The sequence below is a fragment of the Streptomyces montanus genome, from assembly GCF_005786655.1.
GTDB classification, from domain to species: Bacteria; Actinomycetota; Actinomycetes; order Streptomycetales; family Streptomycetaceae; genus Streptomyces; species Streptomyces sporangiiformans.
In genome coordinates this window covers 57,672-110,481 of sequence record NZ_VBZC01000032.1, presented here as the reverse complement: position 1 = coordinate 110,481, position 52,810 = coordinate 57,672, and the positions used below count along the sequence as shown (strand labels likewise).

The following is a 52,810-nucleotide window of genomic DNA, read 5'->3' as shown; positions in this document are numbered from 1 at the left end:
CTGGCCGGCTGGGCCGCGGCCGCCGCGGTCTGGGTGGACGTCCAAGCGGTGCGCGCCGGCATCCCCGGTGGCCCGGTGGTCGGCGCCGTCGGCCTGTTCGCCCTGATCGGACTGGGCGTCGCCGGGCTGCGCGCGGCGGCGGTCTGGGAGCCCGGCGCGTCCTGGCGCGTGCTGCTCGCGGCCGCGGGGCGCCGTACGGTCCTGGACCCCGCCGGGTCCTTCCTGCTCGTCGGCGGGCTGGCCGTGGTGGCCTGCTCCGCCTGGTTCGTCGCGCCGCTGGCGGTCCCCGTCCTGGGGGCCGTCGCGGCGGCGGCCCTCGCCGTGGAGGAGCGCGGCAGGCGTCGCTGACCGGTCACTCGAGCAAGGTTCGGTGCCCCCGGCGGCGCCGCACCTCTCTCTGTCATGCCCCTGACTTCCCCGCACGGAAAGGAAAGGCCATGTCCCCCATCCCCCGCAGGTCCCTGCTCAAGGCGGCCGCCGTCGCCGGAGCCGCCGCCCAGTTCAGCTGGGCGTTGGGCGCGAAGGACGCGCAGGCCGCGCCGAGAGCCGAGCCGGCCGAGGCCGACCCGGTGACACTGGACTGGCTGGAGGAGGGCGGCCTCGGCGCCGCCCCCGGCTCCACCGTGGGCGTGCCCTGGCCGAAGGGCGCGTACGAGAAGGACCAGACGTTCGCGCTGAAGGACGCCGACGGCAAGGACGTGGCGGTGCAGTCCTGGCCGATCGCCTACTGGCCGGACGGCTCGCTGAAGTGGACCGCGCACGCGGTCGGCCCCGGCGCCGGCGCCGGGAAGCTCACCCTCGCCGCTGGCTCGCCCGCCGCCCCCGAGAAGAAGGTCACGGTCGACAAGAGCGGCGGCAGCATCACCGTGTCGACCGGCGTCATCACAGCGAAGATCGGCAAGAGCGGCTCCACCCTCGTCAAGTCCGTCACCCGCGGCTCCACCGAGATCGCCAAGAACGGCCGCCTCGTTCTGCTGCGCCAGCCCGAGATCGAGGACGGCGACCAGGGCACGGAGAAGTACGAGCGGTTCGAGAGCGCCATCTCCAAGGTCGAGGTCGAGCAGGACGGGCCGGTCCGCGGAGTCGTCCGCATCGACGGCAAGCACCGCCGCGGCGACCGGAGTTGGCTGCCGTTCTCGATCCGGCTCTACTTCTTCGCGGGCGGCGAGTCGTTCCGCATGGTGCACACGATCACGTTCGATGGGAAGCAGGAGCCCGGCAAGGCGAGCGGCGACTTCATCCGCGGGCTCGGCGTCCGCTTCACCGTGCCGATGCGGGACGCCGCGTACGACCGGCACATCCGGATCGGCGGGGACGGCACCGGGCTGCTGCGCGAGGCGGTCAAGGGCATCACCGGGCTGCGTCGTGACCCGGGCGCGGCCGTGCAGGCGGCCCAGTTCGCGGGGGAGAAGCTGCCCGATCCGTCGACCTGGGACCAGCGCGTGACGACGAGGCTGCAGTACATCCCCGAGTGGGGCGACTACTCCCTCTCCCAGCTCTCCGCGGACGGCTTCACCCTGCGCAAGCGCACCAAGAAGGGGCACGGCTGGATCGGCGCGGGCGGCGGACGGCGTGCCTCCGGCTTCGGGTACGTCGGCGGGGCGAGCGGCGGGTTCTCCTTCGGGCTCAGGGACTTCTGGGAGAAGTTCCCCGCCCAGCTCGACATCCGCGACGCCCACACCGACGAGGCCGAGGTCACCCTCTGGCTCTGGTCACCCGAGGCGCAGCCGATGGACCTGCGCTTCTACCACGACGGCATGGGCCAGGACACGTACGCCGAACAGCTCGAAGGCCTCAACATCACATACGAGGACTACGAGCCCGAGTTCGGCACGCCCTACGGCATCGCCCGGACCTCCGAACTCCTCTTCTGGGCCAACGAGTCGACGCCGTCACCCGCGAAGCTCGCCGAACAGGTCGAGGCCGTGCGTACGCTCCCGCAGCTCGCCGCGCCGCCCAAGCACCTCATCAAGGCCAAGGTCTTCGGCGGCCTGTTCTCCGAGCCGGACCGCTCCAGCCCCGCCAAGGCGAAGATCGAGGACCACCTGGACTTCCTGTTCACGTATTACAAGGACCAGGTGGAGATGCGCCGCTGGTACGGCTTCTGGGACTACGGCGACATCATGCACACGTACGACACGGCCCGGCACCAGTGGCGCTACGACGTCGGCGGATACGCCTGGGACAACTCCGAGCTGTCGCCGGACCTCTGGCTCTGGTTCGCGTATCTGCGCTCCGGTCGCGCCGACATCTTCCGCTTCGCCGAGGCCATGACCCGGCACACCGGCGAGGTCGACGTCTACCACCTGGGGGAGTGGGCCGGCCTCGGCACCCGGCACGGTGTGCAGCACTACGCCGACAGCGCCAAGCAGCAGCGCATCGCGAACACCACGTACCGGCGCTACTACTACTTCCTCACGGCGGACGAACGCGTGGGCGACCTCATGCACGCGAACGTCGACTCCGACGAGACGTTCCTGGTCCTCGACCCGATCCGCAAGATCCGCACCGAGCCGTACACCCCGGACCGCCACGCGCTGTCCATCGGCTTCGGCACGGACTGGAGCGGTCTCGTCTCCGCGTGGCTCACGGAGTGGGAGCGCAAGGGCCCGAAGTGGGAGAAGGCCAAGGCGCGCGTACTGTCCACGATGGAGACGATCGCCGCGCAGCCCAACGGATTCGTGCAGGGCAGCGGGTTGTACGACCTCGACACGGGCAAGTTCGCCGTCGCCGACAAGGCCGCCGTCTCCGTCTCCCACCTGTCGGCGGTCTTCGGCCTCAACGAGCTGTGCGCCGAGCTCATCGACCTGGTCGACATGCCCAAGTTCAACGAGGCGTACTTCGACTACTGCCGCTACTTCAACGCCACCAAGGCCGAGCAGAAGGCGCGCTACGGTTCCGACTTCGGCTCCCTGCTGCTCTTCCAGGGCCACTCGCGCCTCGACGCCTACGCGGCCGTGCAGACCGGGGACGAGAAGCTCGCCAAGCGGGCCTGGGAGAAGTTCTACAACTCCGACGGCTACAAGGAGTCGGCGCCCTGGGCCACGGAGAAGGTGAGCGGACCGCTCGGCCTGGTGGCCGGCGAGGAGGCGACCTGGGTCAGCACCAACGACACCTCGCTGTACGGCCTCGCGGCCATCGAGAACCTGGCGCTGCTCGGCGACAAGATGCCGTAGGCCCCTGAAGGGGCGCGGGGCTGTGACATCTGCGGCTCCGCCGCGTGGGCGCGCCCAGCCACAACGGACCCGCACTTTCCCACACCCCCAGTGGAGCGCTAACGCATCCTTCCAAGCACCTCCCGCACTCGCCGTGCGTCACGGATCCGCTGCTCGTACGTCGCGCCGAGCGCGAGCAGCGCCAGACCGGCGAGTGCGGGAGGCAACCAACGCGGGAGCGCACCGGCCACCTGGACGATGTACGGGGCGAGTTCGTGCAGCGCGTCCAGGGCGAGCACGGTGGAGCCCAGCAGGAGCGGCGCCCGCAGCCTGTGCCGGGCACCCACGAGCGTGACGAGCAGCGCGGCCGCGCCGAGCAGCAGCGGGCGCGGCCAGTCCGGGTCACCCCACGCCGCGACGAGACTCGGCACCAGCGTCACCGACAGGCCCGCCCCGTACGCCGTCCAGGACGAGACCCGTGCGTCACGGCTCCGGCGTACGACACCGACGACCAGCGCCGGGACGGTCACCGGCAGCGTGTAGGCCTCCGGGACGTCGACCTCCCAAGCCGCCAGGCGCACCCAGGTGGCCAACAGGAACAGTGCCGCGGCCGCGTATCCGGCTCGCTGTCGGTCCGGGCGGACGGCGGTTCCGGCGGCGATCACACCGCACAGGGCCAGGACGAGGGCCAGTGTCGGGAGGTCCGTGATCGCGAGCGCCATGGCCAGGAGTCCCGCGACGGCCCCCGTGACCTCTACGGACGCGGTCGGCGCAGCCTCCTTGAGCCGCGCCGCGAGCAGCGCCGCCGTGGCCGGCACGACGAGCACGAGCAGCGCGATGTGGTGCGGCTGCCAGCCCAGAGACGCGCCGGTGGCGCAGGCGAGCGCGGCGGCGTACGCCGTCGAGGCGGCGGCGCAGACGGGCCCGCAGAGGGGCGCGAGCCGATGCGTGAGGGCCACCGCTGCGAACAAGGCCGTCAGGCCGGTGAGAACGGCGAGGGTCGCGGTCTCGGTCGCCAGAGAAAGGAGGACGAGGTGGACAGAGGTGACGAGCGCCAGCGCGAGGGCCGTGAGGGGAAGAGGTGAGGCAGGCGAGGCAGGCTCGGGCGTCCCTCCTCGACGTCCGTACGCCGCTGCCGCCAGCGTCGCCGCCGTGGTCACGCCCTGCGCCAACAGGGCGGCGCTGTAAGGAAGTTCGAGCGTGGCCGGGAGAACGAGAGCCGTGGCCCAGGCCAGTGTCAGCGCGCCGCTCAGCGCCAGGGGACGGCGTGGCCCGCTGCGGAACGCCCACGCCAGGACCATGGCGACCACGGCCAGGACGAGCGGGGCCGTGTCCGCGTCCGCAGGCCATGGGTCGGCGAGCGTCACCGCGTCACGGGCGTCGGCCGGAGCCCCGGACCACACACGTCCCAGCCGGCCCACGGGGCCCAGGAGCGCGACGCCAACGGGGGACAGCGCCCACGCCACCGCGAGGGCCTGGACGCCGGCGGACGCCCCCACCAGGCCGCGGCGTACGGGCTCCGGGAGACGGGCGATGCCCAGGATCGCCGGCACCGCGACCGCGATGCCGCACGCCAGGTAGCCCGGAACCGTCCAGGTCTCGGGCAGCACCGGCCGCGGGATCCCGCCGATCGCGGCGACCACGACCAGGCCGCCGGTGAGCGCGATGCCGGTGGCGGTCTTCACGTTCGCCACATGCCACGCCGCCCCCAGCGCGATCGCCGCGGCGAGGAAGAGGAGCGCCGCCGCACGGGCGGCGGCGCTCGGACCAGTGGCCTCCCACGAAAGCCAGCCGGCGGCCAGTACGCCCCACGCACCCCAGCCGTACGCGCCGACGGCGGCGACGAGCCGCACGGACTTCACGGACATCCGGAGCGCCATCACCGCATCGAACGCGGCCGTCACGAGCAACACCGCCGTGAGCGCGTGATCGCCCGCACCGGCCGCCACCGCCCAGAGGAACAAGGGGAGTTGAGCCGCCGCCATGGCGGCCGGGAGCGGCAGGCGCAGCGCGCCGAGGGCCAGCCCGTACGCCGCCCACAGCGCGGCCAGGAGCGCGGACGCGGCCGCCGCGTAACCGGTGGCGTCCGCGTCCGGGAATGCGACCTGGTGCAGGGCGTAGACGTCGAGCACCGTCAGCGCGAGGCCCAGGCCCGCCACCGACTCGGCTGTCGAGCGGAGTCCGCGCCTCAGCAGCGGTACGGGCACACCGAGCGCGGCCAGCGTGACCGCGCCGAGCACCATCGCTCGTCCCGCGATCCCCAGGTCACCCCAACTGACCAGGGTGAACGCGATCGCCGCGATGGTCAGCAGGACGCCGCCGAGCACGAGCAGCACGTTCTGCACGCTGGGCGCCGTGGTCTCCCGCCGCGGCGCGGTGCCCGTCGGCTGCCCGGGACGAGGAGCGGCGGTCGGAGCGGCGGTCGGAGTGGGAGCCGCGTCTGGGGCGAGGGCCTGGGCCGAGGCCGACTGGAGTACCCCGACCAGCCAGGCCCGGCGCGCCAGCAACTGGCCCCGGCGCGCGTCGAGCTGCCACAGCTCGTGGTCGAGGATCCGCAACTCCTCGGCCGGGGGCGGAATCTTCGTCATGCCTCAGGAGTGTGGTCCAGGTCACGTCGCACGGCATGAGTGCGTGTACTCAGGTCGTACTCAGATTCCCCGCAGGCGACCGTCGACCGGCAGACTCGGCCCCATGGACTGGACGCATTACCGCTTCCGCAGCCTGTGGGTCCTCGCCGCCCCGGCCGACGACGTGTACGACGCGCTGGCCGACGCCGAGCACTACCCCCGGTGGTGGCCACAGGTCCGGGAGGTGACACGGCTCGACGACAGCAGCGGTGTCATCCGCATCCGCTCACTGCTCCCGTACGACCTGGTGTTCACCGCGCGGGAGGTGCGCCGGGACCCGGCGGCCGGGGTCCTCGAGATCACGATGACGGGTGACGTGGACGGCTGGGCGCGCTGGACCCTCACCTCCGACGGGCCGGGCACACGCGCCCGCTACGACCAGGAGGTCCACGTGACCAAACCCCTGCTGCGGCGTCTGGCGGTGCCGGGACGGCCGGCGTTCCGCGCCAACCACGCGCTGATGATGCGGGCCGGGCGGCGAGGGCTCGCCGCGTACCTCCGCGAGAACCCTCAATCGGTTTGATGGAAACCCGCCGGGACCTGTATGGTTCAGTGCGTTCCCGGGCGATTAGCTCAGTGGGAGAGCGCTTCGTTCACACCGAAGAGGTCACTGGTTCGAACCCAGTATCGCCCACCCGGAGAAGACCGGCCCGTCTCATACGGGCCGGTTTTTCGCATTCCAGGAGCTTGCCCGGGATGTGTGCCGCGCTCACGCCGCCGCGGGGAGTTCGGGACGCAGGGGCCACGCCGGATCGACCGCCTCGTCCGTGCCGCTGCGCGCGAACCACGCCTCCAGGCCGCGGGCCTGTGCGGCGTGCCAGACCGCCTGCAGCGTGTGCAGTTCGGTCGGGGAGAGCCGCTCCAGACGGACCGCGAAACGGCGCCCGATCGCGCGTACCACCTCCATCGCGGCCAGCGCGTCGGCCGCGGCGTCATGGGCGCCGGCCAGCTCCACGCCGTAGTGCGCGCACAGGTCGGTGAGCGTGCGGCGGCCCTTGCGGTAGCGGTCCAGGTGTTTGTCGAGGACCCGCGGATCGAGGACGCGCAGCGGCGCGGTCTCGAACCAGCGGTCCAGCGACGACGCCCGGTGCCGACGCAACTCCCGGTCCAGCAGCGTCAGATCGAACGGCGCGTTCATCACCACGATCGGCCGTCCCGCCGCGCTCTGCTCGGCCAGTTCCCTGACTATCTCGTCCATCACCGGCGAAGGCCAGCGGCCGTTGCGCTGCAGATGATCCTCCGTCAGCCCGTGTACCGCGGTCGCCCCTTCGGGCACCGGAACTCCCGGGTTCACCAGCCAGCGACTCACGCGTGGCCGGCCGCCGGAAGTGTCCTGGACGACGACGGCGGCCGACACGATCCGGTCGGTCTCCACGTCCACACCCGTCGTCTCCGTGTCGAACGCGGCCAAGGGCCCCTCGTACCAGCTCGTCATGCGCACACAACTCCTCGTTCACCCTCGGCAGTTGACGCTCCGTCCGTGCCGTCCTCTGCCCGATTCGGTGATACCCGGGCTGTTTGCGCCGTACGCCGGAAGGAGACAACAGAGATGAGGGTCTTCGCAGTTCAGCGGCCCGGTACGGGGATTCACCAGTTCTGGAAGGCTGTTGGCACATGGCGCTCGCGCAGCCCGAACAGGGCGGGCTGCTGCCCCAGCGGTCAGCACCGCATCGCGGCACGCTCGCCACCACCGCCTGCATGGAGACGCTGCAGGTCGGCTATCTACACGCGGTCGCGGCGGCCGCGGGCTGCTCGCTGTCCCAGCCCTTTCCGGACAACGGCATCGACTGGCACGTCAGCCACAGCACCCCCCGGCACACGGTCGACGACGAAGTCACCATCAAGGTGCAGCTCAAGTGCACGTACCAGATCCCGCCGAACCCCGCAGGCCCGGCCTTCTCCTTCACGCTCGACAACGCCCACCTGGAGAAGCTCGCCCGCACCCCGGTCTCCGTCCACAAGATCCTGGTCGTGATGCTCGTGCCCAGGTCCCAGGACGACTGGCTGCGCGCCGGTCACGACCGGCTCGATCTTCGGCACTGCTGTTACTGGACCAACCTCGCCGGACATCCGGTCACCGGCCGGCGCAGGACCACCGTGCGGATACCGACCTCGCGCATCTTCGACGACCGAGCACTCTGCGAGATCATGACGCGGGTCGGAACGGGAGGCAGACCGTGACGCACCGCCCGACCGACGAACCCGTACGACCGGTGAGGCCCCACCCCGTGGAGACACCGGCTCTGTGGGAGCAGCCACCGAGGCCCGACCAGGTGGACCCCGCCGTCCTCGGGGCGCTGCTGCACCGGCACGGCTGGCAGCGCCGCGGCGGAGCCGCCGGACGGTACGGCCGCTGGACCCCACCCGGGTCCGGCAGCGCCGGCGGCTCCGGCACCAGCCTGCTCGTGCCGGAGAACCGTGCCTTCCCCGACAGCGAAGACCTCCTCGGCGAAGCCCTCGTCGCCCTGTCCCGCAGCGGCTCGCCCTCCGCTCGCGAGGTCCTGGTCGGTCTCGCCGTGCCCAGTGACGAGATCCGCTGGTGGCGCGACGTCCCCAGCGGCCCCGTCGGCGTCGCGCCCTGGACCGTCGAGGAGCAACTGCGCACGGCCGCCCGCAAGATGCTCCTCGCGGGCGCCCTCGCGGCACGCGCGCGTGCGGGCTACTACGGCGCCCGCCACCGCGGGCCCGCCGCCGCGTCCTTGGAGAACGTGCTCGTCGGAGCCGCGTCGGGCGGTCGGCAGCTCACCGCCTTCGTGCCCGTCGCCACCGGACGGCCGCTCGCCGTCCGGCTCCACCAGGCGTTGTACGCGGCCCGCGAAGCCATCGACTACCAGCGCGCCACCGGTGGCATGGACGCCTTCGACGCGGCAGTCGAAGCAGGCGTCAGCCATGAGCTCACCGAGGCGCTGGTGGCCCTCGTGCGGGGCACCGAGGGAGCCAGGATCGCCGTCGAGTGGGCGCCTGCCGCCGGGGTCCCCGAGGGGTGCGCGACATCCGCCGACCCCGTCGAGTTCTCGCCCGGCGACCTGCCCGCCCTGCGCGAGGCCGCCGCCCGCTACCTGCGCGAGGAACCGTCCGTGCCCGTGCGCATCACCGGAACCGTGGTGCGCATGCGCAGGTCCGGGCCCTGCGGCGACGGCACCGTACGGCTGCGGGTCCTCGCGGGCGCCGAGGTTCCGCACGTACGGGCGACCCTCGACGAGGAGGCGTACCGGACAGCGGGCCATGCCCACCTGGTGGGTGTGCCGGTGCGGGTGATCGGGCGGCTGGAGAGCCGGGGCGGCTTCCGGCGGCTGACCGGGGCGTCCGGGGTCACGCCCGTGCAGGTCGACGAGGCCGAGCGGGACCGGCTGATGAAGTCGCTCCAGGAGAACCTCGACTTCTTCGAAGAGGCGTGCGGCGGGGACTGACTCCGGGGGAGGGGCGACCGTTTCGCGAAGCGTGCCTCGGGCTCGGTACGATCCCTTCTATCTATTACGTACGCAAGAGAGACGCGTACACCCCTTCAGTCAGGAGAGACCGGTGTCAGACGTCCGTGTGATCATCCAACGCGATTCCGAGCGGGAAGAGCGCGTGGTGACGACGGGCACTACGGCCGCCGAACTCTTCGCCGGAGAGCGCACGATCGTCGCAGCGCGCGTGGCGGGCGACCTGAAGGACCTCGCGTACGAGGTGCAGGACGGCGAGACCGTCGAGGCAGTGGAGATCTCCTCCGAGGACGGTCTGAACATCCTGCGCCACTCCACCGCGCACGTCATGGCGCAGGCCGTGCAGGAGATCTTCCCCGAGGCCAAGCTGGGCATCGGCCCGCCGGTCAAGGACGGCTTCTACTACGACTTCGACGTCGAGAAGCCGTTCACGCCCGAGGACCTCAAGGCCATCGAGAAGAAGATGCAGGAGATCCAGAAGCGCGGGCAGCGCTTCTCGCGGCGTGTGGTGACCGACGAGGCCGCGCGTGAGGAACTGGCGTCGGAGCCGTACAAGCTGGAGCTCATCGGGCTGAAGGGCTCGGCTTCGTCGGACGACGGCGCGGACGTCGAGGTGGGCGCCGGCGAGCTGACGATCTACGACAACGTCGACGCCAGGACCGGCGACCTGTGCTGGAAGGACCTCTGCCGGGGCCCGCACCTGCCGACCACCCGGAACATCCCGGCGTTCAAGCTGATGCGCAACGCCGCCGCGTACTGGCGCGGCAGCGAGAAGAACCCCATGCTGCAGCGCATCTACGGCACCGCCTGGCCGTCCAAGGACGAGCTGAAGGCGCACCTCGACTTCCTCGCCGAGGCCGAGAAGCGCGACCACCGCAAGCTGGGCAACGAGCTGGACCTGTTCTCCATCCCGGACCAGATCGGCTCCGGCCTCGCGGTGTTCCACCCCAAGGGCGGCGTCGTCCGGCGGGTCATGGAGGACTACTCGCGGCGGCGCCACGAGGAAGAGGGGTACGAGTTCGTCTACACCCCGCACGCCACCAAGGGGAAGCTCTTCGAGACCTCGGGTCACCTGGACTGGTACGCCGACGGCATGTACCCGCCCATGCAGCTCGACGAGGGCGTGGACTACTACCTCAAGCCCATGAACTGCCCGATGCACAACCTGATCTTCGACGCGCGCGGCCGCTCCTACCGTGAACTGCCGCTGCGACTCTTCGAGTTCGGGACCGTGTACCGGTACGAGAAGTCCGGCGTCGTGCACGGCCTGACCCGGGCGCGCGGCTTCACCCAGGACGACGCGCACATCTACTGCACCCGCGAGCAGATGGCCGAGGAGCTCGACAAGACGCTCACCTTCGTCCTGAACCTGCTCCGGGACTACGGCCTGACCGACTTCTACCTGGAGCTGTCCACCAAGGACCCGGAGAAGTTCGTCGGCTCGGAAGAGGCGTGGGAGACGGCCACCGAGACCCTCCGACAGGTGGCCGAGAAGCAGGGCCTCCCGTTGGTCCCGGACCCGGGGGGCGCGGCCTTCTACGGCCCGAAGATCTCCGTCCAGGCCAAGGACGCGATCGGCCGGACCTGGCAGATGTCGACCGTGCAGCTCGACTTCAACCTGCCGGAGCGCTTCGACCTGGAGTACACCGGCCCCGACGGCTCCAAGCAGCGGCCGGTGATGATCCACCGGGCCCTCTTCGGCTCGATCGAGCGCTTCTTCGCCGTCCTGCTGGAGCACTACGCGGGCGCGTTCCCGGCGTGGCTGGCGCCGGTGCAGGCGGTGGGCATCCCGATCGGTGACGCACACGTCGAGTACCTGCATCGGTTCGCCGCCGAGGCGAAGAAGCAGGGGCTTCGGGTCGAGGTGGACTCCTCCTCCGACCGCATGCAGAAGAAGATCCGTAACGCGCAGAAGCAGAAGGTGCCCTTCATGGTCATCGCGGGCGACGAGGACATGACCCACGGCGCCGTTTCCTTCCGCTACCGCGACGGCTCCCAGGAGAACGGCATCCCCGTCGAAGAGGCCATTGAGAAGATCGCGAAGGTGGTCGAGGAGCGGGTGCAGGTCTGAGTCGAGGGCGGAGGCCCTCGGGGGAGCCTGGTCGACGCCGGCGGCCTGCCGGCTGTGACGTTGTCGGCCGGTCGGCCGGTCGGCTGCCCCGGGGGCCTTTGCCGTCTCCGGGCCGCGAAGCCATATGCTGCACCACATGACGAGTGAGCCGGAGCAGCAGATCGGGGTGGGGATTCAGGACGCGTTCCAGCGTCTGTGGACGCCCCACCGGATGGCGTACATCCAGGGTGAGAACAAGCCCACCGGCCCGGGGGCGGGCGACGGCTGCCCGTTCTGCTCGATACCGGCGAAGTCCGACGAGGACGGGCTCATCATCCGGCGGGGTGAGCGGGTCTACGCGGTGCTCAACCTGTACCCGTACAACGGTGGCCACCTGATGGTCGTGCCCTACCGGCACGTCGCCGACTACACGGACCTCACCGCCGAGGAGACCGTCGAACTCGCCGAGCTCACGAAGCAGGCGATGACCGCCCTGCGCACCGCGTCCGGCGCGCACGGCTTCAACATCGGCATGAACCAGGGCACCGTCGCGGGCGCGGGCATCGCGGCCCACCTCCACCAGCACATCGTGCCCCGCTGGGGCGGCGACACCAACTTCATGCCCGTCGTCGGCCACACCAGGGTCCTGCCGCAGCTCCTCGCGGACACCCGCAAGATGCTCGCGGAAACGTGGCCGACAACCCCTTAGCCGACGCGCCCCTTCAGGGGCGCGGGGAACTGCGCGACCAGCCACGACGGACCCGCACCGGAAATACGAACCTCGGGGGCCTGGGGGCGCAGCCCCCAGCCAGGGGCGCGGGGAACTGCGCGACCAGCCACAGACGACCCGCAGCAGACAGACGACCCTGGTCGTGCGGGGGGCCGGACCCGGAGCCACGGGGCCAGGAGCCCCGGGATCCATGGGCCTCCGGCCCACCGAGCCCGCTGAACCGCCGGAGGCCTACGCGTCGTAGAGGTCGGCTTTTCGAGGCGAAGCGTCCTGGACCGCCGTACTGAGGAAAGCCGAGCGGGTGCCGAACTTCTCGGTGTCCACGCCGTTCTCGTTGAGGACGCGGATCGCTGCCGCGTGCACGACGCGGAGGATCGGCGTCGCGGCGCGCAGGGCGTCGTCGGCCATGAAGCGATGGCGCCAGGGCTGGTCGGCCCAGGCGTGGCGCAGCCCGAAGGGCTCGGGGAGGACCAGCTTGCCGCCCAGCCAGTCCAGGATCGGCGGGTACCAGGTGAAGGGGGCGCGCACGGCGAGCCGTACCACCTCGTCGGCGTCGACCAGCGGCAGCTTCTGCGTGCGGGTCTCCCAGAACTTGATGGTCTTGGCGACCTCCTTGGTCTTGGCCTCGGGCTTCGTCGTGAAGAGGGAGTGCACGGGCCCCAGGGCATGACCGGTGACCTCGATCCGCAGCGTCTCGTGCAGCACGGTCACGGTGATCAGCATCGTGATGATCAACTGACCGTCCCAGAGGGTCCATTGGACCCCGAGGTAGTGCCGGTCGCCGCTGCCGAACTGCTGCTTGTTGCAGATGTCCTGGATGGCATGGGTCTTGACCTGGTACGCGTCCACGTCCGTACCACCCGGCCGGGACACCGCCTTGGCGTTCTCACCGATCGGTGTGACCACCCAGTGCTTTATCGAGGGTTTCGGAAAACCACCGGTGTTGAGCGGGCCACGCTCCAGCATGCGCAGCTGGTCGTGGATCGACCGCACGACGTCCCAGCTGCGGAACGGATGGATCTCCTTGTCGGCGTCGGCCGGCACCAGGTCCTCGGCGAGCTGCCAACTGCCCCACCGCGTGCCCATGCCGAGTATGCCCTTCGGGCCCGCGTAGAAGACCGAGTTCGACTGCTGCTCGGCGGTGAGCCGGGCCAGGCCCTGGCGCAGCCGCTCGGCCGCGGTCTCGCCGGGGCTGCCGGGCACCGCCTCGGGAATCTTGGCGCCGATGCCACCGCCGGCCAGCAGACTGTCCCAGCGCTCGCGCAGATCCCTGGCCGTGCGCTCGCAGATCTCCTTCGCCCAGAACCAGCCGGCGACGGGGGCGACGACCGCCGCGCGCGCGTACCAGGCCCAGAAGCCGCTGAACGGCATCTTGAGCAGGAAGATCACGGCGAGCGCGGCCACGCCGATCAGGAGCGTGGTGGCGAGGGCGGACGCGCGCTTGTCCGTGGTCTTGGCGATCATCCGGCGCACCTGGAAGACCAGCAGCCAGACGAGCAGTCCGGGCAGGAAGATCAGCCCCGTCAGCACCATCACGGCCGTGAGCCAGCTGTCGCGTTCCTTGCGGATGCGGTTCGCCGCCAGGCAGTGCTCGACGATGACCTGCGGCTCCGTACCGAACGACTGGATGAGCGGTTTGCGGCCGCCGCCCAGCATCCGCAGCTGCACGGCCCGCGCGAAGGCCTCGCCCAGGTTGGGAGCGAAGATCGTCGCCCACTTGGGGCCCGGTTTCACGGTCGACTTGTGCCATTCGTTGTTGGCCTTGAGGATCTCCGCGACCTCGTTGTCCCGGTACGCCGCCGATGCCAGGGCGAACGTCGCCGCTGTCTGTCCCGCGGCACCCGAGAGCGGGACTTGTGCCCCGGGCCTGAAATCGAATCCCTCGTCCGCCACTGACCGCCCCCATCGCCGCTGTGCTCCGCTGCTGCGGCTTTTCCCGACTTCCGTGCTCCGCACACCTGTTGATCAGGTCATCGTCTTGATCAGGATCTCAGAGTATCCCCCGGAACCGACAATCGTCGGCGGACGGCCCACGCCGTCCGCCGACCATTGTGGACAACAACTACTAGGCGCCCTCGGCCTGTTCGCGGATCTTTTCGGAGAGCTGCGGCGGCATCGGCTCGTGCCGCGCGTACGTGCGGTTGAACCGTGCGGTGCCGTGCGACAGAGAGCGCAGATCGATCGCGTACCGCCCGATCTCGATCTCGGGGACCTCGGCCCGTACGAGCGTCCGTCCGCCGCTCGCCTGCTCGGTGCCGACGACGCGGCCGCGCCGCCCGGACAGGTCGCTCATCACGGCGCCCACGTACTCGTCTCCGACGAGGACCGTCACCTCGGCGACCGGCTCCAGCAGATGGATCCGGGCGTCGGACGCCGCCTCGCGCAGGGCGAGCGCGCCGGCCGTCTGGAACGCGGCGTCGGACGAGTCCACCGAGTGCGCCTTGCCGTCGAGCAGGGTGACCCGTATGTCGATCAGCGGGTAGCCCGCGGCCACACCCTTGGCGGCCTGGGCGCGTACGCCCTTCTCGACGGACGGGATGAACTGCCGGGGCACGGCGCCGCCGACGACCTTGTCCACGAACTCGATGCCGGAGCCGCCGGGCAGTGGCTCGACCTCGATCTCGCAGATCGCGTACTGCCCGTGCCCGCCCGACTGCTTCACATGACGGCCGCGCCCGGCCGACGGGGCGGCGAACGTCTCCCGCAGGGAGACCTTGTGCGGTACGACGTCGACCTGGACGCCGTACCGGCTGCGCAGCCGCTCCAGGGCGACGTCCGCATGGGCCTCGCCCAGGCACCACAGGACCACCTGGTGAGTGTCCTGGTTCTGTTCGAGCCGCATCGTCGGGTCCTCGGCGACCAGCCGGCTCAGACCCTGCGAGAGCTTGTCCTCGTCCGCCTTGCTGTGCGCGTGGATGGCGAGCGGCAGCAGCGGATCGGGCATCTCCCACGGCTCCATGAGCAGCGGGTCGTCCTTCGCGGAGATCGTGTCGCCGGTCTCCGCGCGGTTGAGTTTGGCCACGGACGCCAGGTCGCCGGCGATGCAGTGCGTGAGGATGCGCTGCTGTTTGCCGAACGGGGCGGACAGGGCGCCGATGCGCTCGTCGACGTCGTGGTCCTCGTGCCCGCGGTCGGTCAGCCCGTGCCCGGAAATGTGCACCGTCTGGTCGGGGCGCAGAGTGCCCGAGAAGACCCGGACGAGGGAGACGCGGCCCACGTAGGGGTCGCTCGCCGTCTTCACGACCTCGGCGACCAGCGGACCGTTCGGATCGCAGGCCTTGACCTCGCGCGCCTTGCCATCCGGCGTGGTGACCGTCGGTGCCGGTCGCTCCAGCGGCGTCGGGAAGCCGCCGGTGACCAGTTCGAGCACCTCGACCGTCCCCAGGCCCTGTTTGGCGCCCTCGGCCGCAGGCGCGGCGGCCAGCACGGGGAAGAACTTCCCGCGCGCGACGGCCCGCTCCAGGTCCTCCACGAGCGTCTTGAAGTCGATCTCCTCACCGCCGAGATAGCGGTCCATGAGGGTCTCGTCCTCACTCTCGGCGATGATCCCCTCGATCAGCCTGTTGCGGGCCTCCTCTATGAGCGGTAGCTGGTCGGGGCCCGGCTCGGACTCCTTGCGCTCCCCGGAGGCGTAGTCGTACAGCCGCTGGGACAGCAGCCCGGTCAGACCCGTCACGGGCGCGTGGCCGTCGGGGCCGGGCACGCCGTGGAGCGGCAGATACAGGGGCAGTACGGCGTCCGGGTCGTCGCCGCCGAAGGCCTCCGCGCAGACCCGTGTCATCTCCTCGAAATCGGCTCTGGCCGCTTCGAGGTGGGTGATCACGATGGCCCGCGGCATGCCGACCGCCGCGCACTCCTCCCACACCATGCGGGTCGAGCCGTCCACCCCGTCCGAGGCCGAGACGACGAAAAGGGCCGCGTCCGCCGCTCGCAGACCGGCCCTCAATTCCCCGACGAAGTCGGCATAGCCGGGGGTGTCCAGAATGTTGATCTTGTGTCCGTCCCAATCGACGGGCACCAGGGAGAGCTGTACCGACCGATGCTGCCGGTGCTCGATCTCGTCGTAGTCGGAGACGGTGCCGCCGTCCTCCACGCGGCCCGCCCGGTTCACCGCTCCCGCGGTCAGCGCGAGAGCCTCCACCAGAGTCGTCTTGCCCGATCCGGAGTGGCCGACCAGCACCACATTCCGTACGGACGCGGGGTGGTCGGCCGCCGTAGCCCTGCCGGCGGCTCCGGGGTGTGCATTCGCCTTGTCGCCCATGGCCTTGCCTCCCGTGCACGGTGAGGTCATTGTGGGCGCGGACACGCGGATCCGCGTGCGGTGGCGGTTCCGTTGACGCCCGCGGTCCTTTCGAGCTTTCCACTCACGTCACGGCGCGTCCATACAACGGACGCGATCGTGGTCCACCGGTGCCCGCCCGTCGCCCACACGCGCGCGTGGCTACGATGGGCCCGCCGGGTGGCCAGCAGGGGCCGCGCGGCCACACCGACCCTCGGGAAGGCCATGCTGAACAAGTACGCGCGTGCATTCTTCACGCGTGTCCTCACGCCGTTCGCCGCGTTTCTGATCCGGCGGGGCGTCAGCCCCGACACGGTCACGCTCCTGGGCACGGCGGGAGTGATCGCGGGCGCGCTGGTCTTCTTCCCCCGAGGCGAGTTCTTCTGGGGCACCATCGTCATCACGCTGTTCGTGTTCTCGGACCTCGTCGACGGCAACATGGCACGCCAGATGGGCCGCTCCAGCCGCTGGGGCGCCTTCCTCGACTCGACCCTCGACCGCGTCGCCGACAGCGCGATCTTCGGAGGATTCGCGCTCTGGTACGCGGGCGGCGGCAACGACAACGTCCTGTGCGCCGTCTCCATCTTCTGCCTGGCCAGCGGCCAGGTGGTCTCGTACACCAAGGCCCGTGGCGAGTCGATCGGCCTGCCGGTGGCTGTCAACGGGCTCGTCGAGCGGGCAGAGCGCCTGGTGATCTCGCTGGTCGCGGCCGGTCTCGCGGGCTTCCACAAGTTCGGCGTGCCCGGCATCGACGTGCTGCTGCCCATCGCGCTGTGGATCGTCGCCGTCGGCAGTGTCGTCACGCTGATCCAGCGGGTGGTCACGGTGCGCAGGGAGTCCGCGGAGGCGGACGCCGCGGCCGCCCAGGAAAACGCTGGGGAGGACGCTGGGGAAGACGGGCGGGACAACGGGCGGGACAAAAGTCCGGAGAACGCCTCCCAGGGCAACCCGCAGAGCAGCGCACAGGGCAGCGCCGCCCCGGGCAGCTCCCCGAGCCGTGAGGCCACGTCATGAGCGGTCTGCGGGGTCGGCTGACGGACGGGCTGTACGCCCTCGGCTGGAGCGCCGTCAAGAAGCTCCCCGAGCCGGCCGCCGTGCGGCTCGGCCGGACCATCGCCGACCTCACCTGGAAGCGGCGCGGCAAGGGCGTACTCCGCCTGGAATCCAACTACGCGCGCGTGGTGGGCGACGCGACCGCGGAGCGGCTCGCCGAGCTCTCCCGAGCGGGTATGCGCTCCTATCTGCGCTACTGGATGGAGTCCTTCCGACTGCCCTCCTGGAGCGAAGAACGCATCAAGTCCGGCTTCGTCCCCAGGGACCTGCACTACCTGACGGACGGGCTCGCCGCCGGCAAGGGCGTCATACTCGCGCTGCCACACCTGGGAAACTGGGACCTCGCGGGCGCCTGGGTCACCACCAAGCTGGAGACCCCGTTCACCACCGTGCAGGAGCGACTCAAGCCCGAGGCGTTGTATGACCGCTTCGTCGCCTATCGCGAGGGCCTCGGTATGGAGGTACTGCCGCACAGCGGCGGATCCGCGTTCGGCACGCTGGCCCGCCGACTGCGCGACGGCGGCCTGGTCTGCCTGGTCGCGGACCGTGACCTGTCCGCCTCCGGAGTCGAGGTGAAGTTCTTCGGCGAGACGACACGGATGCCCGCGGGCCCTGCCCTGCTCGCCCAGCAGACGGGCGCACTGCTGCTGCCGGTGACGCTCTGGTTCGACGACTCGCCGGTCATGCAGGGGCGGGTGCATCCGCCCATCGAAGTCCCCGAGACAGGTACCCGGGCCGAGAAGACGTCTGTCATGACGCAGGCGCTGGCCGACGCCTTCGCCACGGGTATCGCCGACCATCCGGAGGACTGGCACATGCTCCAGCGCTTGTGGCTCGCTGACCTGGAACCCCGACCCGAGCCGACGGACGGGGAGCGCCCGTGAGGATCGGCATCGTCTGCCCGTACTCCTGGGATGTACCCGGCGGCGTCCAGTTCCACATCCGCGATCTGGCGGAGCACCTCATCCGCCTCGGGCACGAGGTGTCCGTCCTCGCCCCGGCGGATGACGACACCCCCCTGCCGCCGTACGTCGTCTCCGCGGGCCGCGCGGTTCCGGTGCCGTACAACGGGTCGGTGGCCCGGCTGAACTTCGGGTTCCTGTCGGCCGCACGCGTGCGGCGCTGGCTGCACGACGGCACGTTCGACGTGATCCACATCCATGAGCCGACCTCGCCGTCGCTCGGCCTGCTGGCGTGCTGGGCGGCGCAGGGGCCGATCGTGGCCACCTTCCACACGTCCAATCCGCGCTCCCGGGCCATGGTCGCCGCGTACTCGATCCTCCAGGCGGCCCTCGAGAAGATCAGCGCGCGGATCGCGGTGAGCGAGTACGCGCGGCGCACGCTCGTCGAGCACCTGGGCGGTGACGCGGTCGTCATCCCCAACGGCGTCGACGTCGACTTCTTCGCGAAGGCCGAACCCAAGGCCGAGTGGCAGGGGGAGACCATCGGCTTCATCGGCCGCATCGACGAGCCCCGCAAGGGCCTGCCGGTCCTGATGAAGGCCCTGCCGAAGATCCTCGCGGAGCGGCCGGGCAGCCGGCTCCTGGTCGCCGGTCGCGGGGACGAGCAGGAGGCCGTCGAGACGCTTCCCAAGAAACTGCGTTCGCGCGTCGAGTTCCTCGGCATGATCAGCGACGAGGACAAGGCGCGGTTCCTGCGCAGCGTCGACCTGTACGTCGCTCCGAACACCGGTGGGGAGAGCTTCGGGATCATCCTGGTCGAGGCCATGTCGGCGGGCGCGCCGGTACTCGCCTCCGATCTCGACGCCTTCGCCCAGGTCCTCGACAAGGGCGCGGCGGGGGAGCTCTTCGCCAACGAGGACGCCGACGCCCTGGCGTCCTCGGCGGTACGTCTGCTCGCCGACTCCGGCCGTCGCGCGGAGCTGCGCGAGCGGGGCAGCGCGCATGTGCGGCGCTTCGACTGGTCGACGGTCGGGGCGGACATTCTCTCGGTGTACGAGACGGTCACGGACGGGGCGGCCGCGGTCGCCGCCGACGAACGCAGCGGGCTGCGGGCGCGGTTGGGGCTGGCGAGAGACTGACGGCCGGGCCGGGGAGGCTGATCCCGGCGTGGCCCCGGGCCGCGCCGGAGGCTTCGTCCCGCACCGGTAGCCTGTGCGCCCGTGACCTCCACATTGATCTGGATCGCGGTCGCCCTTGTGGCGATCGGCCTCTACCTGAGCTGGACCGCGGGCCGACTCGACCGGCTGCACGCCCGGATCGACGCCGCGCGCGCCGCCCTCGACGCGCAACTCCTGCGGCGTGCCTCGGTCGCCCAGGAACTGGCCACCTCCGGAGTGCTCGACCCTGCCGCCTCGATCGTGCTCTACGAAGCGGCGCATGCGGCTCGGCAGGCCGAGGAGGAGCACCGGGAGGTCGCCGAGAGCGACCTCAGCGAGACCCTGCGGGCCATCTTCGGGGAGGCTCAGCAGGTCGAGGCGGTACGCGAAGCCCCCGGTGGCGACGATGCCGCGCGTGAGCTGGCCCAGGCGGTCCGCCGGGTTCCGATGGCCCGGCGCTTCCACAACGACGCCGTACGCGCGGCTCGTGCGCTGCGCCGCCATCGCAAGGTTCGCTGGTTCCGCCTGGCCGGTCACGCGCCGTTTCCGATGGCCTTCGAAATGGACGACGAGCCTCCGGCAGCGCTGGCCGATCGCTCGTGAGTTTCAGCCCGTCCGGCGTTTGAGGACGAGGCCGTCAGGCCGATTCGGGGGTCTGGGGCGGAGCCCCCAGGTACGGGAATGGGTAGGGGCGGCGGGGGCGAAACACCAGGTCGAGCACTCGCGCCGGGCCGCACGCCCCGAAAACATGCCACCGCCTCCCCATTGGCCCTTGCTGTGGCCTGGTTCTCTCGCGTTTCCTCATGGCTGCAGAAACTCTCTTCCCCCGAGTGAGGTCAACCCGTGTCCAACACGCTCTCCAACTCCGCCCAGCCCGCCGACAGCCCTGCGACCGGCACGGCGCGCGTGAAGCGCGGCATGGCCGAACAGCTCAAGGGCGGCGTGATCATGGATGTCGTCACCCCGGAGCAGGCGAAGATCGCCGAGGACGCGGGCGCCGTCGCCGTCATGGCCCTGGAGCGGGTCCCGGCGGACATCCGCAAGGACGGCGGCGTGGCCCGCATGTCCGACCCGGACATGATCGAGGGCATCATCGAGGCCGTGTCCATCCCGGTGATGGCGAAGTCGAGGATCGGCCACTTCGTGGAGGCCCAGGTCCTGCAGTCCCTCGGCGTCGACTACATCGACGAGTCCGAGGTCCTCACCCCGGCCGACGAGGTCAACCACTCCGACAAGTGGGCGTTCACCACCCCCTTCGTCTGCGGTGCCACCAACCTCGGCGAGGCCCTGCGCCGCATCGCCGAGGGCGCGGCCATGATCCGCTCCAAGGGCGAGGCCGGCACGGGCAACGTCGTCGAGGCCGTCCGCCACCTGCGCCAGATCAAGAACGAGATCGCCAGGCTGCGCGGCTACGACAACAACGAGCTGTACGCCGCCGCCAAGGAGCTGCGCGCCCCGTACGAGCTGGTCAAGGAGGTCGCCGAGCTCGGCAAGCTCCCGGTCGTGCTGTTCTCCGCCGGCGGTGTGGCGACTCCCGCCGACGCCGCGCTGATGCGCCAGCTCGGCGCCGAGGGCGTCTTCGTGGGCTCCGGCATCTTCAAGTCGGGTGACCCGGCCAAGCGAGCCGCCGCCATCGTGAAGGCCACGACCTTCTACGACGACCCCAAGATCGTCGCGGAGGCCTCCCGCAACCTCGGCGAGGCCATGGTCGGCATCAACTGCGACACCCTTCCCGAGACCGAGCGCTACGCGAACCGCGGCTGGTAATCACCCGCCAACGCCACCGCCACCGTGCGGGACGCGCACCGCGCCCGCACACACCTACGTACACAAGGCAGGCACTACGTAGATGAGCGACACCCCCGTCATAGGCGTCCTGGCCCTCCAGGGCGATGTACGGGAGCACCTGATCGCCCTGGCCGCGGCCGACGCCGTGGCCAGGGAGGTGAGGCGCCCCGAGGAACTCGCCGAGGTCGACGGTCTGGTCATCCCCGGCGGTGAGTCCACCACCATCTCCAAACTGGCCGTCCTCTTCGGCCTGATGGAACCCCTCCGCGCGCGCGTACGGGCCGGAATGCCCGTCTACGGCACCTGCGCGGGCATGATCATGCTCGCCGACAAGATCCTCGACCCGCGGTCGGGCCAGGAGACCGTCGGCGGCATCGACATGATCGTGCGCCGCAACGCGTTCGGACGGCAGAACGAATCCTTCGAGGCGGCGGTCGACGTGAAGGGCGTCGAGGGCGATGCTGTAGAGGGCGTCTTCATCCGCGCCCCCTGGGTCGAGTCCGTGGGTGCCGGGGCGGAGGTCCTCGCCGAGCACGAAGGCCACATCGTCGCCGTACGCCAGGGCCGCGCGCTCGCCACGTCGTTCCACCCGGAACTGACCGGCGATCACCGCGTGCACGGGCTGTTTGTCGACATGGTGCGCGCCAACCGTAGAGCGGAGTCCTTGTAGGATCTCTGGCGTTCGTACAGAGATGGGTTACGCGAAGGAGACAGGCAGATGTCCGGCCACTCTAAATGGGCCACGACGAAGCACAAGAAGGCCGTGATCGACGCCAAGCGCGGCAAGCTCTTCGCGAAGCTGATCAAGAACATCGAGGTCGCGGCCCGCATGGGCGGTGCCGACGCGGACGGCAACCCGACGCTGTACGACGCCATCCAGAAGGCGAAGAAGAGCTCGGTCCCCAACAAGAACATCGACTCCGCCGTCAAGCGCGGCGCGGGTCTCGAGGCCGGGGGCGCCGACTACGAGACCATCATGTACGAGGGTTACGGACCGAACGGTGTCGCGGTGCTCATCGAGTGCCTCACCGACAACCGCAACCGCGCCGCCTCCGACGTGCGCGTCGCCATGACCCGCAACGGCGGCTCGATGGCCGACCCCGGCTCCGTCTCGTACCTCTTCAACCGCAAGGGCGTTGTCATCGTCCCCAAGGGCGAGCTGGCGGAGGACGACGTCCTGGGTGCCGTGCTCGACGCGGGTGCCGAGGAGGTCAACGACCTGGGCGAGTCCTTCGAGGTGCTCAGCGAGGCCACCGACCTGGTCGCGGTCCGCACCGCCCTCCAGGACGCCGGCATCGACTACGACTCCGCCGAGGCCAACTTCGTCCCGACCATGCAGATCGAGCTCGACGAAGAGGGCGCCAAGAAGATCTTCAAGCTGATCGACGCCCTGGAGGACAGCGACGACGTGCAGAACGTCTTCGCCAACTTCGACGTGAGCGACGAGGTCATGGAGAAGGCCAGCGCCTGACGCGAGTCGCCTGACGCGGGCTCATACCGGCCTTCCGGACGGGCCGAACGGGACACGCTCCCGTTCGGCCCGTCCGCGCGTTGTCAGTGCGAGCCGATAGCCTGCACAAACAGGTGAGCGAAGGAGAAGGGGGGACTGGTGCGGGTACTGGGCGTGGACCCCGGTCTGACCCGATGCGGCGTCGGTGTTGTGGAGGGAGTCGCCGGGCGTCCCCTGACCATGGTCGGCGTCGGGGTCGTGCGGACACCCGCGGACGCGGACATCGGCCACCGCCTCGTCGCCATCGAGCAGGGCATCGAGCAGTGGCTCGACGAGCACAAGCCTGAATACGTGGCCGTGGAGCGGGTGTTCAGCCAGCACAACGTACGTACGGTCATGGGCACCGCACAGGCCAGCGCCATCGCCATGCTCTGCGCGACCCGCCGCGGACTGCCCGTCGCCCTGCACACGCCCAGCGAGGTGAAGGCGGCCGTGACCGGCAACGGCCGCGCCGACAAGGCCCAGATCGGTGCCATGGTCACGCGCCTGCTGCGGCTCGACGCACGTCCCAAGCCCGCCGACGCGGCGGACGCCCTCGCCCTCGCCATCTGCCACATCTGGCGCGCTCCTGCCGTGAACCGTCTCCAGCAGGCGCAGGCCGCACACCGCCAGGCTCAGACACTCGCCCGAAAGGCCACCCGATGATCGCCTTCGTCAGCGGCCCGGTCGCCGCCCTCGCCCCCGACTCCGCGGTGGTCGAAGTGGGCGGCATCGGCATCGCCGTCCAGTGCACGCCGGGCACGCTCTCCGGTCTCCGTATGGGACGCGAGACGAAACTGGCCACCTCCCTCGTCGTACGGGAGGACTCGCTGACTCTGTACGGTTTCGTGGACGACGACGAGCGGCAGACCTTCGAGTTGCTGCAGACCGCGAGCGGCGTCGGCCCCCGGCTCGCCCAGGCGATGCTCGCCGTGCACAGCCCGGACGCGCTGCGCCGAGCGGTCTCGACCGGCGACGAGAAGGCGCTCACGGCCGTGCCCGGCATCGGCAAGAAGGGCGCCCAGAAGCTCCTTCTGGAACTCAAGGACCGCCTCGGCGAACCTCTCGGCACGGGCGGCCCGGCAATCGGCACGGCCGTCACCGCCGGCTGGCGCGAGCAACTGCACGCCGCGCTCATCGGACTTGGGTACGCGACGCGGGAGGCCGACGAGGCGGTCTCCGCCGTCGCACCCCAGGCCGAGGCGTCCGAAGCGGCGCCCCAGGTGGGCCAGTTGCTCAAGGCAGCCCTGCAGACTCTCAACAGAGCGCGCTGAACCTCCCGTACCCCTGAGCCGCTCACGAACCACGACACCGCGAGGCACACGTAATGAACTGGGACGACACGACCGACGCGACCGCCGACGAGCGGCTCGTCGGCGCGTCCGCCGACCGTGAGGACCAGGCCGTCGAAGCGGCGCTGCGCCCCAAGGACCTGGACGAGTTCATCGGGCAGGAGAAGGTCCGCGAGCAGCTCGACCTCGTCCTGCGCGCGGCACGGGCGCGGGGCGCCACCGCCGACCACGTACTGCTCTCCGGCGCCCCCGGCCTCGGCAAGACCACCCTCTCGATGATCATCGCGGCCGAGATGGGCGCCCCGATCCGCATCACCAGCGGCCCCGCCATCCAGCACGCCGGTGACCTCGCCGCGATCCTCTCCTCCCTCCAGGAGGGCGAGGTTCTCTTCCTCGATGAGATCCACCGGATGTCGCGGCCCGCCGAGGAGATGCTCTACATGGCGATGGAGGACTTCCGCGTCGATGTCATCGTCGGCAAGGGCCCCGGCGCCACCGCCATCCCGCTCGAACTGCCGCCCTTCACGCTGGTCGGTGCCACCACGCGCGCGGGACTGCTGCCGCCCCCGCTGCGCGACCGCTTCGGCTTCACCGCGCACATGGAGTTCTACGAGCCCGCCGAGCTCGAGCGCGTCATCCATCGCTCCGCGCATCTGCTCGACCTCGAGATCGGTGCCGAGGGCGCCGCCGAGATCGCCGGCCGCTCGCGCGGCACGCCCCGGATCGCCAACCGCCTGCTGCGCCGCGTGCGCGACTATGCCCAGGTCAAGGCCGACGGCGTCATCACCCGGGACATCGCCGCGGCGGCCCTCGCCGTGTACGAAGTGGACGACCGCGGACTCGACCGCCTCGACCGTGCGGTCCTCGCAGCTCTGCTCAAGCTGTTCGGCGGCGGCCCGGTCGGCCTGTCCACGCTCGCGGTCGCCGTGGGGGAGGAGCGCGAGACGGTCGAGGAGGTCGCCGAGCCCTTCCTCGTACGGGAGGGGCTGCTGGCCCGCACCCCCCGCGGCCGCGTGGCGACACCGGCCGCATGGGATCATTTCGGCCTCACCCGGCCCGGCCCGTCAACCGGTGGAACCGGACAACAGGACCTGTTCGGGGCGTGACGGCGCGGGCATTCGCCGGGCCAGGAACCACGGTGCGATGCTGAGCGTTGTTCCATGAGTGCGGACTCGCTTAGACTCCGCCGATGCCGCCTTTGTCGGCGGCGCACATACCCCCATCCATCAGGCCGCTCAGCAACGCGGTCGAATGAAGGAAGTTCCGACCCGTGAGTCTCGTGACCCTCCTCCCGTTCATCGTGCTCATCGGGGCCATGTTCCTGATGACCCGGTCGGCCAAGAAGAAGCAGCAAGCGGCTGCGCAGATGCGCAACGACATGCAGCCTGGCTCCGGCGTCCGCACGATCGGTGGCATGTACGCGACGGTGAAGGAGGTCAACGAGGACACGGTCCTCCTTGACGCAGGTCCGGGCGTCGACCTGCTCTTCGCCAAGAACGCCATTGGTGCCGTCCTCTCCGACGACGAGTACAACCGCATCGTCCACGGCATCGAGCACGACCTGAAGTCCGACCAGGCCATCGTCCCGGACGACGCCTCCTCCCTCACCGAGACCGACGAGCCCGCCGACTCTTCCGACGACACGCCCATCGACCTCGGCAAGAAGGAGGCGGCCGACGAGCCCGCCGACGAGGAGCCGAAGAAGGCCGATGACGCAGAGCTGAAGAAGTCCGACGGCGAGTCCGAAGCGAAGTAGTCATGACCGGGGACCGCGGAGTGCGAGCGACGCACTCCGCGGTCCCCGGATCGTGTGTCTTCGCGCGGAGACTCGACACCATTTCGTGGTCGTCCGCGCAGGCGCCTCGACGCCGTGCGGACGAAGAGGGAGAACGTGAAGGTGGCAGCACCTAAGAAGGGCCGAAAGCAGGGCGCCCAGGGCAGGCCGGGGCGCACCTTGGCCCTGATCCTGATCGCCATCGTGGCGCTCACCGGTGGCATGTTCGCCTCCGGGCACACGACGCCGCGCCTCGGCATCGACCTCGCCGGCGGCACGAGCATCACGCTCGAGGCGCAGAACGAGCCGGGTCAGAAGAACGCGATCAACCCGACCAACATGAACACCGCGGTCGACATCATGAACCGCCGTGTCAACGGTCTGGGCGTCACCGAGGCGGAGGTCCAGACCCAGGGCGATCGCAACATCATCGTCAACATCCCCAAGGGCACGAACTCCAAGCAGGCCCGGGAGCAGGTCGGCACCACCGCCAAGCTCTACTTCCGTCCGGTTCTGACCGGAGCGCCGACGGGCGCGGACAGCGGCAAGGATCCCGGAACCTCTCCGTCGCCGACCCCCTCCGGGAAGGCGTCGCCTTCCGCCAACGGGAAGTCGGCGTCGCCGACCCCCTCCGCCACGGCCAGCACCCAGGGCCGCGCGGTCACGGAAGGCCTCGCGAAGGACGACGCCAAGGCATCCCCGTCTCCCTCCACGACGCCCAGCGGCAACGCTTCGCCGCCGGCCGATGCCGCGACCGGCGTCAGCGCCGACCTGCAGAAGCAGCTCGCCGCGCTGGACTGTGCCACGAAGAAGGGCCGCGCCGCGGCGAGCGAGAAGGCCAGCCGGGCGGAGAACTCCGCGCCCGTCGTCGCCTGCGACCCGAAGTCCCAGTACAAGTACGTGCTCGGCCCCGTCGCCGTGAAGGGCGAGCAGGTCTCCGACGCCAGCGCCGTCTTCCAGACCCAGACCGGCGAGGGCTGGATCGTCCAGATGGACTTCGACAAGACCGGCGCCAAGCAGTTCGCCGACGTCACCGGCAAGCTGGTCGGCCAGTCCCCGCCGAAGAACCAGTTCGCCATCGTGCTCGACGGTGAGATCGTCTCGGCTCCGTCGGTCAACTCGGCGATCACCGGCGGTCAGGCCCAGATCTCCGGTGGCTTCAACCAGCAGTCCGCCGAGGACCTGGCGAACGTCCTGTCGTACGGTGCTCTCCCGCTCACCTTCAAGGAGGCGAGCGTCACCACCGTCACCGCCGCGCTCGGCGGCGAGCAGTTGGAGGCCGGTCTGATCGCCGGCGCCATCGGACTGGCCCTGGTCGTCATCTACCTGGTGCTCTACTACCGCGGCCTGTCTCTCATCGCCATCGCCTCGCTGCTGGTCTCGGCGGTCCTGACGTACGTGATCATGTCGCTGCTCGGACCGACCATCGGCTTCGCGCTGAACCTGCCCGCGGTCTGTGGTGCGATCGTCGCGATCGGTATCACGGCGGACTCGTTCATCGTGTTCTTCGAACGCATCCGTGACGAGGTCCGCGAGGGCCGCACGCTCCGGCCCGCGGTCGAGCGGGGCTGGCCGCGCGCCCGGCGCACCATCCTGGTCTCCGACTTCGTGTCGTTCCTCGCCGCCGCCGTGCTCTTCATCGTCACCGTCGGCAAGGTCCAGGGCTTCGCGTTCACCCTGGGTCTGACGACGCTGCTCGACGTGGTCGTGGTGTTCTTCTTCACCAAGCCGCTGATGACGATCCTCGCCCGCAAGAAGTTCTTCGCCGGTGGCCACAGCTGGTCCGGCCTGGACCCGAAGCGCCTAGGGGCCAAGCCACCACTGCGCCGCTCCCGTCGCGTGTCCGCTCCCGTCGACCCGAAGGAGGCGTGAGATGTCGAAGCTCGGCAACCTCGGCGCCCGTCTCTACCGCGGTGAGGTCGGCTACGACTTCGTCGGCAAGCGCAAGATCTGGTACGGCGTCTCGATCCTGATCACCATCACGGCCATCCTGGGCCTAGGGGTGCGCGGCCTGAACATGGGCATCGAGTTCGAGGGCGGTGCCGTCTTCACCACCCCGAAGACCAGCATCTCGGCGTCCCAGGGGGAGGAGTACGCGGAGAAGGCGTCCGGCCACGACGCGATCGTCCAGAAGCTGGGCTCGGGCGGGCTGCGCATCCAGATCGCCGGTGTGGACACGGACAAGTCCGATCAGATCAAGACGGAACTCTCCAAGGACCTGAACGTCGACTCGGAGAACATCGCCGCCGACCTGGTCGGACCCAGCTGGGGCGAGCAGATCGCCAACAAGGCATGGCAGGGCCTCGCGATCTTCATGGTCCTCGTCGTGATCTACCTGGCGATCGCCTTCGAGTGGCGCATGGCCCTGGCCGCACTGGTGGCACTCGTCCACGACATCACCATCACGGTCGGCATCTACGCCCTGGTCGGCTTCGAGGTCACGCCGGGTACGGTGATCGGTCTGCTGACCATCCTCGGTTACTCGCTCTACGACACGGTCGTCGTCTTCGACAGTCTCAAGGAGCAGTCGAAGGACCTCACCAAACAGACCCGCTGGACATACAGCGAGGTCGCCAACCGCTCGATCAACAGCACCTTGGTGCGTTCCATCAACACCACGGTCGTCGCGCTGCTCCCGGTCGCGGGCCTGCTGTTCATCGGTGGCGGTGTGCTCGGCGCGGGCATGCTGAACGACATCTCGCTGTCGCTGTTCGTCGGCCTCGCGGCCGGTGCGTACTCCTCGATCTTCATCGCCACGCCGCTCGTCGCCGACCTCAAGGAGCGCGAGCCGCAGATGAAGGCCCTCAAGCGGCGTGTGCTCGCCAAGCGGGCATCGGCCGCCGCGAAGGGCGAGTCCCAGGAAGCCCCGGTCGTCCTTGGGGCGCAGGACGACGAGGACCCCGAGGACGCGGCCGCGGCGCCCGCGGTCGTCGGACCTCGCGGTCAGCGTTCCCAGCCCTCGTCCCGCAACCGCGGCCGTGGGCGCCCCTCGGGGAAGCGCCGATGACCGACATCGAAGAGCTGCTCCTCAGCCGTATTCGTGACGTGGCCGACTACCCGGAGCCGGGTGTGATGTTCAAGGACATCACCCCGCTCCTGGCCGATCCGGCGGCGTTCACGGCGCTCACCGACGCACTGGCCGAGATCAGCGTCCGCAACGGCGCCACGAAGATCGTCGGTCTGGAGGCCCGCGGCTTCATCCTCGGCGCCCCCGTCGCCGTCCGGGCCGGACTCGGCTTCGTCCCCGTCCGCAAGGCCGGCAAGCTCCCGGGCGCGACGCTCAGCCAGGCGTACGACCTGGAGTACGGCTCGGCCGAGATAGAGGTGCACGCCGAGGACCTGGCCGCGAGCGACCGTGTCATGGTCGTCGACGACGTCCTCGCCACCGGCGGCACCGCCGAGGCCTCGCTCGAGCTGATCCGCCGGGCCGGCGCCAAGGTGGCCGGAGTCGCCGTCCTGATGGAGCTCGGCTTCCTCGGCGGCCGGGGCCGGCTGGCGGCGTCCCTGGCGGGCGCCCCCCTGGAGGCGCTCCTCCAGGTCTGAGCGAGGACCCGGCCACACCCTTGAGGCATCCTTGAGGCAAGCTGTACGCAAGGCCTGATGCACCTGTAGGACGCCGCGGAGGCGGGCCCGGAGGAATCCGGTGCCCGCCTCTGGCGTTCCTCCAGTACAAGGCCGTCTCACCGGCCGAAGGCGAGTCCGAGGCCGAGGATCGCTACCATGGGGTCTCCGGAGCCTGACCGGGGGACCCGGATCGCGCACGAGGAGCCCTCTTGCCAGACGAGGCCCAGCCACTCATCGCCGCCAAGCCCGACAAGCTTTCGGGCCCCGCGGCCACGCCCGCGAGCAACGCGAAGAACGACGCGCGCGGGCCAGTGGAGCACGCCCAGTCCGCGCCCGGCGACAAGGCGGCAGAGCAGTCGCGTCCCAAGCCCGCTCCTCCCGAGCCCGAGCGGCCCAGGACCGCGCCCACGCCGAACCCCACGTCCAAGCCCGCGCCCGCGACCACCCCCGCGGTCCGCCCGGCGGCCGGCCAGCCCGCTCGCTCCGGCGGCTCCTCCAACCGCGTACGCGCCCGTCTCGCCCGTCTCGGCGTCCAGCGCTCCAATCCGTACAACCCGGTCCTGGAGCCGTTGCTGCGGATAGTGCGCAGCAACGACCCGAAGACCGAGACGTCGACGCTCCGCCAGGTCGAGCGCGCCTACCAGGTCGCCGAGCGCTGGCACCGCGGCCAGAAACGCAAGAGCGGCGACCCGTACATCACGCACCCGCTCGCCGTCACCACGATCCTCGCCGAGCTCGGCATGGACCCGGCCACCCTCATGGCGGGCCTGCTGCACGACACGGTCGAGGACACCGAGTACGGCCTGGAGCAGCTCCGCCGCGACTTCGGTGACCAGGTGGCCCTCCTTGTCGACGGCGTCACCAAGCTGGACAAGGTCAAGTTCGGCGAGGCGGCCCAGGCCGAGACCGTACGCAAGATGGTCGTCGCCATGGCCAAGGACCCCCGCGTCCTGGTCATCAAGCTCGCCGACCGCCTGCACAACATGCGCACCATGCGCTACCTCAAGCGCGAGAAGCAGGAGAAGAAGGCGCGCGAGACGCTGGAGATCTACGCGCCGCTGGCCCACCGCCTGGGCATGAACACCATCAAGTGGGAGCTGGAGGACCTCGCCTTCGCGATCCTCTACCCCAAGATGTACGACGAGATCGTCCGCCTGGTCGCCGAGCGCGCGCCCAAGCGCGACGAGTACCTCGCCATAGTGACCGACGAGGTCCAGGCCGACCTGCGCGCCGCCCGCATCAAGGCGACCGTCACCGGCCGCCCCAAGCACTACTACAGCGTCTACCAGAAGATGATCGTCCGCGGCCGTGACTTCGCGGAGATCTACGACCTGGTGGGCATCCGTGTCCTGGTCGACACGGTCAGGGACTGCTACGCCGCCCTCGGCACCGTGCACGCGCGATGGAACCCGGTCCCCGGCCGGTTCAAGGACTACATCGCGATGCCCAAGTTCAACATGTACCAGTCGCTGCACACGACGGTCATCGGGCCCAACGGCAAGCCCGTCGAACTCCAGATCCGCACGTTCGACATGCACCGCCGAGCCGAGTACGGCATCGCCGCGCACTGGAAGTACAAGCAGGAGGCCGTGGCCGGTGCCTCCAAGGTGCGGACGGACGCGCCTCGGGGCGTGGGCAAGGACAAGGACGCCGTCAACGACATGGCGTGGCTGCGCCAGTTGCTGGACTGGCAGAAGGAGACCGAGGACCCCAGCGAGTTCCTGGAGTCCCTGCGCTTCGACCTGTCCCGCAACGAGGTCTTCGTCTTCACCCCCAAGGGCGACGTCATAGCGCTCCCCGCGGGGGCGACACCGGTGGACTTCGCCTACGCCGTGCACACCGAGGTGGGTCACCGGACCATAGGAGCACGGGTCAACGGACGGCTCGTCCCGCTCGAATCGACCCTGGACAACGGCGACTTGGTGGAGGTCTTCACCTCCAAGGCGGCCGGCGCGGGCCCCTCCCGCGACTGGCTGGGCTTCGTCAAGTCACCACGGGCCCGCAACAAGATCCGCGCCTGGTTCTCCAAGGAGCGCCGCGACGAGGCGATCGAGCACGGCAAGGACGCCATCGTCCGCGCGATGCGTAAGCAGAACCTCCCGATTCAGCGCATCCTCACCGGCGACTCGCTGGTCACGCTCGCCCACGAGATGCGCTACCCGGACATCTCCGCGTTGTACGCGGCGATCGGCGAGGGCCACGTGTCCGCGCAGAACGTCGTGCAGAAGCTCGTCCAGGCGCTCGGCGGCGAGGAGGCCGCCACCGAGGAGATCGACGAGAGCGTCCCGCCCGCGCGCGGACGCGGCCGCAAACGCCGCTCCAACGCCGACCCGGGCGTCGTGGTCAAGGGCGTCGACGACGTGTGGGTCAAGCTGGCCCGCTGTTGTACGCCGGTCCCCGGCGACCCCATCATGGGTTTCGTCACGCGCGGCAGTGGCGTATCGGTTCACCGCACCGACTGCGTCAACGTCGATTCCCTGTCCCGCGAGCCGGAGCGCATCCTCGACGTCGAGTGGGCGCCGACCCAGTCCTCGGTCTTCCTGGTCGCCATCCAGGTCGAGGCCCTGGACCGCTCGCGCCTCCTGTCGGACGTCACGCGCGTCCTGTCCGACCAGCACGTCAACATCCTCTCCGCGGCCGTCCAGACCTCCCGCGACCGCGTCGCCACCTCCCGCTTCACCTTCGAAATGGGTGACCCCAAGCACCTGGGGCACGTCCTGAAGGCGGTCAGGGGAGTGGAGGGCGTGTACGACGTGTACCGGGTGACATCGGCGCGCAGGCCGTGACCGACCACCGCGCAGGCACCATCTGAGCCAGTTACGCACAAGGGGCTTCCGTACATTCAGTACGGAAGCCCCTTCTACGTAGACGCGCGTACGTAGACGCGGAAAAAACTCAGCCGCCGAACTCCTGCAGACCCTTCAGCGCCTGGTCCAGCAGCGCCTGGCGTCCATCGAGCTCCTTCTGGAGCTTGTCGGCCTTGGACGTGTTGCCGGCCGAACGAGCCGCCTCGATCTGCGCCTGCAACTTGTCCACGGCGGCCTGCAGCTGACCGGTCAGACCCTCGGCACGAGCCCGTGCCTCCGGGTTCGTCCGGCGCCACTCGGCCTCCTCGGACTCCTGGATGGCCCGCTCGACCGCGTGCATCCGGCCCTCGACCTTCGGGCGGGCGTCGCGCGGTACGTGCCCGATGGCCTCCCAGCGCTCGTTGATGGAGCGGAAGGCCGCACGCGCCGCCTTCAGGTCCGTCACCGGGAGGATCTTCTCGGCCTCCTGGGCCAGCTCCTCCTTGAGCTTGAGATTCTCGGCCTGCTCCGCGTCCCGCTCGGCGAAGACCGAGCTGCGCGCCGCGAAGAAGACGTCCTGGGCGCCGCGGAAGCGGTTCCACAGGTCGTCCTCGTGCTCGCGCTGGGCGCGGCCGGCGGCCTTCCACTCAGCCATCAGCTCGCGGTAGCGCGCCGCCGTCGGACCCCAGTCCGTCGAGCCGGACAGCGCCTCGGCCTCCCCGACCAGCTTCTCCTTGGTCTTGCGGGCCTCCTCGCGCTGCGCGTCCAGCGCGGCGAAGTGCGCCTTGCGGCGCTTGGAGAACGCTGAGCGGGCATGCGAGAAGCGATGCCACAGCTCGTCGTCCGACTTGCGGTCCAGCCGGGGCAGACCCTTCCATGTGTCCACCAGGGCACGCAGCCGCTCACCGGCCGCCCGCCACTGGTCGGACTGCGCCAGCTGCTCCGCCTCGGCGACCAGGTCCTCCTTGGCGTGCCGGGCCTCGTCGGACTGTTTCGCCCGCTGGGCCTTGCGCTCCTCACGGCGTGCCTCGACGGTCTCCACGAGCTTGTCCAGCCGGGTCCGGAGCGCGTCGAGGTCACCCACCGCGTGGTGCGCGTCGACCTGCTCCCGGATGTGGTCGATGGCTGCCTGGGCGTCCTTCGCCGACAGGTCGGTGGTCTTCACTCGTCGTTCGAGGAGGCCGATCTCCACGACCAGGCCCTCGTACTTGCGCTCGAAGTAGGCCAGTGCCTCGTCGGGAGATCCGGCCTGCCAGGAACCGACGACCTGCTCGCCGTCGGCCGTACGCACGTACACGGTCCCCGTCTCGTCGACGCGGCCCCACGGGTCGCTGCTCACAGCGCCTCCTCCACATGATGCCTGCGTGGGGCTGCTGTACCCCCGGGCATCGTCCACAGTTTCGTCACGGCCAACATAGGCGACCGGCGGGGCGGCTGTCCGCATCCCGCGCGACCGAAATCCGCTGTTGGCGGTCAGGACTTCGTCACGGTCGCCTTGTTGATCACAACGGTCGCGTTCGGTGCGGTGTTACCCGTCGTGGGGTCGGCGGGCTCGGCGCCGGCGGTCGCGATCTTCTTCAGGACCTTCATGCCGTCCTTCGAGATCGTTCCGAACGGTGTGTAGTCGGGCGGCAGCTGACTGTCCTGGTAGACGAGGAAGAACTGGCTGCCACCACTGTTGCGCCCCTGCTTCGTCTGAGCGTTGTACTGGTTGGCCATGGCCACCGTGCCCGCCGGATACACGTTCCCCTTCAGGCGCGTGTCCTTCAGGTTCTCGTCCGGAATGGTGTAGCCCGGTCCGCCCGTGCCGTTGCCCTTCGGGTCGCCGCACTGGAGCACGTAGATGCCCTGGGTGGTGAGCCGGTGGCACTTGGTGTGGTCCAGATAGCCCTTGCCCACCAGGAAGTTGAACGAGTTCACCGTGTGCGGGGCCTTCGAGGCCGGCATGTCGATGTCCATCGTGCCGCAGGTGGTCTGCAGCTTCATGGTGTAGTCCGCCGACTTGTCGATGGTGATCGCCGGCTCCTTCTTGTAGCTGAGCGACTTCACCTTGCCCGCCGCGGGCTTCTCACAGGGGTCCGGCGCCTTGCTGGTCGGCTGGGCGCTGGGGGTCGCCTCCGAGCTCGCCTTGGCCTGGTCGTCGTCGTTCTTGAAGACACCGGTCGCGTACGACACCATGCTGCCGACGATGACCACTCCGAGGACCGACGCGACCACCGCGTTGCGCATACGTGTCTTGCGTCGCGCGGCCGTACGCCGCTGCTGCTGCCGCAGGAACTTCTCCCGTGCGAGCTGCCGCTTCCGCTGCTCCTGGCTGACCACCGGGTTCTCTCCTCATGCGTCTCGTACGTCGAGTGGGACGCGTGGGGCCTGTGAGCAGACCGCCTGCGTGTTGCCCCGTACCGTATATGGGTTCGCTGTGGTTCCGGCAGCGCCGGTAGGCTCTGGTCCACAGTCACCCGCCCCCGTACGACATAGCGAAGGACGATCGTGCTCATTGCCGGGTTCCCCGCCGGCGCCTGGGAGACCAACTGTTATCTGGTCGCCCCCGCCGCGGGTGAGGAGTGCGTGATCATCGACCCGGGCCATCGGGCCGCCCCGGGCGTCGAGGAAGCGCTCAAGAAGCATCGGCTCAAGCCCGTCGCGGTCATCCTCACCCACGGCCACCTCGACCATGTGGCGTCCGTCGTCCCCGTGTGCGGAGCGCACGACGTGCCGGCGTGGATCCACCCCGAGGACCGGTACATGATGAGCGACCCCGAGAAGGCGCTCGGCCGTTCCATCGGAATGCCGCTGATCGGTGAGCTGACGGTGGGGGAGCCGGATGACGTCAAGGAGCTGACCGACGGCGCGAAGCTGCAGCTCGCGGGCCTGGAGCTGTCCGTCGCGCACGCGCCCGGCCATACCAAGGGGTCGGTGACCTTCCAGATGCCCGAGAGCGCGGACATCCCGTCTGTGTTCTTCTCCGGGGATCTGCTCTTCCCCGGCTCCATCGGACGCACCGACCTGCCCGGCGGTGACATGGACGAGATGCTCGCGTCGCTGGCTCGCGTATGCCTGCCGCTCGACGACTCGACCGTGGTCCTGCCCGGCCACCTTCAGCAGACCACCATCGGCCAGGAGCGCGCCACCAACCCGTATCTGCGGCAGGTGGCGGCAGTCCGCCAAGGACACGGCGCGGACGAGAGCTCCGCTCCGCGACGAGGAATGTGACGAGACTTCCGTGAGCACCTTCAAGGCCCCCAAGGGCACGTACGACCTGATTCCGCCGGACAGCGCGAAGTACCTCGCCGTGCGCGAGGCGATCGCCGCGCCGCTGCGGAACTCCGGCTACGGCTACATCGAGACGCCCGGGTTCGAGAGCGTCGAACTGTTCGCACGCGGGGTCGGTGAGTCCACCGACATCGTGACCAAGGAGATGTACGCCTTCGAGACCAAGGGCGGCGACAAGCTGGCGCTGCGCCCCGAAGGCACCGCGTCCGTCCTGCGCGCGGCGCTGGAGGCCAACCTCCACAAGGCGGGCAACCTCCCCGTCAAGCTGTGGTACTCGGGCTCGTACTACCGCTACGAGCGCCCCCAGAAGGGTCGCTACCGCCACTTCTCGCAGGTCGGTGCGGAAGCGATCGGCGCCGAGGACCCCGCCCTGGATGCCGAGTTGATCATCCTGGCGGACCGGGCGTACCGCTCGCTGGGCCTGCGCGACTTCCGCATCCTGCTCAACTCGCTGGGCGACAAGGAGTGCCGTCCGGTGTACCGGGCCGCGCTGCAGGACTTCCTGCGCGGGCTCGAACTGGACGAGGACACGCTGCGCCGCGCCGAGATCAACCCTCTTCGGGTACTCGACGACAAGCGCGACGACGTGCAGAAGCAGCTCGTGGGGGCGCCGCTGCTGCGTGACTATCTGTGCGACGCGTGCAAGGCGTACCACGAGGAGGTGCGTGAGCTGATCACGGCCGCGGGGGTCTCCTTCGAGGACGATCCGAAGCTCGTGCGCGGGCTGGACTACTACACGCGGACCACCTTCGAGTTCGTCCACGACGGGCTCGGTTCGCAGTCCGCGGTGGGCGGTGGCGGACGCTACGACGGTCTCTCCGAGATGATCGGCGGTCCCGCCCTGCCGTCCGTCGGCTGGGCGTTGGGCGTCGACCGTACGGTGCTCGCCCTGGAGGCGGAGGGCGTCGAGCTCCAACTGCCCGCGTCCACCAGCGTGTTCGCGGTGCCGCTCGGTGAGGAGGCCCGGCGGGTGCTCTTCGGGGTCGTTACCGAGCTGCGCAAGGTCGGGGTCGCGGCGGACTTCTCGTTCGGCGGGAAGGGACTCAAGGGCGCGATGAAGAGCGCCAACCGGAGTGGGGCGCGGTATGCGATCGTCGCGGGCGAGCGTGACCTCTCCGAGGGGGTTGTCCAGCTCAAGGACATGGAGTCCGGGGAGCAGGTGGCCGTCCGCGTGAACGAGATCGTGGCGGAACTGGAGGCGAGGGTGGGCTGAGGCCGGGTTTCCTCGCCCCCGCCGCCCCTACCCGTCCCATCCTTCTGGGGCTCCGCCCCAGACCCCGTATCGGCCTTGCGGCCTCGTCCTCAAACGCCGGACGGGCTGAATTCAGCCCCTCCGGCGGTTGAGGAGCGGGGTCTGGGGCGGGAGCCCCAGGGCGGCGGGGGCGAATCCCCTCAGTCCAGCAGACCGAACCGCATCGCGCTGGTCACCGCCGCCGTTCGGTCGTCGACCCCCAACTTCCCGAAGACCCGGAGCAGATGGGTCTTCACCGTGGACTCGCCGATGAACAACCGCCGCCCGATCTCCGCGTTGGTGCACCCCTCGGCCACCAGCCGCAGCACAGCGGTCTCCCGCGAGGACAACCGTGGCCGCTCCGGCTTCGTACGGAGCTGGTCGACGAGGCGCGCGGCCACGGAGGGCGCGAGTACGGTCTCGCCCCGCGCGGCGGCCCGCACGGCGTCGGCGAGTTCACCGCGCGGGAGATCCTTGAGCAGATACCCCGCCGCCCCCGCCTCCACGGCGCGCAGGATGTCCCGGTCCGTCTCGTACGTGGTGAGCACGATGACCCGGCACTCCAGCCCCGCCGCGGTCATCCGCACGATCGCGTCGACGCCGTCGCCACCCGGCATCCGCAGATCCATCAGCACGATGTCGGGCCGGAGTTCGGCGGCGAGCGCCTCCGCCTGCGGTCCACTGGACGCGTCGGCGACGACATCGAGGTCGGGCTCGGCGCTGAGCATGGCGCGCAGGCCTTCGCGTACGACGGGATGGTCGTCGGCGAGGAGGATACGGATCACGGGGCGCTCCTTTTCCCTGGCTCCGGCGACAGCTCCGGTGAGAGCTCGGGTGGTACGGGCAGCCGTACGGTGACCGTCGTGCCGCCGCCGGGCGCGCTGCGCACCAGGGCCGTCCCGCCCACCTCGGCGGCCCGGGCACGCAGTCCCGCCAGACCGTAGCCGTCGCAGGGCGCGGCCGGATCGAAGCCGTGGCCGTCGTCCCGTACGGACACGGTGAGCATGTCGTCGGTGTAGGCGAGCGCGATACTGACCGTGGCCGAACTCCCGGCGTGCTTACGGGCGTTGGTCAGCGCTTCCTGGCAGGAGCGCAGGGCGACCACTTCCGGACCGGCGGGCAGCGCCCGTACGGGGCCGATGACGTCCAGGCCGGCGTCGTGGCGCGCGGCGAGCCGGCGCAGCGCGTCGGGCAGCGAGGCGCCGTCGAGATCGGCGGGCGCGCCCCCGGTGACCAGGGCGCGCGCCTCGGCGAGGTTCTGCCGTGCCGTCTCGTCCATCAGGTTCAGATGGCGGCGGGCCTTCGCCACATCGCGCTGATCGAGCTCGGCCTCCACCGCCTGCGTCAGCATCAGCAGGCTGGTGAAGCCCTGCGCCAGCGTGTCGTGGATCTCCCGGGAGAGCCGCTCCCGCTCGGCGAGCGCGCCGTGCGCGGCCGAGAGGCGTGAGATCTCGTGGCGGCTGGCCTCCAGCTCGGCTATCAACTGGCCCCGCTCCTTGCTCTGTTCGATGATCCGGATGACCCAGGTGCCGACGGCGATCGAGAAGACGAGGGTGACCACGGCGAAGAGGAAGTTGGACAGGGCCACTTGGCCGCTGGGCCACCGCAGCAGCGCCCAGCCCACCACCGGGACGAGGTTGATGACGGTCACCGCGATCATCGCCCAGCGCATGCGCAGCGCCTCGAAGCACTGCGGAACGAGCGCGAACGTCAGCATGCGGCTCTCGCCGACGAGGACGGCCGCGGGCAGGAACAGGGCCATCGCCCCCGCGATGTAGCCGAGCGCCCGGTGTTCGTCGGGCTCCTCGCTCATCAGCAGGGGGCGCCCGACCAGCAAGTACCAGGGGATCAGGGGGAAGAGCAGCCCGGCGGCGACGACACGGACGGGCCACCCCGGGAAGTCGGCGCCGAGCGCGCACACCAGGGTGGCCACCCACACGATGGAGAAGTACCAGTCCCATATCCGGAACGAGCCCTCCCAGATGTTCGACGTGCGGGCCCCGAGCGGGACGTTCATCCCTCGCGCCGGTTCTTCCACCGGAAGGTCATGAGACACAGGAGCAATCCTGCGACGCACCAGGCGGCGAGGACCAGGGCCACGCGCCCGAACTCCCACTCGCCCGCCTGCTCCAGGACACGCGACGACTCCGGCAGGAAGACTCCGCGAAGCCCCTGGCACATCCACTTCAGCGGGAACAACGCGCTGATGGTGAGCATCCAGTCCGGAATGGAGTCCACGGGGATGTACACGCCGGAGATGAACTGGAGGACCAGGAACGGGAGGACGACCACGGATGTCGCGCTCTTGGCGGACTTCGGGACCGAGCTGATCGCGATGCCGAGCAGGGCGCACGCCGTGAGACCGAGCACGAAGATCCAGCCGAGGTCGAACCACTTCCCGGTGTCCGAGGGCAGATCCACGTCGTACAGCGTCGTGCCGACGGCTAGCAGGATCGCCGTCTCCAGGAATCCGGTGACCAGAACGAGCCAGATCTTGCCGAGGAAGTACGCGGCCGGCGGCATCGGCGTCCCGCGCAGCCGGCGCAGCACCTTCTCGTCCCGCTCGATGGCGATGGAGATGCCGAGGGACTGGAAGCTGGTCGACATGAGGCCTGCGGCCATCATCGCGGGGACGTAGAGCTGCGAGGCGGTGATGCCCGCGCCCTCCACGTCGTCGCTGAAGATCGACGCGAAGAGGAAGAGGAAGACGACCGGGAAGGCGAAGGTGAACATCACCTGGTCGCGCTGGCGGAAGAACTGCTTGATCTCGATGGCGCCGCGCTGGAGTCCGAGTCCCCAGGCGCCGGGGAGCCGTTCGCCGGTGCGCTCGCCGCGGGTGCGTACGGTCGTCGTGGTCATCGTGCGTTCTCCTGTCCGGTCAGCCGCAGATAGACGTCCTCCAAGGTGGGGCGGCTCACGCGCAGCCCCGGGATCTCCCCGTCGAACCGGTGCGTCAGCTCGGCGACCGTGCGCGTGGGCGTCTTCGTGTGCTCGCTGCGCGGGGTGCCGTCGGGTTCCGTCCACTCGACGGTGGACTCGCTGCCGTGGCGTTCGCGCAGCGCCGCCGGTTCGCCCTCGGCGACCACGTGTCCGTGGGCGACGACCGCCAGCCGGTGCGCGAGCGCCTCGGCCTCCTCCAGGTAGTGCGTGGTCAGCAGGATGGTCGTGCCCTCGTCCGCCAGCTTGCGGATCAGGTCCCAGAACTGCCGCCGGGCCGCCGGGTCGAAGCCGGTCGTCGGCTCGTCCAGCAGCAGCAGTTCCGGTCCGCCGATCACCCCGAGGGCCACGTCCAGCCGCCTTCGCTGGCCGCCCGAGAGCGCCTTGATCCGGCTGCCCGCCTTCTCCTGGAGGCCGACCAGACCGATGACCTCCTCCGGGTCACGCGGCCTTCGGTAATATCGGGAGAAATGCCGCACAGTCTCCTGCACCGTCAACTCGGCGGGCGCGGATTCGTCCTGCCAGACGATGCCGACTCGCGAGCGCCACGCGCGCGTGGCCGTCTCCGGGTCCGCGCCGAGCACGGAGACCTCGCCCGCGTCCCGGGACCGGTTGCCCTGGAGGATCTCCACCGTGGTCGTCTTGCCCGCGCCGTTCGGTCCGAGCAGGCCGAAGACCTCGCCCTGCCGGATACCGAGATCTATGCCGTCAACGGCGGTCACGTCCCCGTACTGCTTGCGCAGCCCGCGTACGTTCACCGCGAGGTCCTTCGCGTGTGCTGTCATGTCGGAAGCGTCCCGCCGAAGCGAACGTTCCGGGACGACCATGCGTACGTCCTTATGTCCATCGAACGGTGGATACGCGCGCGCGTGCGGCACAATGATCGGGCCCGCTGGCCCTCTCAAGCTACGGAAACGGCGTGATGAGCAAGACGACAGTCAGGGAAGGCGTGACCATCGACCAGGCAAGTGCCGATGCCCCGCGGACGGTGGGCGGCAGTCGGGCGTTCGCCCTCCTGCTGGTGATCACGGGCGCGGCCGGGCTGCTGGCCGCCTGGGTCATCACGATCGACAAGTTCAAGCTGCTGGAGGACCCGGACTTCACGCCGGGCTGCAGCCTGAACCCGGTGGTGTCCTGCGGCAACATCATGAAGAGCGACCAGGCCTCGGCCTTCGGATTCCCCAACCCGATGCTGGGTCTCGTCACGTACGCCATCGTGATCGGCGTCGGTGTGAGCCTGCTCGGCCGGGCGACCTTCCCGCGCTGGTACTGGCTGACCTTCAACGCGGGCACCCTCTTCGGAGTGGGCTTCTGCACCTGGCTCATGTACCAGTCGCTGTACAACATCAACTCGCTCTGCCTGTGGTGCTGCCTCGCCTGGGTCGCGACGATCGTCATGTTCTGGGCCGTGACCTCGTTCAACGTCCGTCACGGGTTCCTGCCCGCGCCGGGCTGGGTGAAGGGCTTCTTCGGCGAGTTCGCCTGGGTGCTGCCCGTGCTGCACATCGGGATCATCGGCATGCTGATCCTGACCCGCTGGTGGGACTTCTGGACCAGCTGACCGCTCCGCGGAGCGTTGTCAGTGGCGTACTGCACTTTCTTGGGGCACCCCACACCCCCGGTAGGGTTTTCCCCGTGGAGCCCGACCTGTTCACCGCCGCAGCAGAAGAACGCCAGGAGAAGGACCCGTCCAGCAGCCCCCTGGCCGTACGGATGCGCCCGCGCACCCTGGACGAAGTCGTGGGCCAGCAGCACCTGCTGAAGCCCGGTTCGCCCCTGCGCCGGCTCGTCGGTGAAGGTGACCGGACAGGCGGCGGGCAGAGTCCGGCCGGCCCGTCCTCCGTGATCCTCTGGGGCCCGCCCGGCACCGGCAAGACCACGCTCGCCTACGTCGTCTCCAAGGCCACCAACAAGCGCTTCGTGGAGCTCTCCGCGATCACCGCGGGCGTCAAGGAAGTCCGTGCCGTCATCGACGGTGCCCGCCGCGCCACCGGAGGCTTCGGCAAGGAGACCGTCCTCTTCCTGGACGAGATCCACCGCTTCAGCAAGGCCCAGCAGGACTCCCTGCTCCCGGCCGTCGAGAACCGCTGGGTGACGCTGATCGCCGCGACCACCGAGAACCCGTACTTCTCGGTGATCTCGCCCCTCCTCTCCCGCTCCCTGCTCCTCACCCTCGAACCGCTCACCGACGACGACGTGCGCGGCCTCCTCAAGCGCGCGCTGGCCGACGAGCGTGGCCTCAAGGGAGCCGTCGCCCTCCCCGAGGACACCGAGGAGCACCTGCTGCGGATCGCCGGCGGTGACGCCCGCCGTGCCCTGACCGCCCTGGAGGCCGCGGCCGGCTCCGCGCTCGACAAGGGAGAGACGGACGTGACCCTCCAGACCCTGGAGGAGACCGTCGACCGCGCCGCCGTGAAGTACGACCGCGACGGCGACCAGCACTACGACGTGGCGAGCGCGCTGATCAAGTCCATCCGCGGCTCGGACGTGGACGCCGCGCTGCACTACCTGGCCCGGATGATCGAGGCCGGCGAGGACCCCCGCTTCATCGCCCGCCGCCTGATGATCTCCGCCAGCGAGGACATCGGCCTCGCCGACCCGAACGCCCTGCCCATAGCCGTCGCCGCCGCCCAGGCGGTCGCGATGATCGGCTTCCCCGAGGCCGCGCTCACCCTCAGCCACGCCACCATCGCCCTCGCTCTCGCACCCAAGTCCAACGCCGCGACGACCGCGATCGGCGCCGCCATGGAGGACGTACGAAAGGGCCACGCGGGCCCCGTGCCGCCCCACCTGCGCGACGGGCACTACAAGGGCGCGGCCAAGCTCGGTCACGCGCAGGGGTACGTGTACCCGCACGACCTGCCCGAGGGGATCGCCGCCCAGCAGTACGCCCCGGACGCGCTCAAGGACCGCGAGTACTACACACCCACCCGGCACGGTGCCGAGGCGCGCTACGCGGACGCGGTGGAGTGGACCAGGAAGCACCTCGGTCGGGGGCGCTCCTGACCACCCCTGACCACCCTGTAAGATGACTGCAAGCGCTGCGTCCCGTGTCCGGCCCCGGTCGGCACCACCAGAACGGGACATCCAGCCGGAACCCCCTCGCCGCACGGCAGGAGGATCCAGGAGCGTCGCGCACCGTCGAACGGTGTCGCGGGCAGCCCACCACCATCCGGTCTCCGGAAGCGGTCGGTGGGCCACTCGCGTGCTGCACGTATGTGCCCAGACCAGGGAGCGGCTGCCCGCCCCGTCCATGCGGACTTCCGCAGGCGGACGAAGTGGGTTTCCCAGGCTGCGGATGCGACCTCCCCTAACCCTGGTGAAGCCGTATTCACATCAGAAACACGAGGTGTTTGGTTCATGCCGAACCAGTCCCGCCCCAAGGTCAAGAAGTCGCGTGCCCTCGGCATCGCGCTGACCCCGAAGGCCGTCAAGTACTTCGAGGCCCGTCCCTACCCGCCGGGTGAGCACGGCCGTGGCCGCAAGCAGAACTCGGACTACAAGGTCCGTCTGCTGGAGAAGCAGCGCCTGCGCGCGCAGTACGACGTGTCCGAGCGCCAGCTCGTCCGCGCCTACGAGCGTGCCGCCAAGACGCAGGGCAAGACCGGTGAGGCCCTGGTCATCGAGCTCGAGCGTCGTCTCGACGCGCTGGTCCTGCGTTCGGGCATCGCTCGCACGATCTACCAGGCCCGCCAGATGGTCGTCCACGGCCACATCGAGGTCAACGGCCACAAGGTCGACAAGCCGTCCTTCCGCGTCAAGCCCGACGACGTCGTGATGGTCCGCGAGCGCAGCCGCGAGAAGCCGCTGTTCCAGGTGTCGCGCGAGGGTGGCTTCGCCCCCGACGGCGAGACCCCGCGCTACCTCCAGGTGAACCTCCGCGCCCTGGCCTTCCGCCTGGACCGCGAGCCGAACCGCAAGGAGATCCCGGTGATCTGCGACGAGCAGCTCGTCGTCGAGTACTACGCCCGCTGATCACCTTCCGGCGGACGTAGCACCACCGCGCAACAGCCCGCCGCTCTCCCCGCCCTCCGGGCGGGCGAGGCGGCGGGCTTTCGCGTCCCCCCGGAAACCCGGCCCGGCGGACCGCAAGGGCACTCCGCTCCGGGGGCCTGACGGGGAGGCAATGGGGAGGCGGTAATGCGGTACGGAGCCGCACCCCCGGCGCGATAGGCTCGGGGGACGACTTTTTCGATGTTCAGGCACGAAGTTCAGGCACGAAAACCAGGGAGCGGGTGCGCAGTGTCCGGTGGAGAGGTGGCCGGGATCCTGGTGGCCGTCTTCTGGGCGATCCTGGTCTCCTTCCTCGCGGTGGCTCTCGCGAGGCTGGCCCAGACGCTCAAGGCGACCACCAAGCTCGTCGCGGACGTGACCGACCAGGCCGTCCCGCTCCTGGCAGACGCCTCCTCGGCAGTGCGCTCCGCACAGACCCAGATCGACCGGGTCGACGCCATCGCGTCGGACGTCCAGGAGGTCACGTCGAACGCGTCGGCGCTCTCCACGACCGTCGCGTCCACCTTCGGCGGCCCGCTGGTGAAGGTCGCGGCATTCGGCTACGGCGTACGCCGGGCCATCGGCGGCCGCCGCGAGGACGTGCCCGCCAAGCAGGCGCGACGTACCGTGATCGTGGGCCGCACCGTCACGTCCGCGCGCCGAAGGAAGCGGAAGAAGGACTGACGCAGCGATGTTCCGCCGAACGTTCTGGTTCACCGCCGGCGCCGCCGCCGGAGTGTGGGCCACCACCAAGGTCAACCGCAAGCTCAAGCAGCTGACGCCCGAGAGCCTCGCGGCCCAGGCCGCCGACAAGGCGGTCGAGGCGGGCCACCGGCTCAAGGACTTCGCGCTCGACGTCCGCGACGGCATGGCCCAGCGCGAAGCCGAACTCGGCGAGGTTCTCGGGCTGAACGACCGCCCGGAGGGCGAACTCCCGGCCCCTCGTCACGTCGTCGCCATCGAGAACAGCAACGACCCGAAGTACAGCAAGAACCCGACGTACGTCGAGGGGTCGACGTACTCGTCCAACCGGAATGAGGACCACTGATGGAGTCGGCTGAGATTCGCCGCCGCTGGCTGAGCTTCTTCGAGGAGCGCGGGCACACCGTCGTCCCTTCGGCGTCGCTCATCGCGGACGACCCGACTCTGCTCCTCGTCCCGGCCGGCATGGTCCCTTTCAAGCCCTACTTCCTGGGTGAGGTCAAGCCGCCGTACTCCCGCGCCACCAGCGTCCAGAAATGCGTCCGTACGCCGGACATCGAAGAGGTCGGCAAGACCACCCGGCACGGCACGTTCTTCCAGATGTGCGGCAACTTCTCCTTCGGCGACTACTTCAAGGAAGGTGCCATCAAATACGCCTGGGAGCTGCTCACCGCGCCCCAGGACAAGGGTGGCTACGGCCTGGAGCCGGAGAAGCTCTGGATCACGGTGTACCTGGAGGACGACGAGGCCGAGCGCATCTGGCGCGACGTCGTCGGTGTCCCCGCCGAGCGCATCCAGCGCCTCGGTAAGAAGGACAACTACTGGTCCATGGGCGTCCCGGGCCCGTGCGGACCGTGTTCCGAGATCAACTACGACCGCGGTCCCGAGTTCGGCGTCGAGGGCGGCCCGGCCGTCAACGACGAGCGGTACGTCGAGATCTGGAACCTCGTCTTCATGCAGTACGAGCGTGGCGAGGGCACCTCGAAGGAGGACTTCGAGATCCTCGGCGACCTCCCGCAGCAGAACATCGACACCGGCCTCGGCATGGAACGCCTCGCCATGATTCTGCAGGGCGTGCAGAACATGTACGAGATCGACACCTCCATGGCCGTCATCAAGAAGGCCACCGAGCTGACCGGTGTCGCCTACGGCGACGCCCACGACTCCGACGTGTCCCTGCGCGTGGTCACCGACCACATGCGGACATCCGTGATGCTCATCGGCGACGGTGTCACGCCGGGCAACGAGGGGCGCGGCTACGTGCTGCGCCGCATCATGCGCCGCGCCATCCGCAACATGCGCCTGCTCGGCGCCACCGGTCCGGTCGTGCAGGACCTCATCGACGTCGTGATCGAGATGATGGGCCAGCAGTACCCGGAGCTCATCACCGACCGGAAGCGCATCGAGACCGTCGCCCTCGCCGAGGAGGCAGCCTTCCTCAAGACGCTGAAGGCCGGCACGAACATCCTCGACACCGCCGTCACCGAGACCAAGGCCACCGGCGGCACAGTCCTGGCCGGCGACAAGGCCTTCCTGCTCCACGACACCTGGGGCTTCCCGATCGACCTCACCCTGGAGATGGCCGCCGAGCAGGGCCTCTCCGTGGACGAGGACGGCTTCCGGCGCCTGATGAAGGAGCAGCGGGAGCGCGCCAAGGCCGACGCCAAGGCCAAGAAGACCGGCCACGCCGACCTGGGCGCCTACCGCGAGATCGCCGACACCTCCGGCGAGACCGACTTCATCGGCTACATCGCCACCGAGGGTGAGTCGCGCGTCGTCGGCATCCTCGTCGACGGTGTCTCGTCGCCCGCCGCCACCGAGGGCGACGAGGTCGAGATCGTCCTCGACCGCACGCCGTTCTACGCCGAGGGCGGTGGCCAGATCGGCGACACCGGTCGCATCAAGGTCGACTCCGGCGCCGTCATCGAGGTCCGCGACTGCCAGAAGCCGGTCCCGGGCGTGTACGTCCACAAGGGCGTCGTCCAGGTCGGCGAGGTGACGGTCGGCGCCTCCGCCCAGGCCGTCATCGACGTACGCCGCCGCAAGGCCATCGCCCGCGCCCACTCGGCCACGCACCTCACGCACCAGGCCCTGCGCGACGCCCTCGGCCCGACGGCTGCCCAGGCCGGCTCCGAGAACCAGCCCGGCCGCTTCCGCTTCGACTTCGGCTCCCCGTCCGCCGTGCCCACGACCGTGATGACGGACGTCGAGCAGAAGATCAACGAGGTGCTCGCCCGCGACCTGGACGTGCACGCCGAGATCCTGAGCATCGACGAGGCCAAGAAGCAGGGCGCCATCGCCGAGTTCGGCGAGAAGTACGGCGAGCGCGTGCGCGTCGTGACCATCGGCGACTTCTCCAAGGAGCTGTGCGGCGGCACGCACGTGCACAACACCGCCCAGCTGGGTCTGGTGAAGCTCCTCGGTGAATCGTCGATCGGCTCCGGCGTACGCCGTATCGAGGCCCTGGTCGGCGTCGACGCCTACAACTTCCTCGCCCGCGAGCACACGGTCGTCGCCCAGCTCCAGGAGCTGGTCAAGGGACGTCCGGAGGAGCTGCCGGAGAAGATCTCCGCCATGCTCGGCAAGCTGAAGGACGCCGAGAAGGAGATCGAGAAGTTCCGCGCGGAGAAGGTCCTCCAGGCCGCCGCCGGTCTTGCCCAGGGCGCCAAGGACGTCCACGGTGTGGCTCTCGTCACCGGCCAGGTGCCGGACGGCACGACCGCCGACGACCTGCGCAGGCTGGTCCTCGACGTGCGCGGCCGCATCCCGGGCGACCGGGCCGCCGTGGTCGCCCTGTTCACCACGGTGAACGGCAAGCCGCTGACGGTCATCGCCACCAACGAGGCCGCCCGCACGCGGGGCCTCAAGGCCGGTGACCTGGTCCGTACGGCCGCCAAGACCCTCGGCGGCGGCGGTGGCGGCAAGCCGGACGTCGCCCAGGGCGGCGGCCAGAACCCGGCCGCCATCGGCGAGGCCGCCGACGCCGTCGAGCGCCTTGTGGCCGAGACGGCCAAGTGAGCGGAGACGAACGCGTCATGCGCCGCGGCCGCCGACTCGCCATCGATGTCGGGGACGCCCGTATCGGGGTCGCCTCGTGCGACCCCGACGGGATCCTCGCCACTCCGGTGGAGACCGTGCCGGGCCGCGATGTCCCGGCCGCCCAGCGGCGGTTGAAGCAGTTGGTCGAGGAGTACGAACCGATCGAGGTCGTCGTCGGGCTCCCTCGTTCCCTCAAGGGAGGCGAGGGCCCGGCCGCGGTCAAGGTCCGCGCTTTCGCCCAGGATCTCGCCCGGGGGATCGCCCCCGTTCCCGTGCGGCTCGTGGATGAGAGAATGACCACGGTGACGGCCAGTCAGGGCCTGCGTGCCTCGGGCGTGAAGTCCAAAAAAGGAAGATCTGTTATCGATCAGGCAGCCGCTGTGGTTATCCTCCAGCAAGCACTGGAATCCGAACGGGTGTCAGGTAAAGCACCGGGCGAGGGCGTCGAAATGGTCATCTGATCGCGATACGGTAACGTTCCGCGCGATGCGGCGGCGTTCGAACAGCCAGCGCACAGCAAAGAGGCAGACGGAAGCCGAGCCACCGTGCCCCCCGCGACCGCTGCCTCGCGGCTTCTAGGGGATCGATGACTGAGTATGGCCGGGGCCAAGGCTCCGAACCGTGGCATCCCGAGGACCCGTTGTACGGGGACGGCGGATGGGGAGGCCAGGAGGCCCACGCGGCCCAGTCCCCCTACGGCGGCCAGCCGCAGCACTATCCGCAGCAGCCGCAGCAACAGCAGTCGCAGTACGGAGACTGGGGCACCGGACAGCAGGCCGGCTACGACCAGGGGCAGCAGCACTATGCCCAGGGACAGCAGCAGTACGGCGGCCCGGATCCGAACCAGTACCCCCAACAAGGCGGCCAGCAGTACAACGGCGGCTGGGACACCGGGCAGCACAACCATGTCCCGTACGGCGCCGATCAGGGCGATTCGTACGGAGGCCGGCAAGGCGGGTACGGCGGTCAGCAGTCCGACTACTACGGGACTCCCGAACCGTATCCGCCCCAGGGGCCGCCTGGCCCGCAGGGACCGCCTGGGCCGCCGGGACCGCCGAGCCGGCGCCGTCCCGAACCCGAGCCTGAGACCGACTGGGACCCTGGTCCCGACCAGGGTGAGCACGCCTTCTTCTCGGGCGGCGACGACGATGACGACGACTCGGACGACGACTCAGGCCGTCGACGCGGCAAGGGCAAGAGCAAGGGCGGCAAGAAGCGCCGCAGCGGCTGTGCGTGCCTGGTCATGACCCTGGTCCTGGCCGGTGGCCTCGGCGGAGCCGGCTATTTCGGCTACCAGTTCTACCAAAGCCGTTTCGGTGACGCACCGGACTATGCGGGCGACGGCACGGGCGAGACGGTGACCGTCGACATCCCCAAGGGCGCCGGCGGCTATGCCATAGGGCAGGCTCTGAAGAGCAAGGGCGTCGTGAAGAGCGTCGACGCCTTTGTGGCCGCGCAGGCGGCGAATCCCAACGGGGACAAGATCCAGCCGGGCGTCTATACGCTCAACAAGGAGATGTCCGCCGCAAGCGCAGTCGAACTGATGCTCAGCCCCAAGAGCCGCAACAACCTGATCATTGCCGAGGGTTGGCGCAATGCCGACGTGTATAAGCGGATCGACGAACGCCTTGAGCTCAAGGCCGGTACCACAAAGGGCATCGCGAAGAAGGAATGGTCGAAGCTCGGCCTTCCGGACTGGGCGAACACCGACGACGACATAAAGGACCCGCTGGAAGGATTCCTCTACCCCTCCAGCTATCCCGTCTCCAAGGGCATGAAGCCCCAGGCCGTCCTGAAGGAAATGGTCGCGCAGGCCACGCAGGAGTACGACAAGCTCGGTCTGAAGTCGAAGGCCGACGCGCTGAAGCTGAAGGACCCGCTGCAGGTCGTCACGGTGGCGAGCCTCGTCCAGGCCGAGGGCAAGTACAAACACGACTTCGAAAAGGTCGCGAGGGTGGTCTACAACCGCCTGAAGCTGAACAACACCGAGACCTACGGTCTGCTCGACTTCGACTCGACGGTGAACTACCTGCGGGGCGAGTCCAAGCTCGCCACGGGTTCGGTCGACCAACTGCGGCAGATCGACGATCCGTACAACACATACAAGATCAAGGGCCTGCCGCCCGGACCGATCGCCAACCCCGGTGAAGAGGCCATAGAGGCCGCGCTCAATCCGGCCAAGGGTAACTGGTACTACTTCGTCTCCATCAACGAGGACAAGACGCTCTTCGCCGAGACGAACGAAGAGCAGAACCGCAACCGTGAGAAGTACGAGAAGTACCTGGAAGAACAGAAGGGATAATGGGCGGTACCGAAAGCACACGCCGAGCGGCCGTTCTGGGTTCCCCGATCACCCATTCCCTCTCTCCGGTGCTGCATCGAGCCGCATACGAGGAACTGGGTCTGCACGACTGGTCGTACGACCGTTTCGAGATCGACGAGGAAACGCTGCCCGGATTCCTCGGGCAGCTGGGTCCCGAATGGGCGGGTCTCTCGCTGACGATGCCGTTGAAGCGCGCGGTGATCCCGCTGCTCGACGAGATCAGCGCGACGGCCGCCTCGGTCGAGGCGGTCAACACGGTGGTGTTCACCGAGGACGGACGACGTGTCGGCGACAACACCGACATCCCCGGTATGGTCGCCGCCCTGCGGGAGCGCGGGCTCGAGCAGGTCGAGTCGGCGGCCATCCTCGGCGCGGGCGCCACGGCCTCGTCCGCGCTGGCCGCCGTTTCGCGGATCTGCACGGGCGAGATCGTCGCGTACGTCCGCAGCGAGGCGCGCGCCGCCGAGATGCGGCAGTGGGGGGAGCGCCTGGAGACCGAGGTGCGCATCGAGGACTGGGCCGATGCCGAGCGAGCCCTGCACGCGCCGCTCGTGGTCGCCACGACACCGGCGGGCACCACCGACGACCTCGCCTCCGCGGTCCCCGAGCGGCCGGCCACGCTCTTCGACGTCCTGTACGACCCCTGGCCGACCGCACTCGCGGCCCGCTGGTCGGCATACGGCGGAGCCGTCGTCAGCGGACTCGACCTGCTCGTGCACCAGGCGGTGCTCCAGGTCGAGCAGATGACGGGCCGGACACCCGCCCCGCTGGACGTCATGCGAAACGCGGCGGAAAAGGCGCTCGCGGGCCGCTAGGATCCAAAATCGGTTCCGCAGGGGGCGGAATCCGGGGGGAGTCCGGTCCATGGGTGTGCCACAGGCGTCGGGAAAGTCGGAGATCTTCGAGGTCGTGTTGCGGTTCATGCCCGACTGGGTGCAGTTCACTGTGCTCGGTCTGGTGCTGCTCGCCGTCCTCGTGTCCTGGGGCGTCAAGCTGAAGCGCAAGCTCGCGTATCGGCGGGCGGTGCGCGAGGGGCGGCCCATGCACGCGGCGGCCCAGTACGGGCAGGGACGCGGGGCCGACTATCTCGGTTCGTACGCTCCCCAGACCCGTCAGGACGGCACCACGCCCTGACCGGGGCGTCGTCCCGTCTGATGGACCTGCGGCCGGTTCCGAGGGGCGGACGTGGGAGGATCGACAGTGGCGGGCCAGGGCCGCGCACCTGGTCACGTCGTCGCCGTACGCGAGGACGCGTGTACGCGAAGGCAGTGCGCAGAGGCAGTACGCAGTACTCAGGGCGCGATTATCGAGGAGCATCGTTGAGCAGGTTGCGCTGGCTGACCGCGGGGGAGTCCCACGGACCCGCACTTGTCGCGACGCTGGAGGGCCTTCCCGCCGGCGTGCCGATCACCACGGAGATGGTGGGGGATCACCTGGCCAGGCGGCGTCTGGGCTATGGGCGCGGCGCGCGGATGAAGTTCGAGCGCGACGAGGTCACCTTCCTGGGCGGGGTCCGGCACGGGCTGACCCTCGGTTCGCCGGTCGCGGTCATGGTGGGGAACACCGAGTGGCCCAAGTGGGAGCAGGTGATGGCGGCCGACCCGGTGGACCCGGAGATCCTCGCCGACCTGGCCCGCAACGCGCCGCTGACTCGCCCGCGGCCCGGCCACGCGGACCTGGCGGGAATGCAGAAGTACGGTTTCGACGAGGCCCGGCCGATTCTGGAGCGGGCGAGTGCGCGGGAGACCGCGGCCCGTGTCGCGCTCGGTGCGGTGGCCCGTTCGTATCTGAAGGAGACGGCCGGGATCGAGGTCGTCTCGCATGTGGTGGAGCTGGCGGCGGCGAAGGCCCCGTACGGCGTCTACCCGAAGCCGGCGGACGTGGAGAGGCTGGACGCCGATCCGGTGCGGTGCCTGGACGCGGACGCGTCGAAGGCGATGGTCGCGGAGATCGACCAGGCGCACAAGGACGGCGACACCCTCGGTGGTGTGGTCGAGGTGCTGGCGTACGGGGTGCCGGTGGGACTGGGCTCGCACGTGCACTGGGACCGCAGGCTGGATGCCCGGCTGGCGGCCGCGCTGATGGGTATCCAGGCGATCAAGGGCGTCGAGGTCGGCGACGGCTTCGACCTGGCGCGGGTGCCGGGCTCGAAGGCGCATGACGAGATCGTGCAGACCGACGAGGGCGTCAGGCGGGCTTCGGGCCGCTCGGGCGGCACCGAGGGCGGACTGACCACCGGAGAGCTCCTGCGGGTGCGCGCCGCGATGAAGCCGATCGCGACCGTGCCACGGGCGCTGGCCACCATCGACGTGGCGACCGGTGAGGCGGCCAAGGCGCACCACCAGCGCTCGGACGTGTGCGCGGTGCCGGCCGCGGGCATCGTCGCCGAGGCCATGGTGGCGCTCGTCCTCGCGGACGCGGTGGCGGAGAAGTTCGGCGGCGACAGCGTGGCCGAGACGCGGCGCAACGTCGCCTCGTACCTCGAGAATCTGGTGATCCGGTGAGCGCTGGGCCTGTGGTCGTGCTCGTCGGCCCGATGGGGGTCGGCAAGTCCACGGTGGGCGCGTTGGTCGCGGAGCGGCTCGGCTGTGGCTACCGGGACACCGACCAGGACATCGTGGCCGAGCAGGGCCGCACCATCGCGGACATCTTCCTCGACGAGGGCGAGCCCGTCTTCCGGGCGATCGAGAAGCGCGCGGTGCACCGGGCGCTCGTGGGGCACGACGGCGTACTGGCGCTGGGCGGCGGCGCGATCCTCGACGCCGACACCCGGGAGCTGCTGGCCGGACTCCCGGTCGTGTACCTGTCGATGGACGTCGAGGAGGCGGTCAAGCGCACCGGCCTGAACGCGGCCAGGCCGCTGCTCGCCGTCAACCCGCGGCGCCAGTGGCGCGAGCTGATGGAGGCGCGCCGGCACCTGTATGTGGAAGTCGCCCGTGCGGCCGTCGCCACCGACGGCCACACCCCGGAAGAGGTCGCCCAGGCGGTCCTCGACGCCTTGGAGTTGAAGCAGGCATGAGCGAGCACGACCAGACGGTGACCCGGATCCAGGTCGGCGGCACCGCGGGCACCGAGCCGTACGAGGTGCTGGTCGGGCGTCAACTCCTCGGCGAGCTGGGCGCGTTGATCGGCCCACGGGCGAAACGGGTCGCGGTGGTGCACCCGGAGGCGCTGGCCGAGACCGGTGAGGCGCTGAGGGCCGACCTGGCCGGTCAAGGTTTCGATGCCGTGGCCATCC

46 protein-coding genes, 1 tRNA gene and 1 pseudogene (1 of these 48 running past the window's edge) are annotated in these 52,810 nt (G+C 69.8%); 38 read left to right on the top strand and 10 right to left on the bottom strand.

Annotated features, from left to right (window positions below):
• Together FE633_RS27175 and FE633_RS27170 are read left to right on the top strand one after the other, a co-directional pair.
• Nucleotides 1–348, top strand: a pseudogene (locus FE633_RS27175) (hypothetical protein); the annotation flags it as partial.
• Nucleotides 349–437: 89 nt separating this feature from the next.
• Nucleotides 438–3,176: an exo-rhamnogalacturonan lyase family protein gene (locus FE633_RS27170; RefSeq protein ID WP_138047827.1), complete on the top strand. Its 2,739-nt coding sequence runs from the start codon at nt 438–440 to the stop codon at nt 3,174–3,176.
• 98 nt (nt 3,177–3,274) lie between these two features.
• On the opposite strand, the gene FE633_RS27165 is transcribed toward FE633_RS27170, so the two are convergent.
• Complete coding sequence (locus FE633_RS27165) at nt 3,275–5,743, bottom strand: SCO7613 C-terminal domain-containing membrane protein (protein WP_138047826.1); 2,469 nt, start codon at nt 5,741–5,743, stop codon at nt 3,275–3,277.
• Nucleotides 5,744–5,846: 103 nt separating this feature from the next.
• On the opposite strand from FE633_RS27165, the gene FE633_RS27160 reads away from it, so the two are divergent.
• The gene (locus tag FE633_RS27160; protein WP_138047825.1) at nt 5,847–6,305 is read left to right on the top strand and encodes an SRPBCC family protein; all 459 of its coding nucleotides are present in this window, start codon (nt 5,847–5,849) and stop codon (nt 6,303–6,305) included.
• Nucleotides 6,306–6,344: 39 nt separating this feature from the next.
• A tRNA-Val gene (locus tag FE633_RS27155) sits at nt 6,345–6,416 on the top strand.
• Nucleotides 6,417–6,491: 75 nt separating this feature from the next.
• On the opposite strand, the gene FE633_RS27150 is transcribed toward FE633_RS27155, so the two are convergent.
• Nucleotides 6,492–7,217 carry a 3'-5' exonuclease gene (locus FE633_RS27150; protein WP_138047824.1) on the bottom strand — a complete coding sequence of 242 codons (726 nt, stop codon included), beginning with the start codon at nt 7,215–7,217 and terminating at the stop codon, nt 6,492–6,494.
• Nucleotides 7,218–7,396: 179 nt separating this feature from the next.
• On the opposite strand from FE633_RS27150, the gene FE633_RS27145 reads away from it, so the two are divergent.
• The 4 genes from FE633_RS27145 (at nt 7,397) to FE633_RS27130 (ending at nt 11,969) form a co-directional block, all read left to right on the top strand.
• On the top strand, nt 7,397–7,963 hold the full coding sequence (locus FE633_RS27145) for a DUF4365 domain-containing protein (protein ID WP_119102475.1): 567 nt from the start codon (nt 7,397–7,399) through the stop codon (nt 7,961–7,963).
• Nucleotides 7,960–9,192, top strand: a complete 1,233-nt coding sequence (locus FE633_RS27140; RefSeq protein WP_138047823.1) for a hypothetical protein — start codon at nt 7,960–7,962, stop codon at nt 9,190–9,192. Before FE633_RS27145 ends, FE633_RS27140 begins: the two co-directional genes overlap by 4 nt.
• A gap of 112 nt (nt 9,193–9,304) precedes the next feature.
• Nucleotides 9,305–11,281: a threonine--tRNA ligase gene (gene thrS / locus FE633_RS27135; protein WP_138047822.1), complete on the top strand. Its 1,977-nt coding sequence runs from the start codon at nt 9,305–9,307 to the stop codon at nt 11,279–11,281.
• Nucleotides 11,282–11,405: 124 nt separating this feature from the next.
• Nucleotides 11,406–11,969 (top strand): HIT family protein, encoded by a 564-nt coding sequence (locus tag FE633_RS27130; RefSeq protein WP_138047821.1) that lies wholly within the window; start codon nt 11,406–11,408, stop codon nt 11,967–11,969.
• A 252-nt stretch (nt 11,970–12,221) separates the two neighbouring features.
• Here the strand turns inward: FE633_RS27130 and FE633_RS27125 are convergent, their stop codons facing one another.
• Entirely contained in the window at nt 12,222–13,883 is a 1,662-nt protein-coding gene (locus FE633_RS27125) for a hypothetical protein (RefSeq protein WP_138047820.1), read from the bottom strand.
• A gap of 172 nt (nt 13,884–14,055) precedes the next feature.
• Nucleotides 14,056–16,251: an elongation factor G-like protein EF-G2 gene (locus tag FE633_RS27120; protein ID WP_138047819.1), complete on the bottom strand. Its 2,196-nt coding sequence runs from the start codon at nt 16,249–16,251 to the stop codon at nt 14,056–14,058.
• Between the two features lie 243 nt (nt 16,252–16,494).
• Between FE633_RS27120 and pgsA the strand changes: the two genes are divergently transcribed.
• The 15 genes from pgsA (at nt 16,495) to FE633_RS27040 (ending at nt 32,074) form a co-directional block, all read left to right on the top strand.
• Nucleotides 16,495–17,283 carry a phosphatidylinositol phosphate synthase gene (gene pgsA, locus FE633_RS27115; RefSeq protein ID WP_138047818.1) on the top strand — a complete coding sequence of 263 codons (789 nt, stop codon included), beginning with the start codon at nt 16,495–16,497 and terminating at the stop codon, nt 17,281–17,283.
• Nucleotides 17,280–18,206 carry a phosphatidylinositol mannoside acyltransferase gene (locus FE633_RS27110; RefSeq protein ID WP_138047817.1) on the top strand — a complete coding sequence of 309 codons (927 nt, stop codon included), beginning with the start codon at nt 17,280–17,282 and terminating at the stop codon, nt 18,204–18,206. The genes pgsA and FE633_RS27110 overlap by 4 nt, the downstream gene beginning before the upstream one ends.
• On the top strand, nt 18,203–19,363 hold the full coding sequence (locus FE633_RS27105; protein ID WP_138047816.1) for a glycosyltransferase family 4 protein: 1,161 nt from the start codon (nt 18,203–18,205) through the stop codon (nt 19,361–19,363). The genes FE633_RS27110 and FE633_RS27105 overlap by 4 nt, the downstream gene beginning before the upstream one ends.
• 81 nt (nt 19,364–19,444) lie before the next feature.
• Nucleotides 19,445–19,984 (top strand): LemA family protein, encoded by a 540-nt coding sequence (locus FE633_RS27100; RefSeq protein WP_138047815.1) that lies wholly within the window; start codon nt 19,445–19,447, stop codon nt 19,982–19,984.
• A gap of 315 nt (nt 19,985–20,299) precedes the next feature.
• Entirely contained in the window at nt 20,300–21,148 is an 849-nt protein-coding gene (gene pdxS / locus FE633_RS27095; RefSeq protein WP_246113846.1) for a pyridoxal 5'-phosphate synthase lyase subunit PdxS, read from the top strand.
• An 82-nt stretch (nt 21,149–21,230) separates the two neighbouring features.
• On the top strand, nt 21,231–21,839 hold the full coding sequence (gene pdxT / locus FE633_RS27090) for a pyridoxal 5'-phosphate synthase glutaminase subunit PdxT (RefSeq protein WP_138047813.1): 609 nt from the start codon (nt 21,231–21,233) through the stop codon (nt 21,837–21,839).
• A gap of 48 nt (nt 21,840–21,887) precedes the next feature.
• Nucleotides 21,888–22,640 (top strand): YebC/PmpR family DNA-binding transcriptional regulator, encoded by a 753-nt coding sequence (locus FE633_RS27085; protein WP_138047812.1) that lies wholly within the window; start codon nt 21,888–21,890, stop codon nt 22,638–22,640.
• 138 nt (nt 22,641–22,778) lie between these two features.
• A complete protein-coding gene (ruvC, locus tag FE633_RS27080; RefSeq protein WP_138047811.1) occupies nt 22,779–23,324 on the top strand; it encodes a crossover junction endodeoxyribonuclease RuvC in 546 nt (181 codons plus the stop codon).
• Nucleotides 23,321–23,932: a Holliday junction branch migration protein RuvA gene (gene ruvA / locus FE633_RS27075; protein WP_138047810.1), complete on the top strand. Its 612-nt coding sequence runs from the start codon at nt 23,321–23,323 to the stop codon at nt 23,930–23,932. The genes ruvC and ruvA overlap by 4 nt, the downstream gene beginning before the upstream one ends.
• Nucleotides 23,933–23,985: 53 nt before the next feature.
• Complete coding sequence (gene ruvB, locus FE633_RS27070) at nt 23,986–25,056, top strand: Holliday junction branch migration DNA helicase RuvB (RefSeq protein ID WP_138047809.1); 1,071 nt, start codon at nt 23,986–23,988, stop codon at nt 25,054–25,056.
• Nucleotides 25,057–25,220: 164 nt separating this feature from the next.
• Nucleotides 25,221–25,706, top strand: a complete 486-nt coding sequence (gene yajC / locus FE633_RS27065) for a preprotein translocase subunit YajC (protein ID WP_138047808.1) — start codon at nt 25,221–25,223, stop codon at nt 25,704–25,706.
• Nucleotides 25,707–25,847: 141 nt separating this feature from the next.
• Nucleotides 25,848–27,596 carry a protein translocase subunit SecD gene (gene secD, locus FE633_RS27060; protein WP_138047807.1) on the top strand — a complete coding sequence of 583 codons (1,749 nt, stop codon included), beginning with the start codon at nt 25,848–25,850 and terminating at the stop codon, nt 27,594–27,596.
• Nucleotide 27,597: 1 nt separating this feature from the next.
• A complete protein-coding gene (gene secF / locus FE633_RS27055; RefSeq protein WP_138047806.1) occupies nt 27,598–28,731 on the top strand; it encodes a protein translocase subunit SecF in 1,134 nt (377 codons plus the stop codon).
• The gene (locus FE633_RS27050; protein ID WP_138047805.1) at nt 28,728–29,267 is read left to right on the top strand and encodes an adenine phosphoribosyltransferase; all 540 of its coding nucleotides are present in this window, start codon (nt 28,728–28,730) and stop codon (nt 29,265–29,267) included. Before secF ends, FE633_RS27050 begins: the two co-directional genes overlap by 4 nt.
• Before the next feature lie 230 nt (nt 29,268–29,497).
• Complete coding sequence (locus FE633_RS27040) at nt 29,498–32,074, top strand: RelA/SpoT family protein (RefSeq protein ID WP_138047803.1); 2,577 nt, start codon at nt 29,498–29,500, stop codon at nt 32,072–32,074.
• 109 nt (nt 32,075–32,183) lie between these two features.
• Here the strand turns inward: FE633_RS27040 and FE633_RS27035 are convergent, their stop codons facing one another.
• A complete protein-coding gene (locus FE633_RS27035; RefSeq protein ID WP_138047802.1) occupies nt 32,184–33,413 on the bottom strand; it encodes a DUF349 domain-containing protein in 1,230 nt (409 codons plus the stop codon).
• Between the two features lie 134 nt (nt 33,414–33,547).
• Nucleotides 33,548–34,396, bottom strand: coding sequence for a peptidylprolyl isomerase (locus FE633_RS27030; RefSeq protein WP_138047801.1), 849 nt, complete (start codon nt 34,394–34,396; stop codon nt 33,548–33,550).
• A gap of 168 nt (nt 34,397–34,564) precedes the next feature.
• Between FE633_RS27030 and FE633_RS27025 the strand changes: the two genes are divergently transcribed.
• Both FE633_RS27025 and hisS read left to right on the top strand, forming a co-directional pair.
• Entirely contained in the window at nt 34,565–35,287 is a 723-nt protein-coding gene (locus FE633_RS27025) for an MBL fold metallo-hydrolase (protein WP_138047800.1), read from the top strand.
• Between the two features lie 10 nt (nt 35,288–35,297).
• Nucleotides 35,298–36,560 carry a histidine--tRNA ligase gene (gene hisS / locus FE633_RS27020; RefSeq protein ID WP_138047799.1) on the top strand — a complete coding sequence of 421 codons (1,263 nt, stop codon included), beginning with the start codon at nt 35,298–35,300 and terminating at the stop codon, nt 36,558–36,560.
• A 179-nt stretch (nt 36,561–36,739) separates the two neighbouring features.
• Here the strand turns inward: hisS and FE633_RS27015 are convergent, their stop codons facing one another.
• The 4 genes from FE633_RS27015 to FE633_RS27000 are packed head-to-tail and all read right to left on the bottom strand — an operon-like array spanning nt 36,740 to nt 40,300.
• Nucleotides 36,740–37,363 (bottom strand): response regulator, encoded by a 624-nt coding sequence (locus FE633_RS27015; protein ID WP_138047798.1) that lies wholly within the window; start codon nt 37,361–37,363, stop codon nt 36,740–36,742.
• Nucleotides 37,360–38,595 carry a sensor histidine kinase gene (locus FE633_RS27010; RefSeq protein WP_138047797.1) on the bottom strand — a complete coding sequence of 412 codons (1,236 nt, stop codon included), beginning with the start codon at nt 38,593–38,595 and terminating at the stop codon, nt 37,360–37,362. The genes FE633_RS27015 and FE633_RS27010 overlap by 4 nt, the downstream gene beginning before the upstream one ends.
• Nucleotides 38,592–39,437: an ABC transporter permease gene (locus FE633_RS27005; RefSeq protein ID WP_138047796.1), complete on the bottom strand. Its 846-nt coding sequence runs from the start codon at nt 39,435–39,437 to the stop codon at nt 38,592–38,594. The genes FE633_RS27010 and FE633_RS27005 overlap by 4 nt, the downstream gene beginning before the upstream one ends.
• Nucleotides 39,434–40,300 carry an ABC transporter ATP-binding protein gene (locus FE633_RS27000; RefSeq protein ID WP_138047795.1) on the bottom strand — a complete coding sequence of 289 codons (867 nt, stop codon included), beginning with the start codon at nt 40,298–40,300 and terminating at the stop codon, nt 39,434–39,436. Before FE633_RS27000 ends, FE633_RS27005 begins: the two co-directional genes overlap by 4 nt.
• Before the next feature lie 137 nt (nt 40,301–40,437).
• Between FE633_RS27000 and FE633_RS26995 the strand changes: the two genes are divergently transcribed.
• From FE633_RS26995 to aroB, 13 genes are all read left to right on the top strand, one after another.
• Nucleotides 40,438–41,076 carry a vitamin K epoxide reductase family protein gene (locus FE633_RS26995; RefSeq protein WP_138047794.1) on the top strand — a complete coding sequence of 213 codons (639 nt, stop codon included), beginning with the start codon at nt 40,438–40,440 and terminating at the stop codon, nt 41,074–41,076.
• 74 nt (nt 41,077–41,150) lie between these two features.
• Nucleotides 41,151–42,521: a replication-associated recombination protein A gene (locus tag FE633_RS26990; protein ID WP_138047793.1), complete on the top strand. Its 1,371-nt coding sequence runs from the start codon at nt 41,151–41,153 to the stop codon at nt 42,519–42,521.
• A 354-nt stretch (nt 42,522–42,875) separates the two neighbouring features.
• Nucleotides 42,876–43,490, top strand: a complete 615-nt coding sequence (gene rpsD / locus FE633_RS26985) for a 30S ribosomal protein S4 (RefSeq protein WP_119105234.1) — start codon at nt 42,876–42,878, stop codon at nt 43,488–43,490.
• A 267-nt stretch (nt 43,491–43,757) separates the two neighbouring features.
• Complete coding sequence (locus FE633_RS26980; protein ID WP_240436978.1) at nt 43,758–44,192, top strand: DUF948 domain-containing protein; 435 nt, start codon at nt 43,758–43,760, stop codon at nt 44,190–44,192.
• Nucleotides 44,193–44,199: 7 nt separating this feature from the next.
• Complete coding sequence (locus FE633_RS26975) at nt 44,200–44,556, top strand: DUF6167 family protein (RefSeq protein ID WP_138047792.1); 357 nt, start codon at nt 44,200–44,202, stop codon at nt 44,554–44,556.
• Nucleotides 44,556–47,228 carry an alanine--tRNA ligase gene (gene alaS, locus FE633_RS26970; protein WP_138047791.1) on the top strand — a complete coding sequence of 891 codons (2,673 nt, stop codon included), beginning with the start codon at nt 44,556–44,558 and terminating at the stop codon, nt 47,226–47,228. Before FE633_RS26975 ends, alaS begins: the two co-directional genes overlap by 1 nt.
• A 17-nt stretch (nt 47,229–47,245) precedes the next feature.
• On the top strand, nt 47,246–47,710 hold the full coding sequence (gene ruvX / locus FE633_RS26965; RefSeq protein ID WP_119105230.1) for a Holliday junction resolvase RuvX: 465 nt from the start codon (nt 47,246–47,248) through the stop codon (nt 47,708–47,710).
• A 125-nt stretch (nt 47,711–47,835) separates the two neighbouring features.
• Nucleotides 47,836–49,551: an endolytic transglycosylase MltG gene (mltG, locus tag FE633_RS26955; RefSeq protein ID WP_138047790.1), complete on the top strand. Its 1,716-nt coding sequence runs from the start codon at nt 47,836–47,838 to the stop codon at nt 49,549–49,551.
• Entirely contained in the window at nt 49,551–50,387 is an 837-nt protein-coding gene (locus FE633_RS26950; protein ID WP_138047789.1) for a shikimate dehydrogenase, read from the top strand. Before mltG ends, FE633_RS26950 begins: the two co-directional genes overlap by 1 nt.
• Nucleotides 50,388–50,436: 49 nt before the next feature.
• Nucleotides 50,437–50,706, top strand: coding sequence for a hypothetical protein (locus tag FE633_RS26945; protein ID WP_138047788.1), 270 nt, complete (start codon nt 50,437–50,439; stop codon nt 50,704–50,706).
• Nucleotides 50,707–50,891: 185 nt separating this feature from the next.
• Complete coding sequence (gene aroC / locus FE633_RS26940; RefSeq protein ID WP_119105226.1) at nt 50,892–52,076, top strand: chorismate synthase; 1,185 nt, start codon at nt 50,892–50,894, stop codon at nt 52,074–52,076.
• Entirely contained in the window at nt 52,073–52,591 is a 519-nt protein-coding gene (locus FE633_RS26935) for a shikimate kinase (protein ID WP_138047787.1), read from the top strand. The genes aroC and FE633_RS26935 overlap by 4 nt, the downstream gene beginning before the upstream one ends.
• Nucleotides 52,588–52,810, top strand: the beginning of a protein-coding gene (gene aroB, locus FE633_RS26930) for a 3-dehydroquinate synthase (RefSeq protein ID WP_138047786.1). It continues 878 nt past the right edge of the window; the window shows 223 of its 1,101 coding nt (coding positions 1–223); its start codon is at nt 52,588–52,590; its stop codon lies beyond the right edge, outside the window. Before FE633_RS26935 ends, aroB begins: the two co-directional genes overlap by 4 nt.

Coding starts and splice junctions, on each gene's coding strand:
- pgsA (WP_138047818.1), top strand. CDS start 16,495: ATGCTGAACAAGTACGCGCGTGCATTCTTCACGCGTGTCCTCACGCCG.
- ruvB (WP_138047809.1), top strand. CDS start 23,986: ATGAACTGGGACGACACGACCGACGCGACCGCCGACGAGCGGCTCGTC.
- FE633_RS26950 (WP_138047789.1), top strand. CDS start 49,551: ATGGGCGGTACCGAAAGCACACGCCGAGCGGCCGTTCTGGGTTCCCCG.
- FE633_RS27085 (WP_138047812.1), top strand. CDS start 21,888: ATGTCCGGCCACTCTAAATGGGCCACGACGAAGCACAAGAAGGCCGTG.
- secF (WP_138047806.1), top strand. CDS start 27,598: ATGTCGAAGCTCGGCAACCTCGGCGCCCGTCTCTACCGCGGTGAGGTC.
- FE633_RS27150 (WP_138047824.1), bottom strand. CDS start 7,217: ATGACGAGCTGGTACGAGGGGCCCTTGGCCGCGTTCGACACGGAGACG.
- FE633_RS27050 (WP_138047805.1), top strand. CDS start 28,728: ATGACCGACATCGAAGAGCTGCTCCTCAGCCGTATTCGTGACGTGGCC.
- mltG (WP_138047790.1), top strand. CDS start 47,836: ATGACTGAGTATGGCCGGGGCCAAGGCTCCGAACCGTGGCATCCCGAG.
- FE633_RS27005 (WP_138047796.1), bottom strand. CDS start 39,437: ATGACCACGACGACCGTACGCACCCGCGGCGAGCGCACCGGCGAACGG.
- alaS (WP_138047791.1), top strand. CDS start 44,556: ATGGAGTCGGCTGAGATTCGCCGCCGCTGGCTGAGCTTCTTCGAGGAG.
- ruvA (WP_138047810.1), top strand. CDS start 23,321: ATGATCGCCTTCGTCAGCGGCCCGGTCGCCGCCCTCGCCCCCGACTCC.
- FE633_RS27010 (WP_138047797.1), bottom strand. CDS start 38,595: ATGAACGTCCCGCTCGGGGCCCGCACGTCGAACATCTGGGAGGGCTCG.
- FE633_RS27000 (WP_138047795.1), bottom strand. CDS start 40,300: ATGACAGCACACGCGAAGGACCTCGCGGTGAACGTACGCGGGCTGCGC.
- FE633_RS27130 (WP_138047821.1), top strand. CDS start 11,406: ATGCTGCACCACATGACGAGTGAGCCGGAGCAGCAGATCGGGGTGGGG.
- FE633_RS27145 (WP_119102475.1), top strand. CDS start 7,397: ATGGCGCTCGCGCAGCCCGAACAGGGCGGGCTGCTGCCCCAGCGGTCA.
- FE633_RS26995 (WP_138047794.1), top strand. CDS start 40,438: ATGAGCAAGACGACAGTCAGGGAAGGCGTGACCATCGACCAGGCAAGT.
- FE633_RS26975 (WP_138047792.1), top strand. CDS start 44,200: ATGTTCCGCCGAACGTTCTGGTTCACCGCCGGCGCCGCCGCCGGAGTG.
- rpsD (WP_119105234.1), top strand. CDS start 42,876: ATGCCGAACCAGTCCCGCCCCAAGGTCAAGAAGTCGCGTGCCCTCGGC.
- FE633_RS27170 (WP_138047827.1), top strand. CDS start 438: ATGTCCCCCATCCCCCGCAGGTCCCTGCTCAAGGCGGCCGCCGTCGCC.
- FE633_RS27110 (WP_138047817.1), top strand. CDS start 17,280: ATGAGCGGTCTGCGGGGTCGGCTGACGGACGGGCTGTACGCCCTCGGC.
- pdxT (WP_138047813.1), top strand. CDS start 21,231: ATGAGCGACACCCCCGTCATAGGCGTCCTGGCCCTCCAGGGCGATGTA.
- ruvX (WP_119105230.1), top strand. CDS start 47,246: ATGCGCCGCGGCCGCCGACTCGCCATCGATGTCGGGGACGCCCGTATC.
- FE633_RS27120 (WP_138047819.1), bottom strand. CDS start 16,251: ATGGGCGACAAGGCGAATGCACACCCCGGAGCCGCCGGCAGGGCTACG.
- pdxS (WP_246113846.1), top strand. CDS start 20,300: ATGGCCGAACAGCTCAAGGGCGGCGTGATCATGGATGTCGTCACCCCG.
- FE633_RS26945 (WP_138047788.1), top strand. CDS start 50,437: ATGGGTGTGCCACAGGCGTCGGGAAAGTCGGAGATCTTCGAGGTCGTG.
- FE633_RS27160 (WP_138047825.1), top strand. CDS start 5,847: ATGGACTGGACGCATTACCGCTTCCGCAGCCTGTGGGTCCTCGCCGCC.
- FE633_RS27165 (WP_138047826.1), bottom strand. CDS start 5,743: ATGACGAAGATTCCGCCCCCGGCCGAGGAGTTGCGGATCCTCGACCAC.